We start from the raw sequence: 56,942 nt of genomic DNA, 5'->3' as shown, positions 1-56,942 counted from the left end.
TGGTTGCCAATTCCACCGAGTCCTTCACCGCGCCGGTGGCAGCGGACATTGCCGAGGACGCGTATGACTACGACGAGACCTATACTTCCCCGGTTGACCTGATGTATCCGGGCGCGGTTGATCCCGCCCCAGTCATTGATGCAGAAGAACCGGACACCGCGGAAACCGACTCCGCAGAGTCTGAATCCGAAGGTGCAGCAGAGGAATCGGCGGAAGCAGATGAGTACGGCGCCCGTGGCGCTGAGGACGCGGCGCTGAATACAGACCTTTCTGAGGACGAGGTGGCATTTGCTCAGCGGCGCCTTGGCCGCGGTGGTTGGGACCCAGTAGCGGAAAAGGAGAAGTCCGCTACCCGCTATCAGCGCCGCCAGCGCACGCTCATCGGCCTAGCCATCGCAGTGGTCCTCACCGTGGCCCTCGGCATTGTGGCCGGCGGATGGACCTGGTGGTTGGCAGGCATCGTCGGTGTTCTGACCAGTACCTATCTGGTGGCGCTGCGCGCACAAGTCCGCCAAGAACAAGCGCTATTGCGGCGCCGAGTAAAGCACCTGCGCCGCGCGCGGTTGGGCGTTCACAATACCGATGATGAGGCATTGAAGATCCCCCGCAACCTGCGCCGTCCGGGCGCGGTCGTCGTCGAGATCGATGATGAAAGCCCCGACTTTGAGCACCTTCCCTTAAGCTACAGCGATGATGAGGACGGCGACTTTGATGGCCCGCACGCCGGGACCAATGGGGTAGGGCGCCGCGATGACCTAGCCGCTCGCCGCGCAGGTTAATTAGCCGGCTGCATCCTCGCTTCCGTGGAGCTTTTCGGTTTCCTCCGGCCATACGCCGGAGGTAGCCCGGCGGTGGGAGCCCAAGAGATGGGTATCGACCATCCCTATTGCCTCCATGAGCGCAAAGCAGGTCACCGGCCCCACGAACTTAAAACCGGCCTTTTTCAATTCCCGCGACATGGCCTGCGATTCTGGGCTCTTGTTCGGAATATCCTCCATGACCTCGGGGTAGATATTTTCTGTGGGCTGAAAGCTCCAAATGAAATCCGCTAAGCCACCCTCTTCGCGCAGTTTAATGGTGGCCTTCGCATTATTGATGGTGGCGCGGATCTTGGGCTCGTTGCGGATAATGGTGGCATCGGCAAGCAAGTGCTCCACCTCGGCCTCGCCGAATTCTGCTACCTTTTCCGGATCAAAGTGGCAAAAGGCCTGGCGGAAGGCGGGGCGCTTTTTTAATACCACGGCCCAAGACAACCCAGACTGGAAGGACTCCAGGCTCAGGCGCTCAAAAAGGCCGGCCTCGTCCCTAATGGGAAGTCCCCATTCGGTGTCGTAATAATCCGTCAATAGCGACGATGCCACGGCCCACGGCGTGCGGGCTACACCGTTCTCGTCATAGGCCAGCGGGGTGCGTTCTTCGGTGGTGGTGTCAGTGTCCATGGGAGGTTCTCCTATTGCTGTGTAGTGCTTATTTTTCTTGTCTTTCCCCATTGAAGCAGCTATTGCGGGTGGGATGCAGCGTGTACCTCGCCAGATGGTGAAATTGCGAGCTCAGGGCGTGGGGCGGCGGTGTCTTCGCGTTGGGGTGGGCATTCGATGTAGTCTATTGACCATGAATAGACTTGCCGTTCGTGATGCCGCGTTGCTGCTTTTTCGGTTGGTCCTCGGGCTCATCTTTATTGCGCACGGCGTGGACAAGATGTTCATGGACGGAATGGATGAGACGGTTGGGCAGTTTTCTGCCCTCGGCATCCCGCAGCCACAGATAGCCGGTTATGCCGCCGCAATCGGGGAGATGGTGGGTGGCGCCTTCCTCGTCATTGGTTTGTTAACCACCTTTGCCGCTGCGGCGCTGGCCGTGGACATGGTGGGCGCGCTGTACTTCGTGCACTGGGGAAATGGCCTCTTTGCCGGCGACGGTGGCATCGAGTACCCCTTGGTGCTGTGCATGTCCCTCATAATGATCGTTATTTTTGGTTCTGGCCGGGCGAGCTTGGATAGGGCGTTAAGTAATGTTGACGCATAGCCAAGTGCAAGCGGCGATTTCCGCCCAGCTGGATGGCGAAGAAGCGGAGCTTTCCGCAGACGTCATCGACGCCCACCTAGAACACTGCGCGGAGTGCCGAGCGTTTCGCGATAAGGCAGCGGCGCTATCGCGTTCCTTAAGCTTCGTGGAACCGGCGGATTCCGGCATGTCGCCGCCGACGGATCTTTCTGAGGTGATCCTCGCCGGGGTAGAACCGGAGTGGAAGCGGGCATCGAGCGCCAGGCAGGCCAACCTCACGGTGGCACGCAGTGCCTTGGTAGTCATGGGACTCGTTTTTGCGGTGTGGGCCATCGTGCAAGTGGTGCGTGCTTCCGGCCTAGTGCCGCTGGGCACAGAGGGTTCGGTGCTGGACCCTGCGGCCGATCCAGACCGCGCCAACCTGCTGATGGAAGGCGCGGCCGTGCGCTTTGGCATGGCGTGTGGCCTGCTGTGGAGCGCCTGGCGCCCAGCCTCTGTGACCGGGCTTTTCCCGGTATCCGCCACGATGTTTGCATTTCTTTTTGGCTTTGGTGTGCGCGATATTGCGCTCGGCACCGTCACCATGGAACAGGTCTATCTGCTCATCGCTACCGCGCTGTCGACCATTAGTCTGGCCTGGGCGTGGGCTGCCGAGAAGGGCTACCTGGTGCGCGCGTGGTGGAAATCCTTGAACGCGCAGCCGCACTAAGGCGAACGGGTTTCTGCCACCTATTTCCAGCTGGGCAGCCACATCATGGATTGATACCAAGACTCCGGGATGATGAAGCCGTATAAGATGGGCGCGAAGTAGAAGAACATTGCGACCACCAGCGCGAGATAGCAGGCGGCTGCAAACGTTCCCCGCCGCATCGGCCCGCCAGCGATGCGCCTAATCCACCGCCACCTGATGGGCTTACCGCGTCCGACCATTTGGCCTAGCGTGAGGGCGAGAAGCACGATGACAAACGGGATAAACGCGGTGGCATAAAAGAAGTACATCTGCCGGTCAAAGGCCGCCAGCCACGGGAGAAATCCGGCCGCAAAGCCCACGAGGGGAATGAGGAAGGCGCGGTTGCGGCGGATGATAAGCGACCAAAGCCCCCAAAGTACTGCGGGGACTACCAGCCACCAGATCGCCGGGGTGCCAAAGAGGTAGAGCATCTTGCGGCATTCGCCACCGCCGCTGCATTCCAGGTCCGTACTTGAGTAATACAAAATGGGCCGAGCCCCGGCCAGCCATGCCCACGGCTTGGAATCCCACGGGTGGTGGTGGCCACCAGAAGAGGTCAAGCTGGCGTGAAAATCCAATACGGAGGAGTGGTAATAAAACCAGCCGGCCACAGGCTCCGGTAAGTGCATGAGCCAAGAGTCTTCCCCGATGGTCCCATCCACCTTGGCGTGCCGGTAGACCGCGGTCTCTGAGGCAAACCACGCCCGCCAGCTCCACACATAAATCATTACGGGCACGGCGACCAGGGAGGCGAGTGCTGCGGGAGTATCGCGAATGAGCGTGCCCACAATATAGCGGCGAATGCCATACTTGCGGCGCAGAGCGAGGTCACTAAAGACGCAGAGCAGGCCGAAAAACATGATGTAGTACAGCCCAGACCATTTCACGGCAAGCGACAGGCCTAAAAAGACTCCGGCGGTAAAGCGCCACCACCGGAAGCCAAAGCGTGGCCCGAATGGGGAGGTGCCCATCTCGTTGCTCAACAGGGCGTGGTGGAGGCGCTCGCGCATCTGTTGATGGTCGCGGGCTAGTGCCCACGCTGCGGCCACGATGAAAAAGACCTGGAAGATATCCAGCATGCCGAATTTCGCGGAGACCAAGAGGACGCCATCGCAGACGGCCAGAATGCCGGCAAAGGTGGCCACTTGCCAGGAAAAGGACAACCGGCGGGCCAGCGCCATGGTCATCAGGACGGTGCCGACGCCGAAGAGGGCCGTCATCAAGCGCCAGCCCAGCGGGGTATAACCAAAGACCCATTCCGAAATGGCAATGATCTGCTTGCCCAACGGCGGGTGAACCACGAGCCCAAAGCCCGGGTTGGTCTCGATACCGCCGGTGAATAAGTTATCCCAGCTTTTGACCATGTCCCAGGCCTGGGGGACATAGTGCTTTTCATCGAAGACGGGAGTGCCCTGTGATACCGGCGCGGTAAGGCCCACGAACCGGGTGATCAGTGCGAGAACGGCGATGATGCCGGTGCTTATCCAATCGGCCTTGCCCCACGTGTAGGTGCGCGGTGTCGGCGGCATCACGCGGTTATGCGGGGTGCGCGGTGAGCTAGAGGGGGCAGCGGTATCAATAGTCACGAAAAAGAGTTTAGGCGACGAGCCTGCGCGCGGGCGCATAGGAGAATGTGGAATGCTAGAGGCATGTCAGCTTTAGGTCTGGAACCACTTCCGCGCGGCGTTATCCTTGCCGCCACGCCCTTGGGAAATGCCGGTGATGCCTCGGCGCGCCTGATGCAGGCATTGGCGCATGCTGATGTCATCGCCGCCGAAGATACCCGCCGCGTGCGCAACCTGGCGCAGGCCCTGGGCATCGAAATTTCCGGGTCCGTGGTATCCAACTTTGACCACAATGAGCAGGCGCGTGCGCAGCAGCTTATCGATGCCGCCCAGCACGGCACCGTCCTCGTGGTCACCGATGCCGGCATGCCGATCATCTCCGATCCAGGCCTGTCACTGGTGGCCGCGGCTGCCGAGCGCGATATTCCCGTGACGTGTTTCCCAGGCCCCTCGGCGGTGCCTACGGCGCTTGCCCTCTCTGGTCTGGGCGTGGGCCACTTCCTCTTCGATGCATTCCCGCCGCGCAAGCCTGGCCCGCGAAAGGCGTGGCTGGAATCGCTGCGCAATGAAAAACGCGCCATCGTATTTTTTGAATCTCCCCACCGCATCGCCGAGACGCTTGCCGATGCCACCCAGATCCTCGGCGGCGATCGCCCCGCCGCGGTGTGCCGCGAGCTGACCAAGACGTACGAGGAAGTGCGCCGCGGCTCGCTAGCTGAGCTGGCCGAATGGGCGAGCGAGGGAGTCAAGGGCGAGATTACCGTGGTCATCGAAGGTGGAACCGGCGCTGCCGTGACCGCCGCAGACTTGGTCCCGCACGCCTTGGAGCTGGCCGCGGCCGGCATGCGCTTAAAGGACGCGTGTAAGCAGGCCGCCAAGGGGACTGGGGTATCCAATCGGGAGCTTTATGATGCCGCACTAGAGGCCCGCTGAGTACCCGTTAGCTGAACACTTGTTGAGGTGACAGCAGCTTATTTCTATGCAGTGTATAAAAGGTCACAATTAGCCGTGCTAGCAGGTAGTTTCACGCCTTGGTATAAGTTATCGAATCGTTATACTTTCCGGGCGTGTGGCGTCTAAAAGCCGTCTACGTGGGGATATGCGCTTATAAGTGTGCAGGAAGCATTAAGGAAATGTTCAAAAATGTGCATAAGCTGGGGTTTTGGTAACAAAACGGTTTGAAAAATTGGGGTCATAACACCACTGTAGAGAGCATGACTAATACTGAAAATAACGGCACTGGCGTGCCCGAAGAAGGGAAGGGGCCCGGCGAAGCGCCTGCTGGGACCACTTCTACTGCTTCGAGCGAGCAGCCGATTGAGGATTATCAAACGGTAGAAGAGGCACTGGACGAACAGACGGCGACGAGCCAGATCCAGGACATGATCAACTCTGAGGGGTTCCACCCCGAAGAGTATGACGACCCGGAAATCGAAGTTGCTGCGGACCGCGATAATATCCCGATTGACTGGACCATCATGGGTATTGCGGGTGTTCTCGTTGCCGCCATCGTTATCTGGGGACTTGCCGCCCCGGATAACTTCGCCGACTTTTCTTCCGCGGCCCTGACGTGGGTCGTCGATAAGTTCGGTTGGGCTTACGTGCTCTTTGGCACCGTCTTCGTGGCCTTCGTGATCTTTATCGCTTCCTCCAAGTTTGGTTCCATCAAGTTGGGCCACATTAACGAGGAACCGGAGTTTTCCACGCCTTCGTGGATCGCCATGATGTTCGCTGCGGGTATGGGCATTGGCCTCATGTTCTACGGTGCTTCCGAGCCGCTGGCGAACTACCGCGACGGTACGCCCGGCCGAGGAACGGAAAACGTGGGCTCATCCATGGCCTACGCCATGTTCCACTGGACGCTGCACCCCTGGGCTGTTTACGCCATTGTTGGTTTGGCCATCGCGTACTCGACCTACCGCATCGGCCGCAAGCAGCTGCTAAGCCAGACCTTCGTGCCGCTCATCGGTGAGCGCCGCGCCAACGGCGGATTGGGCAAGTTCATTGACATCCTGTCCATCTTCGCCACCGTCTTCGGTACCGCTTGTTCCCTGGGCTTGGGCGCGCTGCAGATCCAGGCCGGCCTGGAAGCCTCCGGCATCATCGATAACCCAACCCAGTCCGTGGTTATCGGCATTGTCTTGGTATTGACCCTGGCCTTCTTGCTGTCCGCACTTTCCGGTGTGGGCAAGGGTATTCAGTACGTGTCCAATGCCAACATGGTCTTGGCTGCGGTGCTGGCCATCTTCGTGTTCATCTTGGGCCCAACCGTGACCATCCTGAACCAGATTCCGGGATCCATCGGTAACTACTTCAACTACTTCACCGAGATGATCGGCCGTACCGCCGAGTCCGAGAACGGCACCGCCGGTGAGTGGCTGTCTGGCTACACCATCTTCTACTGGGCATGGTGGGTCTCCTGGTCCCCATTCGTGGGCATGTTCTTGGCGCGCATTTCCCGCGGCCGCTCCGTCCGCGAGTTCTGCTTGGGCGTCCTGCTCATCCCAGCCGGCGTTTCCACCCTGTGGTTCGCCATCTTCGGCGGCACCGCAATCCACATGGAGCAAAACGGCGAATCCATCACCGGCGAATCCGCCGAGGTAGAGCTGTTTAACCTCCTGCACAACCTGCCTGGTGGCTTCATTGCCGGCGTTGTCGCCGTCATCTTGCTGGCCACCTTCTTCATTACCTCCGCGGACTCCGCGTCCACCGTGATGGGTTCGATGACACAAAATGGTGCCGCAACCGCGAAGCCGTGGCTATCCGCCCTGTGGGGTGCTCTGACTGCAGCCGTTGGTTTGACCCTGCTCTTGGTTAATGAGGATGCACTGTCCAACCTGCAGAACGTCACCATCGTGGCGGCGCTGCCGTTCTTGTTCATCGTCATTGGCTTGATGTTCGCCATCTACAAGGACTTGAGCCAGGACATCATTTACCTTGAGTACCGCGAGGCGCAACAGTTCCAGCGCAAGATGGCCCGCGAACGCCGCTTGCACCGCGACTACCAGCGCACGCAGGAGCTCAAGAAGCGCCGCAACGAGCGTTTGAAGAACCCGATGAAGCGCAAGTAGATTAAGTATCTACCGCTTTCGGTAGTAGCGCCCGCCGCTTTCGGTAGTAGCGCCCGCCGCTTTCCCAAACTAGGGAAGGAGGCGGGCGCTTTTCGGTGGTTGGGGTAATGTGCCCTCAACGTGTGTTCGTGCAGGTGCTTCGATAAACTGGACTCCATGACTGAGTCTTTAGTAGTAAATGTTGCCTGGCCATACGCCAATGGCCCGCGCCACATCGGTCACGTGGCTGGCTTTGGCGTTCCCTCTGACGTATTCGCCCGCTTCCAGCGAATGCGCGGCCGCAACGTACTCATGGTCTCCGGTACGGACGAGCACGGCACCCCGTTGCTGGTCCAAGCCGATAAGGAGGGCGTATCCGTCCGCGAACTCGCAGACCGCTATAACCGCCAAATCGTCAACGATCTGGCCAACCTCGGGTTGTCGTATGACCTTTTTACCCGCACCACCACCCGCAACCACTATTCGGTGGTACAGGAGCTGTTCAAGGGGCTCAATGAGAACGGCTACATGCTAAAAGAGACCACAAAGGGGGCAATCTCTCCGTCCACCGGCCGCACGCTGCCGGACCGCTATATCGAGGGCACGTGCCCCATTTGCGGTGCCGATGGCGCCCGAGGTGACCAGTGCGATAACTGCGGCAACCAGCTGGACCCGGTAGACCTGATTGACCCAGTGTCCAAGATCAACGGCGAAACACCGCAGTTCGTGGAGACCGAGCACTTCCTGCTGGATCTGCCGTCGCTTAAGGACGAGCTGCAAAAGTGGCTTTCCACCCGCGAGGATTGGCGCCCGAACGTGCTGAAGTTCTCTTTGAACCTGCTGGAGGATATGCGCCCGCGCACCATGACCCGCGATATTGACTGGGGCATTCCCATTCCGGTGGACGGCTGGCAGGACAATAACGCGAAGAAACTGTACGTGTGGTTTGATGCCGTCGTGGGCTACCTGTCCGCCTCCATCGAGTGGGCGCACCGCACCGGCCAGCCGGAGGCGTGGAAGGAATTTTGGCAGGACCCAGAAACCCGCCACTATTACTTCCAGGGCAAGGACAATATCACCTTCCACTCGCAGATCTGGCCGGCGGAACTGCTGGGCTATGCCGGCAAGGGCTCAAAGGGCGGCGAGCTGCACCAGTACGGTGAGTTGGACCTGCCAACGGAAATCGTGTCTTCGGAATACTTGACTATGTCCGGCTCAAAGTTCTCCTCGTCCAAGGGCGTGGTGATCTACGTTAAGGACTTCCTTGCGGAGTTCGGCCCGGATCCGCTGCGTTACTTTATTGCCGTAGCTGGCCCGGAAAACAACGACGCGGACTTTACGTGGGATGAATTCGTGCGCCGCGTGAATAATGAGCTGGCCAATGGCTGGGGCAATCTGGTCAACCGCACCGTATCCATGGCGCACAAGAACTTTGGCGAGGTTCCGGTTCCGGCGGCCCTGGAGGAGCGCGACGAGGCCATTTTGCAGCTGGCGGAGGAGACCTTTACCACCGCCGGTGACCTGCTGGAGCAATCCAAGTTCAAGCAGGCCATCGTCTCCATCATGCACGTGGTGGGCGAGGCGAATGCCTATATTGCCTCCCAAGAGCCGTGGAAGCTTGCCAAGGATGAAACCCAGCGCGAGCGCCTAGCTACCGTCTTGTGGACCGCCCTGCAGGTCGTGTCTGACTGCAATGTCATGCTCACCCCATTCCTGCCGTTTACCGCGCAAAGGGTGCACGAGACCTTGGGCCGCACCGGCGAATGGGCCGCGCAGCCTGAGGTGCGCGAGGTCAAGGACGATATCCCGGTTGAGCTCGTGGGCGCGGGGCTTCCCCCAGAAAACCACGAATATCCTGTCATTATGGGTGACTACACCCAGCAGCAGGCCAAGTGGGAGCGCATCCAGGTGGCACCAGGTACTCCCTTGGCAAAACCGAAGCCGCTCATTTCCAAGCTGGATCCAGAGCTCGGCGAAACCGGCCCGGAATGGGCGCCGGTGATGAACTAGCGCGGTAACGTCCCGCTAGATACACACAGCGCGGTGGCCAGTCCCAATGAAAAGGGAGGGCCACCGCGCTTTTGCGATGCCTTAAAGGTTCTGCCTAGTGCTGGAAATCGCGCTGCAGGTGAACCAGGCCTAGGCGCACGCCGTCCTTGGTGTGGATATTGGGCATGCGGCCAGTTTCTGTGAACCCAAATTTCTTGTGCAGCGCAATGGAACCGGCATTGGTATCCACGATGTAGGTAATCATGGTTTCGATATAGGGATCGTCGGCGGCAATGTCCATGAGGGCATCGAGAAGCTCAGAGCCTACGCCCTTGCCCTGGGCGACGGGGGAGATGTATACGGAATCTTCGACGGTGCCGTAATAGATGGCGGGCGTGACGAATTGAAAGTAGGCGGCCCAGCCGATGATTTCATCATCGTCTACGGCAACGAGCACGGGCGAGCCCGCCTTGGACATGTCCTTCAGCCAATCTTCGCGGTCGGAGACCTCTTCTTGCCAGGTAATGAGGTTATTCGCCGGTTTAGCAGCGGAGGCAGCATTGTAGATGGCGGAAATGGAGGGGGCATCGGCAAGCTCGGCGGGGCGAATATGCATCAAAAGTCCTTTACACCAGAAGTTCTAAGTGGGTGAGGCTAAGCCAGTGATCGAATTTGTAGGTTACCTCTTTGAGAGTTCCCACGTTTTCAAACCCGAACTTTTCATGCAACTTTAATGATGCCGTATTAGTAGACACGATCAAGGCGAGCAGCGAATGCACCTTGTCATCCGCCCGGGCGCGGTCTACCAGCTCACCCATAAGGGCGGTGCCCACGCCTTGGCCCTGGGCATTGGGGGAAAGGTAAATCGTGGTTTCATAGCAGCCCTGCCAGATGCGGGGATCGCGGTAGGGGTGGTAGAGCGCCCAGCCCAAGTATTCGCCAGCATCGGTTTCGGCAACGAGGAAGGGACAGTCCATGTCCTGGATGTGGCGCAGGTGTTCTTCGCGCTCAGCCACGGTGACTGGGGTGGAGTTAAAGATGACGTCGGTATGCTCGATGGCCCAGTTGAGGGTATCGGTTATGGCGGGGACATCGCTCAGGTCCGCTGGTCTGATCAACATAGCTGCCAATATTACAATTGCGGGTATGTCTAAAAAGAAGCCACGTCCTACTCCCATTCCGGCCCCAGGGCTCAGCGGGCTCAGTGATGCGCATACCCACCTTTTCTCGCATAAAGATACCGATGAGGTGCTGGTCAATCGCGCCCGCGCAGCCGGGGTATCCCGCCTGGTAACGGTAGGCGATGACCGCCGCGAATCCGAAGCGGCTCTTGCCACCGCGCGCGCATTTCCCAATGTCTACGCTGCCTGCGCCATCCATCCAGTGCGGGCAAATGAGTTAGATACACCCACCAAGGCCGCCTTGGAGGACATGGTGGCGGATCCGCAGTGCGTGGCGGTGGGGGAGACCGGCATGGACGCCTACTGGGTCCACCACGAACCGGAGACCACCGCGAGCTTGGTCCAGCAAGAAGAATCCCTGCGCTGGCATATCGATCTGGCGGTGCGCACCGGCAAGACGCTTATGATCCATAACCGCGAGGCGGATGAGGATTTGCTGCGCATTCTTGCCGATGCCCCCGCGCCCGCCACCGTCATGCTCCACTGCTTCTCCTCGCCGCTGCGGGTAGCAGAAGAAGCACTCGAGCGAGGCTACGTGTTGTCCTTTGCTGGCAATGTCACCTTCAAGCGCAATGCGGAACTGCGCCAGGCGGCGGCGCTGGCCCCGGCGGGACAATTGCTGGTGGAAACCGATGCGCCGTTTATGACCCCAGAGCCGTTCCGCGGGCAGCGCAATGAGCCTTCCCTGATCGGACACACCTATGACTGCATTGCCCGGGCGCGCCACCAGACCACTCAGGCTTTGGCGGCGGAGGTCAACGAGACTTTTGATCGCGTGTATGGGATTAACACGGAGGATGAGTGAGGAGTGTCACAAAATTAAACCCGCTGGTCGCTGGTGGTATGGGTGCTTGATGTGACAACTGTTTTCGCCAGTTATAGCTGTGGCGCAACGTTTCTCGACTTTCCTTACTCGTTATCGTATTGTTATTGATTGTTCGTTGAGGCTTTATGTCTCTACCTTCCCACCGCGCTGCTCCACAGTCGGGGCAGTAGCGGGCACCGCCGCTGGTTTCCCTAGCCAGCGGTAACAATTGTGATACTGGATAGACAGCACTACCGGAGATTAACTACACATGGCACCTCACCACATTAAGCGCATTAATAATTCACGTTCCCTGCCGCTGCGCCTGGCAACGGGTGGCGTATTGAGCACCCTCGCTGTAGGCGGTGTCGTGGCGATTGCTGCGCAGAAAGACCTGGTCGTAGACGTCAACGGCGACAAGGTGGAGCTGGCTACCTTTGCCAAGGACGTGGACGGCGCCCTGCAGGCCGCCGGCGTTCAGGTGGGCGAAGAGGACATCGTCTCGCCCGCACCATCTGAGTCCGTGACCGATGGCGATGAGATCTCCGTGCGCACCGCCAAGCCAGTCGCCGTATCCATCGATGGTGAACAGCAGCAGCTTTCCACTACCGATCTCACCGTTTCTGATCTGCTCAATAACCTGCAGGGCGTAAACCCGGGAGCTGCCGTGAAGTCTGGCGAGGATGACGTGGACAAAGATACCCAGCTAAAAGATGGCATGGATCTAGAGGTCGTTTCCCCCAAGATCATCAAGATTAACGATGGCGGCAAGAATACCTACACCAAGATTGCCGCCAAGACCGTGGGCGATGTGCTCAAGGAGCGCGGTATCAAGCTCGGTGAGGATGACCGCGTCTTCCCAGCCAAGGAAGAAAAAGTCACCGAGGGCATGTCTATCAAGGTTGAGCGGATAGACATTCAGACCGAGAATGCCACCGAGGAATTCGACGCCGAGCCGCATTTCGTGGATGACCCTGAGCTGGAAGCCGGCGCCGAAGAGGTGCGCGAGCAGGGCGAAAAGGGCAAGCGCGAAATCACCCGCAAGGTGGTTATGAAGAACGGCAAGAAGGAATCCGAAGAGGTCATCAAGGATGAGGTCGTTGTAGGGCCAAAGCCCGCGACCATCGCCCGCGGTACCAAGCAGGCGGAGCCGGAGCCGCAAGGCGGTAACTCGGGCACGGCTGCCCCCGCCGTGGCCGATGGCTCCGTCTGGGATTCCATCGCGCAGTGCGAATCCACCGGTAACTGGTCCATCAATACCGGCAACGGTTTCTCCGGTGGCCTGCAATTCACGCCGTCCACTTGGGCTGGCTTCGGCGGCACCGAATACGCGCCTGAGGCATGGCAGGCTACCCGCGAGCAGCAGATCGCCGTGGCACAGAAGGTACAGGCTTCCCAGGGCTGGGGCGCATGGCCGGCATGTACCTCTAAGTTGGGCCTGCGCTAAAGGCACGCGCAGCACCGCGCATTCTGCATCGCACCCCGCGTCACTACGGCGCGGGGTGCGACTTTCTGCATTCTTCAACTAGGTTAGAGAACATGACTGATTCCCCGGGCGCCGCGCTTTTAGGCCCAGTAGAAATCCGAGCTTTAGCGGAGAAACTGGATATCACGCCCACCAAGAAATTGGGGCAGAATTTCCTCCATGATCCCAATACCATTCGCCGCATCATCGCGGCCGCGGATCTGGATCCCGCAGACCGCGTCGTGGAGGTCGGTCCCGGATTGGGGTCGCTGACCCTTGGGCTGGTGGAGATCGTTGAAGATCTCACCGCGGTGGAGATCGATCCGCGCTTGGCGGCGCAGCTGCCGGCAACGGTGGGTGAGCGCGCCGCGGACTACGCCGAGCGCCTGCGCGTGGTGGAAAAGGATGCGCTGCGCGTGACCAGTGAAGATGTGGCGGCACCTACGGCGCTGGTGGCTAACCTGCCCTATAACGTGGCGGTGCCGGTGCTCTTGCACTTTTTGGAGACCTTTCCTTCCATCCGCCGCGTGCTCGTCATGGTGCAGCTGGAGGTGGCGCAGCGCCTGGCCGCGGAGCCCGGCAGCAAGATCTACGGCGTGCCTTCCGTGAAGGCCGGATTTTATGGCACGGTGAGCCAGGCTGGGACCATCGGCAAGAATGTCTTTTGGCCCGCGCCCAATATCGCCTCCGGCTTGGTGCGCATCGATGTCTTCGATACCCCGCCCTGGCCGGTCGACGATGCCGCGCGCGCGGTGGTTTGGCCGCTTGTCGATGCCGCCTTTGCCCAACGCCGCAAGACCCTCCGCGCCGCGTTATCGGGCCACTATGGTTCCGGTGCGGCCGCGGAGGAAGCCCTGCGCGCGGCCGGAATCGACCCGAAGCAGCGCGGGGAGAAGCTCGCTGTTGCAGACTTTGTACGATTGGCGGGACTACAGTGAGCGCACCACACGGAAGCGAGCCGATAACCTATACCGCGCATGCGCATGCCAAGGTCAACGTGCACCTTGGCGTGGCGGAGCCGCGGGAGGATGGCTTTCACGAGCTGGTCACGGTCTTTCAGTCCCTGAGCCTGCACGATACGGTATCGCTGACTGATTTAGGCAACGCCGAAATGGATAGGCCCCGCGTGCAGTATCTCAAGGTATCCGGTCCGCACGCTGCGGGCGTGCCGGAGGATGACACGAACCTAGCCTGGACCGCGGTCGACCGCATCATGCAGCACCTCTATGTCACCCGTGGGGGCATCAAGATTCCGGAGGTGGGCCTTGAGATTCACAAGGCCATTCCCACCGCCGGCGGCATGGCGGGTGGCTCTGCGGATGCCGCGGCGGCGCTGCGGCTTGCCGAGCGCTGCTACGGCCGTTATTACGGGATTGATTCGGTAGGCGATCACATTCTGGATGCCTTGGGCGCCGCCCTTGGCTCGGATGTTCCGTTTACCCTGCTGGGCGGCACGGCGCTTGGTACCGGGCGCGGGGAGCAGCTGACCTCCATGATGACCAGGGGGACCTATCACTGGGCGCTGATTGCTTCTGATCGCGGCCTATCCACACCTAGCGTGTTCCGCAAGCTCGATGAATTGCGCGATGCGGGGCGGGTCAGCGCGCCGGCGCTTGATACGACGGAGATTTCCCAAGCGCTTATTTCCGGCGATGCCCGGCGCGTGGCGGCGCACCTGCACAATGATCTGCAACCCGCCGCGCTATCCCTGCGCCCAGATCTCCGCAAGACCTTGGAGGCGGGCATGGACGCGGGTGCGCTCAACGGCATCGTCTCCGGCAGCGGGCCTACCTGCGCGTTTTTATGCGCTACCCGCGAAGACGCGGAGGAAGTTGCAGCACAGGTAAGCATAGAAATACCGGGCACCAAGGGCGTTGTTGCCCAGGGCCCGGCTGCGGGTGCAGAAGTGCTCTAGCTTGGGGCGAGTGGGAGGGGCATCGCCAAGCACGAGCACTGGTGCGCTGGAAACTTAGAGCACGGCCATTTCGGTGGGCTCAAAGTCCAGCTCGTAGCGGTCAGTTTCCTTACCGCGCAAGAGGTCGATGACGACGAGCTCCTTCTTCTGCGCATCCGTGATGTAGGCATAGCCATTGGCGGCCTTCAGGATCGGGCCAGGCTGCTGCCATTCCTCGTTTTCCTTCCACTTGGAAATCGCGTCGATCTTCTTGGTGATTTCGCCGGAGTCTGGGTCGATGACATTGAGCTTGCCGTCGGTGGTCAGCACCAGGGCCTCGCCCATTGGGCCGCGCGCCAGCGAGCGGAACCAGTAGGAACCGTCCAAGTCCACCTTCTTGGCGGAGTAGTCCTCGGTATTGATCAGGGTCACGGAGGTGGGGTGCTCGGACTCGGCGTCCTTGTCGGTCTTATTATCGGCCAGGATGACGTTCGATTCCTCAGAACCCGCGGCGTTTCCAGAGCGCTGGTAGCCATCGGCACCGGCATAGTCGGAGACGTCTACCTTGTGGAACTTGGAGCCGTCAAAGACTACGGGGCCGTCTTCGCAGCCAAAGAAGAGCTTTCCATTTCCAGCGGCTGCTTCGCCGTGGACGCCGGGGCACTTGGTGGTCTCATCCAAGACCTTGCCGTCCTTGTCCAGGTGCTGGATGGTGTGGCGCTCGTCCTCGGTACCCTTGGTGATGACCACGGAGCCATCCTCAAGCGGGACGGCCACGCCGTGGTGCCCCTCGCCCGTCTTGACGGTGTTAACGGGCTTGGCATCCTTGGAGCCGATGTCCTCGGTCTTATAAATCTTGGCTACGCCATCCCCATCAGAAAATAGGGCGGTAAAACCATCGTGGTGGACCACGTGGCCAGCGTGGGGCGCCTTAATCTTGTCATCGCCTAGCTCTGGATCCGCGGTGTAGTAGTGGTTGTGGTCGCCGTGAGCCTTGGTGATGCGGCCGGTGTCGTAGGTGAGGAAGTTATCGCCCTTGGTCACCATGACGTGGCGGTCATCGCCGGTGTCATTGAGGCGGAGGAAGGCATTCATCTCCTCTTTATCGAGGACGTCTCCGGATTTGGCATCGTAGGTGGTCAGGCCATCGGCGTGGGAGAAGACGATGCGCGTGGGAAGCTGGGCTACCTCGGTCTGTCCTTCTTCGGCTTCCATGCCGTCGTGGGAGTGGCCCTCGTGATCATGATCGTGGTCATGTTCGTGTTCGTGTTCGTGGCTTTCCGCGGTGGTGGCTTCGTTGGTGTTTTGGGCATCGCTGTCTTCTTCAGGCGCCGAGCAGGAAGCGATGGTGAGAGCTGAGGCGGAGAGGATAGTGCAGAGGGTAAGTGTGTGCTTCTTCATACACACGCAGAGTATTGCAAGTGAAATTCGGTAGCAACATGTTTTGGAATGCGGGGGTGACGGTAGGGAGGTATTAAGATGAGTCCCTGTTATGGCAAACCTGATTAACCTCGAGCAAGTCACGAAATCCTATGGCTTAAAAACTCTCCTTGATGGGGTATCACTCGGCGTGCAAACCGGGGATCGCATCGGCATCGTGGGCGTGAACGGCGGCGGCAAGACCACGCTGCTGGAAGTACTCACCGGCATCGAGCCGCCGGATTCCGGCCGCGTATCCCACACTTCGGATCTGCGCATGGCCGTGGTGACGCAGCGCTTTGATCTGCCCGAAGAGCTCACCATCGCTCAGGCGATCATTGAACCCCTCGAGCTCGAGACCTATGAATGGGCCTCCAATGCCAAGGTGCGCGACGTGCTCGGCGGCCTTGGCATCGTGGACCTGGGGCTAGATACTCCCGTGAGCTCCCTGTCCGGCGGCGAGCGCCGCCGCGTGAACCTTGCCGCCGCGCTGGTGCAGGATTTAGACCTCGTGGTGCTCGATGAGCCCACGAACCACCTTGACGTGGAAGGCGTGCAGTGGCTCGCGGATCACCTGCTCAAGCGCAACCTCGCCGTCATCGTGGTCACCCACGATCGTTGGTTCCTCGATACCATCGCCACTTGGACGTGGGAGGTTCACGACGGCACCGTCGATGCGTACGAGGGCGGGTACAACGACTGGACCTTCGCCCGCGCCGAGCGCGCCCGCCAGGCCGATGCGATGGAGCAGCGCCGCAAAAACCTGGCCCGCAAGGAATTGGCGTGGCTGCGCCGCGGGGCACCGGCGCGTACCTCGAAACCGCGCTACCGGATTGAAGCCGCGGAAGCGCTTATTTCTAATGTCCCCGAGCCGCGCAACAAGGTTGAGCTCATGTCCTTTTCCAAGCAGCGCCAGGGCCGCGTGGTCATCGAGCTAGAAGATGCCACGATTAAGTCCCCGGATGGCCGCACCTTGGTCGATCACCTCACCTGGCGCCTGGCTCCGGGCGAGCGCATCGGTCTCGTCGGTGTGAATGGGTCTGGAAAGACCACGCTGCTGCGAACGCTCGCCGGCGAATACGAGCTCGCAGCCGGAAAGCGCATCGAGGGCCAAACTGTGCGCTTGGGTTGGCTGCGCCAGGAACTCGATGACTTGGATCCGCAACGCCGGCTTCTCGATGCCGTCGAGGACGTTGCCACCTACGTGCAGCTAGGCAAGAAGGAACTCAGCGCCTCCCAGCTGGCCGAGCGCCTTGGCTTTTCAGCCAAGCGCCAGCGCACCCCGGTCGGTGACCTCTCCGGTGGCGAGCGCCGCCGCCTCCAGCTCACCCGCGTGCTCATGGCAGAACCCAATGTTTTGCTGCTAGACGAGCCCACCAACGACCTGGACATCGATACGCTCCAGGAATTGGAATCTCTACTCGATTCTTGGCCGGGTACCCTGGTGGTCATTTCGCACGATCGCTACCTCATCGAGCGGATTGCGGATAATACGTACGCGCTCTTTGGCGATGGCAACCTGACGAACCTTCCCGGCGGCATCGACGAGTATCTGCGCAAACGCGAAGAAATCGAGGCTGGCAAGAACACTGGGGTTATAAACCTGGGAGAAAAGAAGTCGGAGGCGCCGGCATCGAAGCCGGAGAAAAAGCTTTCTTCCCAGCAAGAGCGCGAAATCACCAAGAAGATGAATGCCCTCGAGCGGAAGATGCAGAAGCTGGAAAAAACTGCTACGCAGATCAATGAGAAATTGGCCGCGGCGGCAGAAAAAATCGATACCGAAGCGATGACTCGCCTCGATACGGAATTAAAGGACAACCGCAGCGCCTATGAGGATTTGGAGATGGAATGGCTGGAGTTAGGGGAGAAGCTCGAGCAGTAGAAGCTCGCATCGCCGATATTGTCCGCCACCTCGATCCGTGGGGCATTATCGGCGCCGCCATTTTGTCTACGCTGGGCCTTACTCCGTCCATTTTGCCCCGCGATTGGCCCTATCAAGGCCTGATTTCGGGCCTTGCCGCCGGGTTCGGCTATGTGGTGGGCATCGGCGTGAAGCTGGTGTGGTACCGCTTCGTCGTGAGCAAATGGGCGGATAAGTATCCCTGGCTTGCCGCCTCCGCATGGGAGCCAAAACACTACCGGCTGCTCGCGCGCATCGCCACAGGTGCGTTCATAGCTTGGCTGGTCGGTTTCGTCATTATCGCCGTGCGCTGGCAGCACGAGCTCGCGAGCGTATATTCCGTGCCCGCGCCGTCTATGTCCAGCTACCTGCTGGTAGTGCCCCTGGCGCTGGCGGTATTTACCGTCTTCCTGCTCATCCTGCGCTCCATTATCTTTCTGGTGCGCTGGTTAGCGCGGCGCTTCCCGCAGCGGTTCCGCTCCACATACCGCCGCCTCGGGGCAGTACTCATCGTTGCGGTCATCGCTATCTACACCGTTGAAAACATCATTCCCGGTGCCATCGTGGGCTTGGGTGATAGGGTATTTACCGCCCAGAACGCCGACCCCGATCCGGACACTCAGCGCCCCACCCTGAGTGAGCGCTCCGGATCGCCTACTTCCGATGTCGATTGGCACGGCGTCGGCCTGCAAGGCTCCCGGTTCCTCAGCTCCGGCGCGCATAAGGCCGAGCTAGAACAGGTGACCGGGAAACCTGCCAAAGAACCCATCCGCGCCTACGCCGGCCTGGGTAACCGCGACTCCAATGAGGGGCGGGCGCAGCTGCTTATCGATGAACTCGAGCGCACCCACGCCCAAGACCGCAAGGCCCTCCTGTTGACCATGACTACCGGCACCGGCTGGGTATCGTCCTATTCCGCGCAAGCCTTCGAACTACTCTATGGTGGGGATACCGCCATTGCCGCGGCGCAGTATTCCGCCATGCCGTCTGTATTCCACTTCCTTGGCGGCGGCGGCCAAGTAGAGCGCGCCGGGGAAGAGTTCATCAACCCCATCGTGGACTGGTGGAATTCACTGCCAGAAGATGACCGGCCCAAGCTCTACCTCTACGGCGAGTCCTTAGGCACAACCGGCATCGAGGCCGCCTTTTCCGGGGTGCGCGATATTGCCAATTCCGTCGATGGCATCTTATTGACTGGCCCGCCGCACTTTAACCAGTTGCGCTCGCAGTTTGTGGAGCGCCGTGATCCTGGGTCCACAGAAATCTCGCCGGTCTACGCCGGCGGCCTCGTGGTTCGCTTTGCCAACGACGTGGACCAGGTTCGCCGCTGGGGACGCGTTCCGGAAGAGGAGTGGGGCAGGACCCGCATGCTGTATATTCAGCATCCTTCCGATCCAGTGAGCTGGTGGTCGCCCGAATTGGCCTTCAAAGAGCCGGATTGGATGAAAGAAGATACCCCCTATTCCCGTGAACGCGTGATGCAGTGGATGCCTATTATTACCTACCTGCAAGTTGCCGCGGATCTACCCGGAGCCAAGGATGTTCCCGATGGTGTGGGCCATAATTACGGGAACTCTGTCCTCGATGGCTTTGCGGCCATCGCCGGGCCCGATGTTGCCCGCTCCATTGATTCGGAGGAGCTGCAGCGGCAATTCGATGAACTCGATGTAGGTATTTATTAGGCCTCCTGGAGGCTTCTTAACTACCGCGAGGTAGCCGAGAACTCACCGAGCGCCGTTTCTATAACAAAGCCATATCGAAGTGCGGTGGAACCGGCGATATGCTTTCGCCCTCTGAAAAGTTATGACAGGCTGAAAATTATGAAGCCGATTCGAAGCGCCACCGCAGCAGTCCTGACCACCGTACTCGCCCTGTCCGGCACCACGGCAGTGGCTTCTGCGGAGCTTAACGCGGCCCCGCAGGTTCAGCAGGTGTCTACCCTTGCTGAAAAGTACAACGTTACTTTGCCCAGCTTTCTAAAGGCCGCACCCGAAGCTGAACCGGAAGTAGCAGCGGAAGAAGCGCCTACGGCTGAAGCCGCACCGGAGCCTGAGGCCTTCGAAGCCCCGCAGGTTGCCGCTGACTTGCAGGTAGCCACCGCTGATCACCTAGCCCAGGCTGGCCACCACCCGGATGAGACCGCAAGCGCTATCGCGCAGGAATGGGCAAACCAGGGTGCAAACGGTGAGCTAAAGTACTACGGCGATGTGGCAAGCGGCGTGACCCACACTGAAGAAGGGCAGGGCAATGTTTACCGTCTGTCCGAAGAGCAAGCCCAGGAGCGCCTCAACTGGTTCAACCGGGGCCTCGAGGTAACGCCTGGACCCGAGTACGGTTATGGCGTCGCTACAGCCTTTGACGGCGAGTTCATCTATATCGCGGAATACTTCCTCAACTAGTTCTTTTCCCACGAAATCTGCCCCCGATTCTCCTGATGTCCGTGCGCATGGCAGAGCAGTCATGACGCAGTGGGAACAACATTGGTAGAATCGGGGGCATGATTTTGATTAACGTACAGTTCCACGTAAAGCCTGAGTACGCCGATACTTTCCTTGACGAGATCAACTGGTACACCGAGGCTTGCAACGCCGAGCCGGGTTGCATCGACTTCAAGTGGTACCGCGATCCGGAAGATTCTCAGCGCTTCCTGCTGCTCGAATCCTACGCAGATGGCAAGGACGTAGAGCACGTTCAGGGCGAGCACTTCAAGCGCGCCTGCGACGAATTCCCCAAGTACCTCGTAGAAACCCCTGACATCATCAATGTCCACATCGATGGCCGCACCGGTTGGGACAAGATGGGCGAGTTCGCCGTCGATTAATCTCGCTGCCTAGTACTAAAGCCCGCACTCAGGTGAATCATGAGTGCGGGCTTCATTTATGCCTTCACCTACGACTCAGAACGTATAACCCCGCCCTTCGCGCTCACTGGCGGGGACCCCGCCAGTGAGATCGGACCGCCCCGTGAGCGCGAAGGGCGGGCTGCAACTGAGGCCGGGTCTGGCGCGGGGCAGGAGGCCGGCCAGGTTGGGTTAGCTACCTACCGCCGCGCTCTCCGTTAAGCCTGGCATTGTGAGGACACGCTCTTGTCGTATTTGGAATATTGCTTCAGAGCGTCATAGAAGGCGTCGGAATAGCCGCTGGCGCCTTCGGGAAGCGGGTGCACGCCATCGGAGTAGAGCATGTCCGGATTATTCTCGGCGTAACCACACCAGTCGGCGATATAGGCGTTGTCGTATTCCTTAGCAGCGTCGATGACGTCCTGCTGGGACTGCGCCATCCACTCGCGGTCACCGTAGGGAACAACCATTACCACGGTATGGTCCTTGCCGATGATGTCCATGGCCTGGCTGATTTGATTTGGCTGGGCGGCGCCGTTGGTACCGAAGCCCAAAAATACGGTATCGCGCAATGTACCGGCATCCTTCATTTGCTGAAGGATTTGGATACCCACCGTGTAGTGGCGGGATTCCTGGGCATCGATATAAATGCCAGGGAATCGTTGGCTGAGGGCATCGCTAGCCGCCAGCATCACCGAATCACCGATCGCGGTAATGTCCGTTCCCCTCGGGATGGGGCGGGTCTTGGCGTCATCCTTTTCCTCGTCTTCAGTCGATGTGGTCGGCGGAGCGGATGCCTTCGGTGGAGGTGGGTTGTTACTTTCGTTTTGCTGCTGAAGCTGGTCGAGCTGCTGCTCCAATTCGGTCTTGTCGCTGGAATTGACCACGCCGTAGACAACACCAACCAGAGAAGCGACAACCAAGAGCGGGACCACTGGCCACATGGCCTTGCCAAAGCCATCCTTGATTTCGCTGAAGCTCGGGCGCGATGCCCAGTAGTTCTTCCACGTCTTCTTGTAGCCTCCGCGGCGGAAGGGGTTCTCGATGAACTGATAGGAGATCTCCGAGAGGATCAGGGAGATGGGGATGGCGATCAAGCCTAGAATCCAGGAATCTTCAGCATTCTGATTGCCGTGGAATAGTGCCTGCAAAATCATGATGACCGGCCAGTGCCAGAGGTACAGCGAGAAGGAACGCTGACCGAACCACCGCATGACCTTCGTCCTAAATAGCGGCGTCATCGGGCCATATTCGTGAATGACGCCCCACACCATGAGGGCACCAAGGATGCTGGTGAGGAAGAGGCCGCCGCGGTAGGTAAATTCGGCATCGTCAGGCATGAGGAATAGCTGCGCAACGTAGCCGATAAGCGCCAAGAAGCCAATGATGCCGGCGGCGCGGGTTTCTACCTTGCCGGTGGTGGCCCAGGAATCCGCGTTGGGATCGGACTTTGTGGAGGTCATCAACAAGGAGAGGACTGCACCGGTCAACAGGCCGAATGCGTGGGTATCCGTGCCGTAGTACACGCGGGTGGGATCTTCACCTGGGGTGAAGATAAACCACATGGCCGCGAAGGAGGCAAGCCCCAGCACGCTGGCGACCACGACTGGAAGGCGGCGCGGCTGGCGCGATGAGATGCGGAAAATACCCAGCATGAGCAGCGGCCAAATGAGGTAGAACTGCTCTTCTACGGCGAGTGACCAGTAGTGGGCGAATACCTGGATCTCGTTATCAGCAAAATAGGATTGCGAGGTGGCAATCTGTGTCCAGTTATTGACAAAGAACAGAGTGCCGAAGAATTGCTGACGCAGGCCGACGGCCAAATCTCCGCCAATCCACGCAACGATTGCCGTACAGAAAACGAGCACGGCGACGGCGGCCGGCAGGATGCGCCTAAAGCGTCGGACCCAAAAGTCCTTCAGGCTAATCGTCCCGGATGTGCGGTATTCGCGCACGAGGAGCGATGTAATAAGGAAGCCGGAGAGGACGAAGAACATGTCCACGCCCAAGTAGCCGCCGGGTAGGGCGTCACCGAAAAAGTGGTATAAGACCACAGCGACAACGGCTAGGCCGCGCAGGCCATCAAGGCCCTTTACTTGGCGTAGCCGCGCGTGCCGCTTCTTGCGCACGTTTTTATCCTCTGGCGGTATTGCGAGTACTTCAGAGTCGTTTTGTTGATTCTGCAAGGCATATTTCGATTTATTGGCGCCCTGCTTGCCCTGCGAAGATGACTTCTCTGCAGAGTGATCGGTTGCAGGCTGTTGTTCTCGCGCGTTCTCTTCGGCAGGAATGCGCTGAGGCTGAGCGGCCCTCGTGGGTGCGGTCTTTTCTCCACCCGGGTTCCTAGTCTTTTGTTCTTGCGCAGAGGCAGGCTCCTGGACGGAGGCGGGGCCCTGTGTCACGGCGGATTCTTGAGCGGTTTGGCGCTGCTCTGGTCGCTGCCGACTAGATGCGCGCTGTTCAGGCTTATGCTGTTTGGGCTTAGCTTGCTCAGGCGTGTGTTGCTTGGGCTTTTGGGCGGGCCAAGGCTGCTGGGTGGGAAATTCAGGGGTTCCCTGTGCGGCGTTCGCCGAATCATCGGCAGGCTTTGCAGGGCCAGAAGGCTTAGCCGTACCCGAAGGCCGAGCGGCGTCGGAAGACCGAGTAGCACCGGAAGACTGGGATGCGCGAGCGGAGTTTTTAGGGCGGGAAGTATTAGGACTGCCGGATGTACCGGCGGGGCTCGCTGGGAATTCCTTCGTCTCGGCCGCGGGTTGCTGCGGTTTCTTAGATCCTTTGGCCGTGGCTGGCTTTATCGGTTGGCGCTTTTTCGCTTCGGTCTTTTTCTGCGCGGCACCGTTCTGTTTGTTTTGGGTAGTGCCCTTAGTCGGAGCGGATTTGGCAGCCTTCGCATTTTGAGCGCGGGTAGCCTGCTGTTGTTGCGGCGTCGGCGTACCTATCTGGCGCGACTGGCGCGCGAGACCACGGTCGATGTCCGTAGGCTTTGTTTGTGCAGCTTTCTTACTGTCCTGTTTGCCTTTGGACTGTGGTGTTGACTTGCTGTTTTGCCCACTCGAGCTGGGAGCCTGTTGTTGCTTCCGCGCGCCATTATCAGTGTGGCTTTCCGCATTCGGTTCGGCCGGTGCGCTGGAATTAGGTGTGGAAGCCTCAGTGGAGGAATCACCTGTAGGCCCATCTTTTTGCCGCGTCGGCGGCGGCGTGGCCTCATTACGCTCGGAATCTTTCTTCCCCAGCAGCGAGCGCAGAAAACGATTCACATGAACTCCCATTGCACTACGAAAATGTACTAATCGGCCAATTTTAGACCGCGAGCAGTGCCATTACTCAAAGTAGAGAGCACGGCGTGGCGCGGGAAATTGGCAATATTTTACGGATAGATGGTGAAAGAAAAGAGTCTAATCCTGTTCGCTGGCAAAAAGCTGATTAAGCACTGTCAGCACCCCATACTCGGTATTGGGCGGCGCGATGGTATCTGCGATGGCCTTGAGTTTAGGGTGCGCATTGTCCATCGCAATGGCGGTTCCAGCGGCCTGGAGTAGTTCGAAATCGTTGAGGAAGTCTCCAAACGCCGCGGTGCGGGATTGGGGGATACCTAGCAGCGACGCCATGGTTTCTAGCGCCACGCCCTTATTGACCCCGGCCGCCATCACATCGAGCCACACTGCCCCAGATACCGCAATATTGTGTTCGGGCACGGCCTCGCGCAGCGGATCGTGAAGGTGTTTTTCGCTGCCATCGGCGCAGAAGGCCGCGATTTTGATAATTTCCTCATCGAGCAGATCGTGTAAGTCATCTACCCAGCTGATGGATTTATAGTACTTGGAGATCTCGGCGGAAGCTTGCTTGTCGATGCCCCTTTCCACAAACGCCGTAGCCGGTGTGCACAGCACCACGGTGTGCGGTTGAGCGACCGCGTCGAGCGCAGTTACCGCGGCGTGGACGGCCGGTGATGGGAGGGGAGTGGTGCTCAGCAGCTCATCATTGTGCACAACCACGGAGCCATTTTCCGCAATAAAGGTCTCCCCATGAGGAAACATCTCTTGCAGGGTGGCGAGCTGGCGCCCCGATGCCGGAACGAGGGTGACGCCAAGCTCGGTTGCGCGCTGGCTGGTCTCCGCGAATCCTGGCGGCAAGTCGCCGTTTCCATCGAGCAGGGTGCCATCCATGTCTAGGGCGATAAGCTGTGGGAGCAAAATTAAGACCAATCTGTGAAGTCGCAAATTGTAGCTAGGTATATGAGTTGTGTGTCACAATAGAGGATATGACTAATGATGCACCTATCGTGTCCTCAATCCGCAACCATACCGGAGTCATTGAGCTCAACCGCCCAAAGGCTCTCAACTCGCTGAGCCCAGAGATGATCGATCTCATCGCCGCCGCTTTGGAGAAGTGGCGGGGTGATGACGAGGTGGAGCAGGTTCTTCTGACTTCTACTAACCCCAAGGCCTATTGCGCGGGCGGCGATGTCCGCTTGGCTCGCGATGGCATCGTCGACGGCAACTACGACGAGGTGGATGACTTCTTTGCCTCGGAATACACCCTCAATGGGGATATCGCGGAGTACCCCAAGCCGGTCATCGCGCTGGTTGATGGCATCGCTATGGGCGGTGGGCTTGGCGTGTCTGCGCACGGCTCGCACTGCGTGGTCACGGACAAGACCTTTGCCTCCATGCCGGAGATGAATATTGGCTACGTTACGGATGTGGGCATGGCCTATGCCTCCCAAAACGCCGTAGGCTCGCGCGGTAAGGTCTCGCCAGAGCTCGCGAAGTTCTGGGGCATTACCGGCTACCGCATGTACGCCGCAGACCTTGTGTGGAGCGGGCTGGCCACTGACTACGTAAAAGACGGCGATGCCTTTGCCAGCGACGTTATTGACAAAGGCATTGATGCCGCGCTGGAACAGCACTCCGTGCAGCCGGAAGATGAGACCCCGCTTGCAGAGCTCATCGAGGGGATTGAGGCTAGCTTCCGCCACGATTCCTGGCAGGACATCACTGCGGCTGCAGAGGAGTACCCAGAACTGAAGGAGCTAGTGGAGAAGCTCACCGCGCAGGCTTGCCCGACTTCCATCGTGGCCGCTCTGGAGCTCTACCGGGCAGAGGCGCAGTGCTCGAGCCTTCGCGATGCTCTCGAGCTGGAAAAGAAACTGGGTGCTTATATGTATCGCCGCGATGACTTTTCCGATGGCGTGCGCGCAGTATTGGTGGATAAATCTAATGACGCAGCATTCAAACCGGCAAGCGTCGCGGAGGTGGATGTAGACGCCATCCGTGACGTATTAGCTAAAGGTTAATCCCGCGGAAGGAGGCGTAGGCCGCTCGGGCCTGCGCCTCATCGATCTCTCGGGGTGGGGTAGCCGCCAGCGTTGCTTCCGTGGCCGCGGAGGTAGGTTGCGGCAAATGCAGCGCTTCGGAATCGAGGAGGACGAGGCCGACGCGGCCATCGGCAAGCGTGGTGCCCACCAAAGTCCACATGCCCAGGATGGGCAGGGCTAGCTGGGGTACCTGCCGGGTACGCGCATAGTCCAGCGGTAGCGCGGGCCGGATTAGCGCCGGTACCTGGTGATCGATGCCGAAGCGGTACAGGTTCGCGGCCGCCTGCGCGGCTGCGGTGTCCTTGACGGCGGGATCGGCCCACGCCCATAGGAATCGTTCCTCCGAAATGGTAGCGATGAGGACCGCCGTGGCTTCGGCCTTCCCGCCGGAGTAGCGGATCTCCGCAGTGGCCTCGTCCGCATTGAGGTGCACCGTTGCCTCCGGAAAATTGCCTTGGAAGTACATCTGGTGCTCCATTCCGTAATAGAAGGCATCCTCGATAATGCGGGTATCCTTCATGCCCGGCTCGATGGCGGTGATCTGCGGCGTTCCCACTGCGCTAGAAAAATGCAGCGTCGTTCCATCGGAATAATGCTCGGCAGACTCCGCGGCAGAGTCCGCGCCAGTCTCTGCGGACGTAATGCCTAAGTGGTGGGCGAGTTCGTGCACCGCGCGCTGCTCATCAATGTCTGGCGCGCTGCGGCGAATGCCTGCTGCAATGCTGGTGGGAAAGTCGAGGCGAGGGTGAAAATCCACGGCAATAATCGCCTCATGCTCGCCTTGTTGTGCCCGCAGTACCGGGGAATTGCCGACCAAGAGGCGAGCGAGGGGAATAAACTTCGCCGGGTCATCCCCACCCTGCGGCAGGTCGGCCTCCGCCTGCAATGCCCACCGCCAGGTAGGCGAGCCGGCGCGATCGATGACGGCGATGCGCGTGCCCCGGAAGTCTGTGACGCCGGAGGGCGAGCTGCAGCGGATCTCCACGGGCTGATTGTGGTTAAGGCGCCCCTCGGAATCCGTTGAGGGGGTAAGGAAATTAAATTCCACGTCGGTGGTTTCGCCCAGGCGGGCCCGGAAGGCGGCATCAAGGCCCGCCTGAATAAAACAGGCATCGCGGGTGGCCTGGGCAAGCGAATTCGAAGTATCCATAATTATCTACGAGGATACTGAAACATCACACGAGGCCGCGCAGGGTGGCAAAGGCGTGGTGGACCAGCTCATCGCGTTCCCTTTTGCTGGGGGTCCTGCCCATTTCGCAGCGCCTTTTCAGCTCTTGCTGGCAGGCATTGCCAGTGCTGCCACACGCGTTCAAGATGATGGTGAGCTCGAAGTCCGAATATTCGGGGTAGCGGTCTTGAAAGGCAACGATGACACGGTGCGTGACGCTATCGAATTTCTTCTTTTCCTCGGCGGTGTGGCTGAGGTTTTCCATCGCCTCGCCGATCTTGAACAGGCTGTGCAGCGAGCGCAGCTCCATGTCTTCATTGTTGAGGGCATCAATGAGCGTGTATTCCAAGACCGTAGAGATGGGCTCGCCGGGAAATGCGGTGGGGATATCCTCTGCGAATGCCTCGAGGACATCCGCGGTGTAATGCAAGAGGGAATCGGCCACGGAAGAAAAATAGTTGTGGAACGTGCGCGGGGAGACCCCGACGGCGCTGGTGATATTTGAGACCGTGACTGCCTCAGCGCCGCCGTCCAAGGCGAGGCGGGCCGCGGCATCAGACATGGCCTGGCGCGTTGCTCGCTTCTTGGATTCGCGCAAACTAGTCACGATGAACCTTTCTTACCTTGTCGTGCTGAAAGCGCATGAGTGTCTCGCGCTCCTTGTGCAGGGCCTCGCCTTCGATATCCATATTAGGCACGATCTTATTCAACCACTTAGGGAACCACCACGCCTTGTCTCCTAAGAGGAACATGGTGGCGGGGATGACCATCATGCGGATAATAAAGGCATCAATAAGCACGCCCATTGCCAGGGCAAAGCCCATGGTCTTAATGAATGGCTCGTCCATCAGGATGAATGCCGCGAAGACCGAAATCATGATGAGCGCTGCGGCCGTGACCACGCGCGCGCCGTGCTTGAAGCCATTCGAGGTCGCGTTGGCGGCGGTCTTGCCGCTGACGTAGCCCTCGCGCATGCGGGTGACCAAGAAGACCTGGTAGTCCATGGCCAGGCCAAAGGTCAGGCCGATGAGCATGATGGGCAGGAAGGAAAGCAGCGGCTGCGGGTCGTTGACGAGGCCGAACATGCCCTCTTGCCAGATGCCAACGGTGATGCCGAAGGTAGCGGCCACGGAAAGTCCGTAGCCCGCGGCCGCAATGAGCGGCACCCAAATGGAGCGGAAGACCAGCATCAAGACGATGAAGGCAAGGCCCAAGACAATGGCAACATAGGGTACGAGCACGCTACTCAGGCGCTCAGAAATATCGTCGAAAATCGGGGTGATGCCGGTAATGCCGTAGGAGCCGCCGTCCTTAGAAAATTCGCCCTGGTACTCGCGCAGGCGCTCCAAGGTCTCGGTGGTTTTCTCATCGGTTGCGCCGGTGGTCGGCGTGATCATGATCTGGGCGGCATCGCCATTGTCCGTGGTTTGGATGATTTGGGCGTTATCCACGCCCTCGGTGTCGTTGAACTTGTGGAGCAGATCCTGGAAGGCCGGCATGCGGTCTTGTTTGGAGACGTCTTCCACATTGACAAAGGCGATCATCGGGGCATTGCGGCCTGGACCAAAGGCCTCTTCGGACATCTCGTAGGCCTCACGCTGCGGGGTGCCGGGGTTAGCAGAGCCATCGGTAGGCATAGCCAGGCGCATATTCGCAAACGGGATGGCCAGGATGGCAAGCACGATAACGCCTACGCCGAGGTGCAGCCACGGGTGGGCGCGCACGCGGCGGACCCAACGCAGGCCCATGGTTGGCTTCTCGTCCTCGGGGTCCGGAACCTTGGGGCCGGGCACGCGACCGGCGAAGATCTTGGTGCCCAGCAGGCCCAGCACGGCGGGGATAAAGGTATTGGCCACTAGCACGGCGATGACCACGGTGCCCGCGGCGGCGATAGCCATGGTGGACAGGAATGGGATGCCGATAATGGTCAGGGCTGCTAGGGCGATGACCACCGTGGTACCGGCGAAGACGACGGAGCCGCCGGCGGTGCCCAGCGCCATGCCCATGGCGTGAGCGCGGGTGCCTTTATCCATCTTCTTCAGCTCCTTGGCCAGTTCCTTTGGCGTCAGGTTATTCAGGCCCGAGGAAGTGATGAGCTCATTGCGGAAGCGGTTGACAATGAACAGGGCGTAGTCGATGCCCACGGCGAGGCCGATCATGGATGCCAACGTCGGGGTCATATCGGAGACGGTATCGGTAAAGACGGTGGCCAGCTGCACGCCGAGAATGCCGATGCCCACGCCGATGACGGCGGAAATCAGCGGCATGCCGGCAGCTACGAAGGAACCGAAGGTCACCAGCAACACGATGGCGGCAACGACCATGCCGATGAGCTCGGCACTGCCGTTCATGCCGGCCTCGGCCATTGAAAAGGCATTGCCCTGGTACTTAACGGAGAGGCCGTCGCCGTCATGCTCGTGCAGGACATCCGTTACCGCAGCCATTTCGTCATCGTTGATGTCCATGACATCCGCGGCATCGAAGGCGATGGTGACGGTGCCGGTGGTCTTATCTTCGCTCAGCGGGGAAAGCTGCTGCAGGTTCTTCGCAACCTGCTCTTCGGGCATGCCCTGGGCCCGCATCTGCTCGCCCATCTGCTTTTCCATGCCAGCGGCGGCGAGGACTGGGCTGACCAGCTCTTCTTGGTTCTTCAGCGCACCGGTGTCCTTGAGGTCCTGGAGCAGCTTATCGATGTCCCCTGCAACGGCATCATCGCTTAGCTCCTTGCCCGCAGGGGCCTGGATGACCACGGTGCCCTCTGGGGCGCTCATGGCATCGGTATCTTGATCGAAGTGCTCCATCATCTCTTCTTGAGTGGTGGTGGAGTCCATCTCCGGCATGGCGAAGTTGGGGTTCGGGGTTTTGGCAAAGCCGGCGGTGAGGCCGACCATCGCCACCAAGACGATGAGCCAGAAAGCGAGGAAGGGCCATACCGTGCGGTAGGACCAGCTTCCCAGCCGGTAGAGGAATCTGGACATGGGGTGAGCTCCTTTATGCGTGAGAGGGGTAGGGACTGCTTCTAAACCTTGCATAGTCTATGCAATCTTGCGGAAATGGTGCAAAGTAAGGTGCAGGTAGGCATAGTGGCGCAATAATGTGACCTATAACCCAGGCCAGCCCAGAGTGCACAGGGTGGCGCGAAGGATAGGTAGACTATCGCGCATGATTCACGCGGTAAGTTTCGCCCTCTTGGATTCGGTCAATGCTTTGCTCATTGGCATCCTTGTAGCCATCGGCATCATGCTCCCGCGCGGGAAGTACCGCTGGATTGCCGGCCTAGTCATCCTGGGAGATTGGTTGGGAGTTCTTACCGCCGCGGCCGTGGTCATGTTCGTGCTTTTGGGCGTGCGCGAACAGATAGCGGCCATCTTGGAGTCACCAATTGCCGGCGGCATCCTCATCATCGTCGGTATCGCCCTGGCCTTCGCCGCCTGGCATTCCCAGGGAAAACCCAATGCCTTGATCGGGCGCATGCTGCAACCGCTGCGCAGGCCTTCCATCACCACCGTGCTTATCGGGTTTGTGATGGGTGTGGTGCAATCGCTGACCTCCGTGCCGTTTTATTTCGGCCTCATGTTCTTGGCCACCGAGGATTTGTCGCTCGCCGGCCAATACGGCGGCCTCTTGTGGTACGCCACCCTGGCGCTTTCCCTGCCGGTGGTGTGCGGCCTCTTCATCGCCGTGGTGCGCGCCCACCCAGACTCAGCTGCTGGTCGAGTCTTTGCAGCGGCGCGCGAAAACAGCACGCGGGTAGCACTCATCAGCGGCTATGTTGTTGCCGCCTTCCTAATCATCATGGGTGTCGTGAACCTATAGGGATGCGCTAGTCAAAGTAGACATCATCAAGCGCGAGCTCAGAGGCGGACTGCCGTTGTGCAAGGTCCACGTAGCGCGCGGCGTGCGGGATAAATGCCGCGGATTGCTCGGCGGAAAGCTCGCGACGCACGGTGGCCGGGACGCCAGCGGCCAAGGAACGGGCCGGGATTTCCGCGCCCTCGCGCACCAGCGCGCCGGCTGCGATGAGTGAACCGGGCCCGATGGTGGAGCGAGACAGCAGGGTAGCGGACATGCCCACTAGGCTGCCAGCGCCCACATGGGTGCCGTGGAGCATGGCCATGTGGCCTACCGTGACATCATCTTCGAGGACGCACGGTGACTCCCGCTCCACGTGTATGACGCTATTGTCCTAGATATTGCACCTATTTCCAATGCGGATGGGGCCGACATCGCCGCGCAGCACGCAGCCATAAAAGACGGAAGAATCCGGGCCGATTTCCACATCACCAATGATGGTGGCATTCGGCGCGATCCAAGCGCTGCGGTGGATGCGCGGGCGCTTACCCTGGAAGGGATAGATAGGCATTATTCCACCACCACCGCGAGGCTGGGGGAAAGCTCGTACTCGCCGGAGATGGGGGCATCGGCAAGCGGAGCACCTGCAATCTCTGCCTGAGAAAGCGCGCTCGCCAGCGACGGCGTGATGGGGATGATCCAGCCGTGTTTGGGGTCTTTGACCGGCAGCGCATCCTTCGTTAAGGCGGGAAAATGCGCCGTGGTGGTGGGGGAGATAAGGGTTGCGGACTCGCGCGAGCCGGCGAGTTCGGCAAGGGCCCGCGCGCCCTGCTGACCGGTGATAATGATGATCAGCTGGTCGGCGGTCCTAATATCCAACCGGTCCACCTGCATGGTCGTCGCCGCGGAATCGGGCCGCGCCAAGTGCGGCGCCCCATTCCCGGTGAGCTTGGCAAGAGCGTCCAATAGTCCCATAACCCTTTAGTTTAGCCGCGTAGCTAGGAAGCGGGGTTGACCGCCGTAACATCGCCGCGCGTATTATGGGAGACCATGATTGATGCCAGCAATACCGCCCTTGTTATCGAAGGCGGCGGAATGCGCAATTCCTATACCGCCGCCTGCATAGTCAAACTCATCCAAGAAAACGTCACCTTTGGATGGGTAGGCGGGGTATCTGCCGGCGCCTCCCACACAGTCAATTACCTCTCGCACGATGCCAAGCGCGCGGAGGAATCCTTCACGGATTTTGTCAATAACCCCAGCTTCGGTGGCGTGGGCTCGCTGGTGCGCGGCAATGGCTATTTCAATGCGGAATATATTTATGAGCGTTCCGCGGATAAGGATATGCCTTTTGACTGGGAAGCGTACCGCAAGCATCCAGCGGATATGGTACTCGCCGCCGCCCGGGCCGATACCGGCGAATCCGTGTTTTGGACCCGCGATGAAGTGAAAGAACCGGAAGACTTGTATGTGCGGGTGCGCGCCTCCTCTACGCTGCCGCTGCTTATGCCCATCCGCATCATCGATGGCTCGCCCTATGTGGACGGCGCCTTGGGCTCGTCCGGTGGCATTACCATCGAGCAGGCGGAAGAGGCTGGCTACGAAAAATTCCTTTTCATCGGCTCCAAGCCGCGCGGGTATGTCCGCCCTGAGGTAGCGCGCCCGGCGATTACCCGCCGCATCTTCCGCAAGTACCCCGCTATTGCCGATGCCCTCATTGGCCGCCCACCCATTTATAACGCGGCCAAGGACCGGCTCCTCGAGCTAGAGCGACAGGGCAAGGCGCAGCTGTTTTTCCCAGAAGACATGCAGGTGACCTCCACCGAGCGCAACGTGGATAAGCTGCGCGCGAATTACCAAGCCGGCAAGGCGCAAACCCATGCCGAGTGGCCAAAGTGGAAGGAATTCCTGCTGGATTAGCTCACCTCTGGGCCGTGGTGTGAGATCGCCCTCCTGATTCTTGGCGGTGACAGAAGGAATAATAGCGTGCGCTGCACTAATGGCGGTATTCGGTGCAAGGTGCCAAGCCTTCTCAGCTAGCTAAATCGCGTTTAGCTCCTAAGATTGCACAGAGTGTTAGCTATTTTTGATGGCCATATTTGGCTGAGCATTTTCTTCATGATCGTGCTCGGCACGCTTTTTGGCATGATTCCCTTTGGTCCGTTGCGCTTCGGCGCGGCGGGTACCCTTTTTGTCGGCTTAGCCTTCGGATCCTTTATTGATCTGGATGACAATATCCTCAGTTCCTTGCAGGAGCTGGGCTTGGGCCTCTTTATCTATATGCAGGGGCTCTCTGCCGGCGAGGCCTTCTTCAAGGGTTTTTCCACCCAGTTAAAGCACATGTTGCTCGCCACGGTGGCGGTAATAGCCGCGGCGGCCGCGGCGCTGGGCGTAGGCAGCCTCATGGGGCTATCGCCGCTGGCTGTCACTGGCGTATTTTCCGGTGCAACGACGTCCACGGCATCGCTCGCCGTGGCCCAGCAGCAATCCGGCGAGGAGCTGCCCGCCGTGGGTTATTCATTGGCCTATCCGGTCGGCGTGGCCGTGGCCATCCTCCTCGTGGCATTCATCCTGCGGCATAGCTGGCCTGCGCAGAAGGACCAAGACCACTCGGCGGAAAAGATTTTCCGCTCGCGAACGATTAAGGTCACCCGCGATATTTCCTATGCCGAGCTGCGCGAGAAATTCGCGGATCATTTCGTCATCGCCACCATCCGCCGCGGCCGCGATATCGACGTGCCGGGCGATAACCCGGAATTGCACCGCGGCGATGTCCTGCGTGTGCTGGTGACCAAGGCAAAAGCTAAGGAGCTCACCGATGCCCTGGGAAAGCGCCAGCCCCAAACCCCGTTTGTGGATAAGCGCCTGGTCAATGAGACCGTGGCCATTTCCAATGAGGATATTGAGGGCCGCAAGGTTAAGGAGCTAAACCTCTTTTCGCGCTACGGCGCGCGGATTGTGCGGGTGCGCCGCGGCGATGAGGAATTCCTTGCCACCAATGAAACCCACCTGGAATCCGGCGATGACCTAGAAATCGTGGTCAAGCATGACCGCCTGGGCGATGTCCGCGATTACTTTGGCGATTCCGTGACGGCATACTCGCAGCTTAACTGGGTGGCACTCGGCGGTGGGCTGACCATTGGCTACCTGATTTCCCTCATCGTCGTTCCGCTGCCGGGTGGTGCGTCCTTCGAGCTCGGGTTCGCGCTGGGCCCACTGATCACTGGCCTGGTCTTGGGTGCCCTGCACCGTACCAGCCGCATTCCGTGGCAGATTCCGTCCCCGATTAATACTGCATTTCAGCAGTGGGGCCTTGCCATCTTCTTGGCCTCGGTGGGCCTGTCCTCCGGCGAGGCCTTTGTGTCCACCGCTTTCTCTTGGATGGGGCTGAAATCCATGGTGCTGGCCGCGATCATCGCCGTAATCATCATCGGGATTTTCGCGGTGGCCAGCCGCTTTATGGGGCAATCCGAAACCCGCACCTCCGGCGGAATTTCCGGCCTCTTTGGCCAGCCCGCGGTGGTCAATTACGCCACGGGCGCCAGCTCGGATTCGCGAATACTTACCGGCTATACCTCTACCATCGTGGTGGCGCAGTTCATGAAGATCGTGGTCATCCCCGTCATGCTGCTCTGACGGGCGGCCGCGGTATTAATCCGCGACCAAGGTCTCCATGGTGAGCTCGGGGTGTTCCTTTTCAATGAAGGCGAGCTTCCACTTATCGCCAAATAGGGCGATGAGCTCGCCGTCCTGGCGGGTGAAGATCTCTACGCCGCGCTGGCGGCCGAGTTCCGGTGCGGATTCGGCATCGGTGCGCCGCGCCACGGAGTAGGGGATGGGCTCGGTGACGGTTTCGACGTTGTACTCGAATTCCATGCGGGCCTGCATGACCTCGAACTGCATAGGGCCGACCGCTGCCATGACCGGGGAGGCATCACCGCGCGCATCGTTGCGCAGGACCTGCACCACGCCCTCGGCAGAGAGCTGATCCAAGCCCTTGCGGAAGGCCTTGTACTTGCCCAGCGATTTCGCGCGCAGGATGCGGAAGGCTTCCGGGGCGAATTGAGGCATGGGCTTGAACTGCACCTTTTTGCCGGAATAGATGGTGTCACCGGGAGCTAGCGCGCCCGCGTTGACGAGGCCCACGATATCGCCCGGGTAAGCGGTATCCACGGTATCGCGGGTGCGACCAAAGACCGTCAGCGCATACTTGGTGGAAAAACTGCGGCCGGATTGGGCGTGGTTGACCTGCATGCCACGCTCGAATTCGCCGGAGACCACGCGCATAAACGCCAAGTTATCGCGGTGCTTTTGGTCCATGCCCGCCTGCACTTTGAATACGACGCCGGAGAAGTCATCGGCTACCTCGCGGACCTCATCGATGGCGCTGGTGGCGGCCTCCACGGCCTTGGGATCCGACTCGCGAGAATGCGGTGCCGGGGCGATGGCACACAAGGTATCCAGGATCTGGTGGACACCGAAGTTCAGCATGGCCGAGGCGAAGATGAGTGGGGAGGTCACGCATTGCTCAAAGAGTTCTTGATCGTGCAGAGTGCCATCGGCGGCAAGCAGCTCGGCTTCCTCTACCGCGGTTTCCCACACGCCCTCTTCCCTTTCTTCTGCGGCCGCAGGATCGTAGTGCTCTTCCGGCGCGATGGTGGAACCACCGGCGGTGCGGATGAAGTGGATGTAGTTATCGGCCTCGCCGTCATCATTGATATGGGCCAGGCCGCGGAAATCGCCCGCGATGCCCACCGGCCAGTACAGCGGGGTGGGCTGCAATTGAATTTCGTTCACGATCTCATCAACGAGCTCGAGTGGCTCGCGGCCCACGCGGTCCCACTTGTTGATCACCGTGACGATGGGCAGCCCGCGCGCCTTACAAACGCGGAAGAGCTTGAGTGTTTGTGGCTCGAGGCCCTTGGCGGCATCGATAAGCATCACTGCGGCATCCACCGCGGTGAGCACGCGGTAGGTATCCTCCGAAAAGTCCGCGTGACCTGGGGTATCAACCAGGTTGATCATATAAGGCTCGCCCTCGTGTCCCTCCGGGGCGTATTCAAACTGCAGCGCGGACGAGGCGACGGAGATACCGCGGTTTTTCTCCATGTCCATCCAGTCAGACACGGTGGACTTGCGGTTGCCCTTGCCGTGTACCGCGCCGGCCTCATTAATCACGTGCGCATGCAGCGCCAGCGCCTCCGTCAGCGTGGACTTACCGGCATCCGGGTGGGCGATAACGGCGAACGTGCGGCGGCGCGAGGCCTCAAAAGCGACAGAACTCATGCGCCATAGTCTAGTGCTTGAGCGCTACCACTCCACATTGAGGCGGCGGCCCAGATCCTCAAAGACGCGGTGGGCCACAGAGATATTCTTCGCAATCGGGCGCTGCACGCCCAGCGTGCGCTTATTATTGTAGTATTCCCCGGACTGAAAATGGATGCCCTCGGTGCCGGTGAGGAAGTAAGCCAAGTTCTCGCCGCCGGCCTCTGCGGTGCCAAAGGCCTTGCCGATGACCCCGGAATACACCTTGCCGGTAAGCCCGTTCGAGGACTTGCCAAACTCGGTGGCTAATACGCCCGGGTGAAAAGACACCGCGTTGATGCCGTGGGCATCGATAAACCGGGCGAGCAAGATATCCGCCAGCTTGGCATTGCCGTATGCGCGCTCTGGGCTGAAATGCTCCAGCGTATTGGGATCTGCCGGGTCGAAATTGGAGATCAGCATATTGGCCAAGGACGCCGTGTTGACCACGGTGGCGTTACTATCGCGCAGCTTTTCTTGCAGCAGGGATGTCAAAAGGAAGGGCGCGACGACGTTGACCTGCCACGTGCGCTCGAATCCATCGGCAGTCATGGTGGGGCCATCGAAGATACCCCCGGCATTATTGCCCAAAGCATCGATGCGCTCTAGTTGTTGCAGGTCATTAGCCAGCTGGCGCACTTGGGCAAGCGATTCGAAATTGGCGAGGAAATACTGTCCGTCCACCTCCTTTGCAACGGCCTTGGTCTTGTCCGGATTACGACCGATGATGACGAGGTTATCCTGCGGGCGCGTGCGGCGAATCTGCCGGGCGGCTGCGGCACCAATGCCTGACGATGCCCCGGTAATCACGATGGTCCTAGCGGCGGAATACGGCGAAGTCATACGCTAGATTCTAGCGATGGTCGCGACATTCGTTTGCGACATTCGTTCGTGATATTTCTCCGCGGCGTCCCGCCGCGCAGTTCCGCTTGGGGCTGGACGGGCCTATACTTCCGGTTTGTGAAGCGCCTGCTTTTTCTGCGGCAGTGGGGACCGGCGCGGCTAACAGCCACCGGGTTTCTACTGCTCATCCTGATAGGAACGGCATTGTTATTGCTGCCGTTCGCCGAGGCGGGAGATTCCCGCGCCTCGTTTTTATCTGCCCTTTTTACCGCAACCTCCGCGGTCTCGCTGACCGGGCTGGTCGTGGTCGATACCGGAAGTTTCTGGAGCCCAGCCGGGCAAGTGGTCATCTTGGCCCTCATCCAACTGGGCGGTTTGGGGATTATGTCGCTGGCCTCGCTATCTGGCTGGCTTTTAACCGGCCGGATTAGCTTTAAGGCGCGCAAGACCGGTGCCTATGAAAGCCGGCCCATCCTTGCCGGTGGCATCCGCCGCACCCTGATTTTTACCTTTGCCTTTACCGCGCTGGTAGAAAGCATTATCGCGGCGGCGGTCACCGCGCGCCTGATGGTGGGCTACGGGCATTCCTTCCCGCGGGCGTTATGGGAGGGTATCTTCCACGCCATTTCGGCGTTCAACAATGCCGGGTTTAGCACCAATAGCGATAACCTCGTGCCGTTTGTGGGCGATGCCTGGATCCTCCTGCCGCTGGCCGGAGCGGTCATCGGCGGCGGGCTGGGTTTCCCGGTCTGGGCGGAATTGATGCGTCACATGCGGCGCGGGTCGGAGGCGATGCGTCGCATCTCTATTACCGCGCGGATGACGCTGGCGGCCACCGGCGTGCTCATTGTGGCCGGCACGATATTTTTTGCCTTGACGGAGTGGAGTGGCGTACTGGCACCGATGACGTGGGGCGACAAGCTCCTCAACGCGTTCTTTGCCAGCGTGTCCCCGCGCACGGCCGGTTTTAATACCTTCGACTACGGTGAGGCTCACCCGGTAACGCTCATGGGTACCGATATCTTGATGTTTATCGGTGGCGGCTCGGCCGGTACCGCCGGCGGCATCAAGGTCACCACGGCGTGCGTGCTATTAGCCGCCATGGCCGCGGAGTTCTTGGGCAAGGAAAAGACTTCCATCTACCACCGCAGCCTTCCCCACAGTGTGACCCGGCAGGCGCTAGCATTGAGCTTTGCCGGGGTGCTGGTGGTGACCCTCGGCGTGGCGGCGCTGCGCTTTTTCGACCCGCAATTCAGCGGCGATCAGGTCTCCTTTGAGGTCATGTCCGCCTTTGCCACCGTGGGCCTATCCACCGGGATTACCGCCAGCTTGTCTGCACCCTCACAAATCGTGTTGTGCTTCATCATGTACTTGGGCCGCGTTGGCCCAACCACCCTGGTAGCAGCGTTGGCGGCCAAGAACCTCAGCCGCCGCTATAGCTACCCCGAAGAAAGGCCCTTCATTGGCTAGCATTTTTAAGGCGTTGGGCCACTCCCGCGCCACCCTGGACATTGCCCCGGTCGTCGTCATTGGCTTGGGGCGGTTTGGTTGCTCCCTGGCTGGCGAGCTCATGGGCCATGGGGTAGAGGTCCTCGGCATCGATTCCGACGAGAAGATTGTGCGTGAACGAGCGCCCCATTTAACCGAGGCCATTTCGGCGGATACCACCGATCCGGCGGCGCTGCGCCAGTTGGGCATCGACGAGGTGGAGCGGGTCATCGTGGGCATCGGCTCGCACCTAGAGGCATCCATCCTCACCGTATCCAATTTGGTGGAGCTGGGGGTCAAAGATATTTGGGCCAAGGCCAATTCGGAGGCCCATGAGCGCATCTTGCGACAGATCGGCGCCCACCACGTCATCCGCCCCGAGCGCGATACCGGCCGCCGCGTGGCCTACCTCTTGGGCGGGCGCTTCCGCGATTTTGCAGAGATCGCCCCGTACTATGGCGTGACGCAGATGGCCGCGCCCTCCTCGGTTACGGGTCGCCCGCTCGATTTGGGCGAGGTATGGCGCACCCACCACGTGCAGTTGGTGTCGGTCTGCCAGGCGGAGGGTGCTTGGGCCCCGCTTGCCGATGCCACCCAGCTCGCCCCCACCGACTTCATCGTCGCAGCCGGCAGCCCACAGGCGCTGGAGAAATTTTCCCAGTCTTAGCGCGAATGTATGCGGTTTTGGGCTTGTACGAGCCCTTGCGTGGCGATGAGCTGGGCGGCTTCGGCGGCGGTGGCGATGGCGGTATCGAAGCCGGGGCCGGCATCGACAGGTGCTAAAACATAATCCGGAATCGACGAGCCCTTGGGCGGGCGCGCGATGCCAATGCGCACGCGCAGGTAGTCCCGCGTGCCCAGGTTGTGCGTGAGCGATTTCAGCCCGTTGTGCCCATTTTCATTGCCGCCCTGCTTCAGACGAATTTTATTGGCCGGCAGGTCGAGCTCATCGTGGATGACGATGATGTGGTCTGCCGCAATGCCCAAAGCCTGCGCCAGCGGGGCAATCGGATCGCCGGAGAGGTTCATAAACGTTGTCGTGCGCACCGCCAGCGCGCGGGTATCGCCCCAGCGCAGCGGGGCTGCCTCGAGGTCCATTCCGCGCACCGGCTCAAGCACGTCGCCGCCTTGGGCCAGTACATCGTCGACGGCCATGTATCCCACGTTATGGCGAGTGGCGGCGTACTTCGCGCCGGGATTGCCCAGGCCAATGATGAGCCAGTCTGCCTCTAACTCGGCCGGGTCCAGCCCCTGCTGCGCTGGCGAGGGACCGCCGAAAAACCGGGTAATAAAATCTTTCAAAGCTGCCACGAATGCGCCTTTCTAGCTCGGTACAGTAGTGTCCTATGAGCCAGGTTATTCAATCTTTGCGCCGAACCGTAATGCCAGCGCCCATGGCGGGCGGGCCTACCACCGTGGATCTGGTGCGCGCTGCGCATCAGGCCGGTTCCTTTGGCACCCTGGGGCTTGGGTCTGCCAGCGTGGATTCTGCCCGCAGCCAGATTGATGCCTGCGCCGGCATCCCCTTTGGGGTGAACCTGTTTTGCCCGCAGGATCCGTTGAATCCCGGGCAGTTGGCTGCTGCTGCGGAACTGGCCGCGGCCGAAGGTACCTCGCTGCCGGATCCCGATTATTCCTTCGGCTTCCATGACAAGCTCGAGCTGGCGCTCCAGGGCGGCGCGCGCGTCGTGTGGTCCATGTTCGGCGCCTTTGACTCTGAGCAGCTTGCCTGCATCCACGCCGCTGGTGCCGAAGCTTGGACCACCGTCACCACGCCCGACGAGGCCCGCGCCGCCGCCAAGGTGGGAGTGGACGCCCTGTGCGTACAAGGCCCCGCAGCCGGCGGGCACCGCGGTACCTGGGACCGCATCGCGCTTCCAGACGATCGACCCCTGCCAGATCTCATCGCTGCGGTCTATGCGGCCGTCCACGCCGTCGCACCGAACATCCCGCTGATTGCCGCGGGCGGGCTGCGCACGGCAGAAGAAGTCGCCCAGGCATTAAGCCTGCCCGGCGTGGCCGCCGCATCGTGCGGCTCTGCCTTTTTGCTGACTAAAGAAGCCGGAACCAGTGACTACAACCGCGAGCTTCTCCAGCGTGGCGGGGCCACCGTATCCACCCGCGCTTTTTCGGGGCGCCATGCGCGCGGCTTAGAGACTGACTACACCCGCACCCACCCGGATTTACCCCCGGTATATCCCATGCTTAATTCCGTACTCAAGGAACGCCGAGCGCAGCACGATGACACCGTAGCCTACTGCCTCGTAGGTGAGCCGGCAGCAAAAATCCGCGGGGGTAGTGTCGCGGACATTCTGGACTCCCTATGCCAAAACAAACACTAAGACACGCTAAAATTTGGGGCGAAGATTTCTAGCCACCCCCGAAATAGAAATGGATGGAGCCTCGTGACTGCGAACGCACATATTGGACATGATGACTGGAACGAGCGCCTGGAATTGGCGCAGCACATGATTCCCCTCATCCACCAACTGCACCGCAATAACAACGTCGTCGCCACCATCTTCGGCCGCCCGCTGGTTGGGCAGACCGATATCGACATCATCAAGTCCCACCGCTACGGACGCCGCATTGCCCAGCGCCAGCTCTCCACGGCAGAAACCCTGCCCATCCTGTCCGAACTAGCGGATATGAACCTAAGCTCCGCGTCCATCGACGTCGGACGCCTCCTCTTGGGCTTTGAAGAGTCGGGCGAAGATGACCTGCGCCGCTACCTCGAAGATGAACTCACGGAAATAGTCGGTGCCGGTGAAGACATCGACCCCACCGATGTCGTGCTCTACGGCTTTGGCCGCATCGGCCGCCTCCTTGCCCGCATCCTCGTCGCCCGCGAGGCCGCTTACGGCGGCGTGCGCCTGCGCGCGATCGTGGTGCGCAATAAGGGCGAAGGGGACATCATCAAGCGCGCCAGCCTCCTGCGCCGCGATTCCGTCCACGGTGCCTTCAACGGCACCATCAGCGTGGACGAGGAAGAACAGATTATCTGGGCCAATGGCACGAAGATCCAGATGATCTACGCCAACGACCCAGCGACTATCGATTACACCGAATACGGCATTAATAACGCCGTGCTGGTAGATAACACCGGTGTCTGGCGCGATAAGGAAGGCCTGTCCCAGCACCTTGAGGCCAAGGGCGTGTCCCGCGTGCTGCTGACCGCACCGGGCAAGGGCGATATCAAGAACATCGTCTTTGGCATCAACGATTCCGCCATTACCGATGACGATAAGATCCTCTCTGCCGCATCGTGCACCACCAACGGCATCACTCCGGTGCTCAAGGTCATCAATGACCGCTACGGCGTGGCCCACGGCCACGTGGAAACCGCGCACTCGTTTACCAATGACCAAAACCTCATTGATAACTACCACAAGGGCGAGCGCCGCGGCCGCGCTGCTGGCCTGAACATGGTGCTCGCCGCCACCGGTGCCGCCAAGGCCGTGGCCAAGGCCCTGCCCGAGTTCGAAGGCAAGCTGACCGGTAACGCCATCCGCGTTCCCACCCCAGACGTATCCATGGCGGTGCTCAACCTGGAGCTGGAGCAAGAGGTCGACCGCGATGAGGTCAATGACTTCCTGCGCAACGTCTCCCTGCACTCGGATCTGCGCCAGCAGATTTCCTACATCGCCTCCCCAGAGGTCGTCTCCAGTGACTTCGTGGGAAATACCAACGCCGGCATCGTCGATGGCATCGCCACCATCGCCTCCGGCAAGCACCTCGTGCTTTACGTCTGGTACGACAACGAGTTTGGTTATTCCAACCAGGTCATCCGCGTGGTGGAGGGGCTTTCTAATGCCCGCCCGGTGGTCCTGCCCAAGCGCGTTTCTCCCTCTGAGCTCTAAGCTCGAATAGTTTAAGGCCCGCGGTAATCCCCGCGGGCCTTAGTTATTTAAGCGGTGGGGCGAAGCGCCCGTGTGCGCAGCAACAGCCTGGCGGCCCAAGAAGTAATGCCGGCGAAAAGCAGAGTCATCATTGCCGCAGCGGCTAAGCGCCCGGGGGAATCCGCATTCATCGGCCAGGCGGGGAAGGCAATGAGCCAGAGCACAGTCTTCGCGAGGACATCGCCGCCTACCGTCACGGAGACAATGGTGCCGATGATGGTTAGAGCAAGTGAACTCCAGATACCAAAGCGGATCACGACGATGAGCGATACCACCGTGAGAACGTATCCCACGCCGATGGCTAGAGGCAGTTGGGTTAGCACGGCTAGGGCAGCACCACCGGCGAAGATAATCGCGAGCGAAGCACACGTGCACACCACTGCGATGATGCCCAGTAACCACAGGAGAAGGGCAGTAGAACAGTGGCGAGATTCTGTATAAACCATCGGCCACGCACCCGAGAACCCCGGCCAGACCAGCACAGGAAGGACACCGGCACCTACGGGGAGAAGTAAAAGTACGAAGAATCCCTGTACATAACTTGGTGGGTAGATAAGGGCAATAAAGATCAGCGCTAAGGCGCTTAATACCACACAAGTGATGACCGCTGGCGTCATGATGACCCGGGAAAAGCCACGTAGCGCATCGGCAAGGCGGGAGCGGGCAGCGGCACGAGAGACACTCGGAGGCTGCCAGCCCTGAGCAGGCGTGGCGCTGGTACTGGTCGTAGGAGCCGTCACGCGCCGGCGTCGGGAGAGCGGCCGTAATCGGCGCGGTGTCATGATCGCGATAAGTGACCCAGCTACAGCGAGGATGAGGCATAACGCAAGCGCAGGAAGTGGGCTTTCCTGTAGTAGTGGATCACCTGGCTCGAGCGGAACCGAATTCTGGTGGATGCGCAGCGCAGGCAACAGTAACCGCAGCGGCCACGCGGGTGGGAAGGCCCACCATAGCTGCCCCTCGACAACGCGAGGAAGCACGCTAATGACCTGCCAGATAACCGCGAAGATAAGCGTGACGGCAAGGCCCAGCCTGCGGGCGCATGCGGTCGCAAGCCCCGCGATGCCGATGGCTCCGAGGAAAGAATAAGCCCCAGCGATGAGAAGCAGCTGGTGGTCTGCACGCCCTTGCGCTGCAACCGCCGCCCAGGACAGACCGAAATTAAGAAGGTGAAAAACTGCGAGGCTTACCACGACGAAGAGGAACCGGGACGCGTGCTCGTAGCGAGGATGAAGCCGGCGCCATAGGGTGCCGCCGCCGCGGCTGAGCACCTCGCGGCGCTCTGGAACGCCAGCAAAAAGCGCAGTGAGCGGCGCGTACATGCCGGTGATAAACATGGACTGCCAGCCAAGAACCCCGGTAGCGTCCTCAGCGGAGGACGCGAAGGCAGAAAATAACACCGTCATTAACACCAGAGGCAGGGCGAGCAATGGTAACCACTGCAGGGCGCTGCCGCGGCTGCGCAGTAGTTCTGCTGAGAGATACCGTCGATACTGGTTACTCATCGGTCTCACCACCTGCAGAAGTCAGGCGGAAGAATTCGGCTTCCAATTCACCGCTGGGGGCCAGTTCCTGCAGGGAGCCGGAGTACCGGATGGTGCCTTGGGACAAAATAGTGATGTCGTGGGCTAGGTGAAGGACTTCACCGAGTTGATGGGAGCTGACCACGACGGTATGCCCAGCGGCGGCGAGCTGCTGGAGGAGCTTTCGCAGCTCCGCGATGCCCTGTGGATCGAGTCCATTTTGCGGTTCATCGAGCAATAAGATTTCTGGATCACCAAGCAAGGCCTGGGCTAAGGCCAAACGGGCTTTCATCCCGGTGGAAAAAGACTTTGCCTTCTTAGAACCAGCCCCGGCTAGACCAGCAATGTGCAAGACACGGTCGATTTCAGTTTCAGGCAACCCGAGAAGGCGGGTATGCACGCGGAGGTTATCCGTGGCGGATAGGTGCCCGTAGAAGGCTGGCCCGTTAACCGAGGCGCCAACATGGTCGAGAACTTCCCGTGACCATGGTTTGCCAGCCACGCGCACCGTTCCCGAATCGGCGGGTAGCAGCCCGAGGAAAATGGAAAACAAGGTGGACTTGCCGGCGCCATTTCTCCCGAGCACAGCGTGTACCCGGCCAGGTAAGACCTGAAAACTGATATCCCGCAGCACTGCCTGGGAACCAAAAGACTTTGTGATGTGTTCGAAAGAAACCTCATAGCTCATACCAAAAGTATGAGCTGCGCAACTATCGAAATCTTCCGCCTGCGAGACGGTCTTCGCGCCGGGGTAGTCCTACCACAGTAGGAGGCTAGGCAATGCCAGCTTTGTGCGCCAGCAGCACCAAAGCCACGCGGTCGCGTGCAGCTAGCTTGGACATCAGCGCAGAGACATGCGTTTTTACCGTGGTATCTGCGATAGACATGTGGCCGGCAATCTCGCGATTTGTAGCCCCGCGCGCGATGAGCGAGAGCACCTCCATCTCGCGCCGAGTGACTAGGCTAAGCCCCTGGCGTTCGTGTGGACTGAGCTGGCTGTGCGTTAGCGCTTTGCGGTAGCCCTCTAAAACAGGGCCCGTTACCTGCGAGGCGAGGACAGACTCGCCCTTGGCAACGTCGCGTACGGCGTGTACCAGAACCTCTGGGTCGGCGTCTTTTAGCAAGAATCCATGCGCACCGGCGGCAATAGATTGAGATACCAGATCTTCTTCATTGAACGTGGTGAGCATGATGATCCGGCAGTCAGGGGTGCGGGAGAGAATGGCTTGAGCCGCGGCGATTCCATCCATGCCAGGCATTCGTATATCCAAAATGGCCACATCAATGCGGTGGCGAAGTGCCAAGGAGACGGCGTCGCCTCCGGAGGCTGCGGTAGCCACCACCTCAATATCTTCCTGCGCGTTCAAGATGGTCGATAAGGCAGCGACGAGCATCGCTTGATCGTCTGCAAGCATGACGCGAATCTTAGGCATGATTGTCCTTGTGTAATGGGAGTTCCGCAGCCAGTGTAAATCTCTGGGCATCGCCACTGCTGGTTAAGTATCCGCCTAACGCTTGGGCGCGTTCCTTTACTCCCACCAAACCCACGCCGCTGCCGGATACCTCACTGGGAGTCGGGGACGTAGCGGTGGAGATGAGGGTGACCCGTGCGGCATCGGAAAGCGTGAGTTTTAGCTGCACGTGCGTGCCGGGGCCTTGGTGGCGCAGGGCATTGGTCAGCGCTTCAGAAATGATGCGTACCAGGGCTAGCTGAGTCAGCGCGGAAACCTCGTAAGAGGCAGGCAATTCCGCGTCAACCTCCAGTCCAGCGGTGCGAAAACCGTCGATGATGCCCTGTACGTGCTCGAGCTGCTGCGCGGGTTCCAAAGCCGAAGGCCCCGTACTGCGTAGCGCCGTGACGATGCCGCGCACTTCCTCCAGTGCGGAATCCGCACCATCGCGAATGCTCTGCAAGGTGTCCTCTGCGGCGGTCGAATCCGTGCGCGCGGCGATAATCCCGGCATTGGCCTGAACCTTGATTAAGGTGAGGGAGTGGGCCAAGACATCGTGCAATTCCCGGGCGATGAGTAAGCGCTCTTCCTCCTGCGCTTGGTGGAACCGTTCTTGGGCTAAGCGCTCGCGTTGCCTATCCAGATCAAAATAGCGTGCGGCGATGAAATAGGCGCTGCCAAGCACCGCCCAATGCACCACCAGCAAGGTGATGTAGCGGCGATCGAGCTGGAAAGATAAGAGAAAGGACTCGGGGTCAATACGCCACATCGCAGGCGATATAAAGGAGCCCAAGAACGCGGCGATAAGCACCGCGCGGGGAATTGAGCGGCGTTCCACGTAGCGGGAGGTGGTGTAGACGGCCATCGGCGCGGTCAATGCCCATGGGGTAACCCCGAGGTTGGCTGGTAGCTGGCTTATCCACGCCACGGCCCACGCACCAAGGAGGACGATAAAGCCAGCTGCGCTGAGCACCGGTTTGGTACGCCAGACCCAGATGAAGGGCAAAAATAAAAGCGAAAGCGCTGCTTGGATGAGCTCGATCGCTCCTGGAGCCGCCCAAGCCCCGATGAGATAAAACAGCGCAATGAGCGCTGCCACCGCGGTGAGGATTTTATCCCCCAAGCGTGCTTTGGCGACGGTGTCAGTGCTCATAGCAGGACATAGTAGTACGCCTTCGGGGGACTACTTCTTTTTATCCTTCTTCTTGCCTTTCTTCTTATCCTTCTTTGTAGACGAGGCCTCCAGCTTGGCGGCTACATCCGGCACGTAGCGGAACTCTTCGCGGTCTGGGCGCTCGTAGGTCTTGCCATCGGAATCGGGACGGTGTGGGATTTCTGGCAGATCGCGCTCGATCTTCTCGTAGGGGATGGTATTGAGCAGGTGCGAAATGACGTTGATGCGCGAGCGCTTTTTGTCCTCAGACTCCACGGTGTACCACGGTGCGGTCGGGGTATCGGTGTGGATGAACATGGCATCCTTGGCGCGGGAATAGTCTTCCCAGCGGGTAATGGATTGGAGATCCATGGGCGAGAGCTTCCAGCGGCGCAGCGGATCATTGCGGCGGGATTCAAAGCGCTTAATCTGCTCTTCATCAGATACGGAGAACCAGTACTTGCGCAGGATAATGCCGTCTTCCACAAGCATCTGCTCAAAGGTGGGAGCCTGGTGCAAGAAGCGGACGTATTCTTGGTCGGTGCAAAAGCCCATGACGCGTTCAACGCCGGCGCGGTTGTACCAGGAGCGGTCAAAGATGACGATTTCGCCCTTGGTCGGCAGCTTTTCCACGTAGCGCTGGAAATACCACTGGCCCTGCTCGCGCGAGTTCGGGGCCGGAAGAGCCTCGATGCGGCAGGTGCGGGGGTTGAGGTACTGCGTGATGCGCTTGATGGCAGAACCCTTCCCGGCGGCGTCGCGGCCTTCCATGATGATGACCACGCGGGCGCCGGTCTCAACGACCCACTGCTGCATATCGACGAGCTCTGCTTGCAACCGCTCGAGCTCTTTTTCGTAGGCCTTCTTATTCAGCTTTTTGGGGGATTTGCTGCTTTTGGTGCTCATTCTTCCAGCTTAACGGCTTGGTAGCCCTATCTAGAAAACCGGTGTGCCCTCGTTGGAGTGAGAACCCAAACACAGCTTGTGCGGCGCGATCGCGGCAGGCTTACAGGCCGGGCTCGCCGTAGCGGGTGGTATTTGAAATATGACCGAGCCCTTCGATGTCGATGGCGACCGTATCGCCATCTTGGAGGAATTGCTGCGGGTCGCGAGCAAAACCAACGCCTTCGGGCGTACCGGTCACGATGACATCACCGGGGTTGAGGGGATAGAGCTGCGAGCAAAATTCGATGAGCTCAGCAATGGAAAAGATGAGATCATCGGTATTGTCTTGCTGGCGCACCTCGCCATTAACCGTGGTGGTCAGCCGCGCGCTATTGCCCGGCGCCCATTCATCAGGGGTGGTCAGCCAAGGCCCAAAGCCTGCGGTGCGATAAAAAGACTTGCCCGCGTGGAATTGGCTGGTCTGACGCTGAAAATCGCGCAGGGTGTAGTCATTCATGATGGAATACCCCGCCACGTAATCCAATGCGTCCGCGCGGGTTATGCGGTGCGCGCGCTCGCCGATGACCACCGCAAGCTCACCTTCATAGTCCAGCTTCTGGGTTGCGTACTCGGGGATATAGACGTCATCGAAGGGGCCGGTAAGCGCATCGGCGAACTTGATAAACAGCGTGGGGTGCTCGGGAAATTCACGGCCCATTTCCCGGATATGCTTGGCGTAATTAAGGCCTACGCAGATGATCTTCCCCGGCGTTGGGACGACTGCTTCTAAATCATGCTGGTCATAGACTATTGGCTCGCCGGATAGCTGTGCGGCCTTGCGCCAATCTTCGCTGCGCAGCAGCGCGCCTACGTCTTCGTAGTCCAGCTCCACTCCCACATTATCGCCTTCAATGCGGATTGCGGAGTTGCCGAACGCGGTGCGAAGAGTAGCCAGTTTCATGCCAGCTAGTCTAGCGCACTCCTTATTTCTGCTACCGCGTTAGCGCAGAGAATGGGGATTTCCACCTTTTCTTGTTTGGACCACGGCTTGAGCACAAACGATGCCGGATCCATCCGGCCTGGCGGCCTTCCGATGCCGATGGAAAGGCGCTGATAGTCCTTAGTACCGAGCGACTTTGTAGTAGAGCGCAGACCGTTGTGCCCGTGATCGCCACCGCCTTGGCGCAATTTCACGGTCCCGAAGTCGAGTTCTAATTCATCGTGGACCACCACAATATCCGTGGGTGCCAGATGGAAGTACTGGGCGAGTGCCTTGATCGGCCCGCCAGAAAGGTTCATAAAAGATCGCGGTTTAGCGCAGATTACCTTGCATCCGGATAGCATTCCTTCCGCGAGCTCGGTATTAGTCTTCTTATGCACCGAAAAGCTGCTCATTAATTCACCGGCGAGTTCATCGGCAACGTCGAAGCCGATATTGTGCCGCGTGCCGGAATATTTCGGGCCAGGATTGCCAAGGCCTACTACGAGTAGTGAAGTCACTGCATTATTGTCGCATAGATTGAAATTCTAATAGAAATACAATTCCATGCTCTATAGAATATGCCGCCGAGTATCATTGCTGCTCGGGTGCTAAAAATACCTCTTACAGCGGTGGACTTGGAGAAGTATCGTAGTGATTAAGGAGGTGCGCCCCATGACCGAAAAACCACCTGAAGTTGATCGCGAAACCGAAAAGATTCCTAGTAGCAAAGTTGCTGCTGCGCGGCTCATTATCAAGCGCGCTAAGGAAGGCAAGGGCAAGATCGAAATCACGCCTAGAATTCGTGAACTTGCCGGACAAGATTTATAAAACTACGATATCGCCGTGAGCATTGCTGCTCACGGCGATATGCGTTTGGGGGAGTGGGAAATTACTCCTCGGAATCGTCAGACTCGGAGGACCCGCCTTCGCCCTCTTCGTCGACGGAGTCGGCACCAGCGTCGGCGCCGCCTTCCTCAGCAGCCTCAGCGGCCTCTTCGAGCTCCTCGTCAACCTCAGGCAAGGAGATGGAGAGGATAACGGTCTCTGGGTCTGCTACCAGGGTGGTGCCTTCCGGCATAGTGACGTCGGCAGCGGTGATGACCTCGCCGTCCTCGAGGCCCTCGATGGACAGCTCGATCTCTTCCGGAATGCTCAGTACGTCAGCCTCAACCATGAGGACGTCTGCATCCTGGATGTGCATGGTGCCCGGTGCGGACTCGCCGGTCAGGGTAATCGGAACCTCAACCTCGACCTTCTCGCCGCGCTTAATCAGCAGCAGGTCAACGTGGTCGATGTCCATGGTGAGCACGTTCTGGTCAACGTTCTTGACCATGGTCAGGTACTGCTCGCCCTCGATCTCGAGCTCCAGAACGGCGTTGACACCGTTGTTGCGAACGAGGGACTGGATGTCCAGCAGCGGCACTGCGAAGTGTACGGGCTCCTGGTCGCTACCGTAAATTACGCCGGGAACCTTCCAGTCGCGGCGCAGGCGGCGGGCGTAGCCCTTGCCAAAGACGGTACGTGGTTCTGCTTTAATAATTGGGCGCTCTGCCATGATGCAATCTCCTTTGTCGGTGTAGTGCGGCGAGGCTATCGAAGTTATAAAAACGACGAAAGCCTGCCGATGAACGTCTTGGACGAGTCATCGCAGGCGTCAATAAAAGCAACATGCTCTAACTTCAATCGCGTCGATAACGGCTTCCCAATTTTTGAGTCGCCCTCGCCGAGACTGAGTTAGATTAGCATCTCTCGGCCGATGAAACCAAAACCCACCCCGTTAATCTTCCTTCGCGCCCTTTCCTCTGATTGCGCCCTTCGCGCTCACCGGCAACGCTTATGTCTGTAGCTCGGGTTACGCGGTGAGCGTGAAGGGCGGGTGGGAAAACAGCAGGCGGTAGTGCTTGCGTGTACCTGCGACGCCCTTGGCGCTCACGGGGATGGAAAACACCGGCACCCCGCCGTTCACGGTGAGCGGGAAGGGCGGGGTGTGAGGTGTAGTGCGACCGGCGAAACGCTTATGCCCGATCGAAAAGGGTAGTCACGGAACCGTTTTCGAAGATCTCGTGGATGGTCCGAGCCAGCAGTGGGGCGATGGACAGGACCTTGAGGTTGGACCAGCCTTCGGTGGACTGCGGCAGGGTATCGGTGGTGATGACTTCCTCGGCACCGCACTCGGACAGGCGCTCGCGGGCGGGGTCAGAAAAGACGCCGTGGGTGCAGGCAATGATGACCTTCTTTGCGCCCGCTTCCTTGAGCACGCGCACGGCGCCGGCGATGGTGCCACCGGTGTCAATCATGTCATCGAGAAGCACGCAGTCCTTGCCCTCAACTTCACCCACCACGCGGTTGGAGACCGTCTTATTGGCCTCGGTATTAGAGCGGGTCTTGTGCACGAAGGCCAGCGGGGCATCGCCCAGGTCGTGGGCCCACTTTTCGGCGACCTTCACGCGGCCGGCATCGGGGGAGACGACGGCGATGTTATCGGTGGCGTACTTGGACTTGATGTAGTCCGTCAAGATGGGCTGGGCGTGCATGTGGTCCACCGGACCGTCGAAGAAACCCTGAATCTGGTCCGTGTGCAGGTCCACCGAGACGATGCGGTCCGCGCCGGCTGCCTGCAGGAGATCTGCGACCAGGCGGGCGGAGATGGGCTCGCGGCCCAAGTGTTTTTTATCCTGACGCGCGTATGGGTAGAACGGCAAAATCGCGGTGATGCGCTTGGCGGAACCACGCTTCAGTGCATCGATCATGATGAGCTGTTCCATCAACCACTTATTGAGCGGCTGGGAGTGCGATTGCATGACGAAGCAGTCAGCGCCGCGCACGGACTCTTCGAAGCGGATAAAAATCTCGCCATTGGCGAAGTCCCGGGCGGTGGTAGGAACCAGATCGGTCTTGAGTTCCTTTGCCACTGCCTCAGCCAATTCTGGGTGTGCGCGCCCAGAAAAGAGCTTCATGTTCTTGCTACTACCAGTTACCTTGCCAGTCATAGGAGAATATGCCCCTTTACTTCTCGTTGTCCTGTGCACGGGCTGCGGCTTCTGCCGCTGGGGTGCCCGGACGCTTCTTTTCAACCCAGCCTTCGATATTGCGCTGTTTGCCACCGGAGACTACGAGTGCTCCCGCGGGAACATCGTCTTTAATTACTGTACCCGCACCGGAGTACGCGCCATCACCGACATTGACTGGAGCGATAAACATCGTATCCGAGCCGGTGCGCACGTGGCTGCCAATGGTGGTGTGGTGCTTGTCCACACCGTCGTAATTGACGAAGACAGAGGACGCACCGATATTGGATTCCTCGCCCACGGTGGCATCGCCAATATAGGTAAGGTGCGGCACCTTGGTACCGCGGCCGAGCTCGGCATTTTTCGCTTCCACGAAGCCGCCGAGCTTACCGTCTTCGCCCACGATGGTATTCGGGCGAATAAAGGTAAATGGCCCGATCTTGGCGTTGACGCCGATGACGGAATCACTGCCGTGTGTGCGGACCACGGACGCGCCGGTACCAATCTGCATATTCGTCAACGTGGAATCTGGGCCGACCTCGGCATTATCGGCGATGCTCGTCGCTCCCCATAGCTGGGTGCCGGGGTGGATGGTGACATCGGTGCCGATGGTGACATTGACACCGATCCAAGTGGTTTCCGGATCGATGATGGTGGCGCCGCCGCGCATGGCCTTTTCCACCATGCGGCGGTTGAGCTCGCGGCCGGCGGCGGCCAGCTGCACGCGATCGTTGACGCCGGCGAGTTCCTGCGGATCGGCGGCCACGTGCGCACCCACGCCGTGTCCGGCGGTGCGGGCGATTTCGAGGACATCGGTAATGTAGAGCTCGCCCTGCGCATTATTGGTATCAAGCTTGGTTAGGGCATCGCGCAATGCTGCCGCATCGAAAGCGAAAACGCCGGAGTTGACCTCATTAACCAGGCGTTGTTCTTCGTTGGAATCCTTGTGCTCCACGATGGCGGACACAGACCCGTCCGTGTCGCGAATGATGCGGCCATAACCGGTGGGATCTGCAAGGCGCATGGATAATACCGTGACCGCATTGCCTTGAGCGGTGTGGGTATCGCGCAACCCCTCGATGGTTTCTGGGGTCAAAAGCGGCACGTCACCGTTGGTGACAATGATGGTGCCTTCGAAATCAGAAATCGGAGAAATCCCGCAGGACACGGCGTGGCCGGTACCGCGCTGTTCTTCCTGCACGGCCTGCACGACCTCGCGGTCCAGCTCATTTGAAATCTTTTCTACGACGGGCGAGACCTGATCGCGCTGGTGGCCCACGACGGTTACGAGGTGGTCCGGGTTAATACCCGCCGCGGCGTGCAGTGCGTGTCCAAGCAGCGTGCGACCGCCAATTTCGTGCAAAGTCTTTTGCTTTGTGGATTTCATGCGCGTGCCGGCGCCCGCCGCGAGGACGACGACGGCACTTGGGGTAGTTGCTTCCACGGTCAACAAAACTCCTGGGGGTTGAGTTTGATTAGTTCTTCGGGCTTTATCTTATAGTCCATATTTAAACTATGTGCGAGAAACCTCCTTAAGGCTGCCCGCGCGCCACACTCCAACAAAGCCAACGAGCGCCAAGAAAATCAACGCTGCCTCTGGCCCCGCGAGAGCGATAACGGAAGAAATACCACCCATGATGAGCAAAATAATGCCCATCATGGTGTTAGCCGCACCCACGTATTGCGTCCTTTTATCCCCACCGGCCATATCCACCACGTAGGTCTTTCGCGCCACGCGAACTGCCGTATGCGCGAGATTGACGGCAAAGAAGCCGAGCGGCATGACCCAAGCATTCACAGCGTCTGGGGCCCAGTGAGAACTAGCCACGATGAGCAGGATCATAACGGAGGAGGCGGCAGCACCAGCCGCCATGGTGTTTTTGGAGGATTTATCCGAAAATACGCCAGAAATTCGCCCACCGATAAGCGAGGCTAAACCAGAGGCAAGCACGAAGCCGAAGACACCAGAAAGGTCATCGTGCAGCAGCACGATAAATGCGGTAGAAAGCGCCGAGACCAGCAGCAGAGCGCGAACGATGACGAAGTTGCGGAATTGGGCATCGCCAGTGAAAAGCTTCCACGTATCTGACCACCAGCTCTTATCGATGCCCTCTTGCTTACCCTCCGGCACCGGCTCTTCCACGTGCGAAAATACCCACGTCGCAATGGCCCAGGTAGAAGCGCCGACCAATAAAACGATGCCCATAGTAGAGATCGTGAGATCCCCCAAGAGGAATAAGATGACGCCGGCAAGCAGGGTGGCCCCGCCGCCCAAGGCCGCTGCGGATCCGGTCACTCGGCCGCGCTGGCCCTTGGAAATCGTGCGCGCCTGCACGTCTTTGCCGGCGATGGAACACAACGCGCGGAACAGGGAAAGCGCCGCCAATGCAAGAAGTACGATCATGCCCAACCATGCGCCGCGTATAAAGAATGCTGCAAGGGCAATCACGGCGGCGGAGATGGCTTGGCCGGTCGAGCCGATCATCCACAAGCGCTTGCGGGCGCGGTGCGTGGTCACCCAAGGGGTAAGAGCGGCCTGCGGCAGCATGGAGCCAGATTCCCGGATAGGGGTAAGCAGACCGGTGAAGAAGGCAGGGACGCCTGCCGCATTAAAGAGCGCCGGCAGCACCGTTTTGGACGCAACGATCTGGTCGCCTAAATTTTGTAGGCCATTGGACCAGATGAAGTACCTGGCATTTGAGTTAGACATGAAAGAACTTTCGAGATAACCGAGACAAAGCGGGATAACACTGTAATCCGGTCAGAAGAGACCGTCTATCAACTTTACTTGCTTCCTACCCCTGGAAAGGGCGAAACCGCTGCGATCGGCTATGTTCAGTAGTTGTTATGCACGACGTGGATCCCCTCATCAATACGATGTACCAGGCCTTCGATCTGATCGGAGTGGCCTTGAACGGCATCATCGGCGGCACGATCGCCCGCCGCCGCGAATTCGACATCGTGGGTTTTATTTTCCTCGCCTTATTTTCCGGCCTGGCTGGCGGCATGATCCGCGACATGCTTATCGATGACGGCCCCGCAGCCGCCATCTCAGATCCCTGGTACTTGGGCCTTGCCTGCGCCGGGGCGCTGACGGCCTTCCTTATGGAACTGAAGGGAAAGGCGTGGGAGATTTTCCGCGAGCACGGCGATGCCATCATTTTGGGTATGTGGTCTACCACCGGTTGCGTGAAGGCACTGGCTGCAGGCATGCCCATGATCCCGTGCGTGTTTTTGGGCGTCTTAACCGCCGTCGGTGGGGGAATGGTCCGCGATGTCGCCTCTGGACAAATCCCGTCGATTTTCGGCGGCAGCCCCCTCTACGCAGTGCCGTCTATCGTCACAGGCATTGTCATGGTGACCTTTGCATCCTATGACCAATTCGCCATGGGCATGGTGGTTTCTCCGGTCATCGGCAGTGGCATGGCCATCATTTCCTACTGGCGGGGCTGGGTCCTGCCCCGCGCTGGGGTCGCGCCAGTGAACTACACCGCGGCACAGGTGGCCGCGATTGCCAAGAAGGCGGAGATAAAAGGCTTCCGCCGCGGCCGGCGCAAGCGCTAGCAGCTTAGACAGCTCATCAGACCATACCGCAGCCAGCTTTAAGGCAGGTTGGTGACGATGGCAATGATGGTAAGGATAATCAGGACAAGAACGCTCCACCTGAGGAATGGATCCTTGGTCAGGGGCAATGGCTCCTGGGAGTCGTCATCATCAGGTTCCGGGGTAGACGTGGAGTGTGGAGCAGTCATGGCAGGAATCCTTTCGAGTGCAACGTTGCCGCAATGCTAGTGAGGGCGGACTATAAGCGTCGCCCTCAAGCAAGAGCAAGGCACCTCGACGGCACTGCGTGAGTGCCTTGTGGAGGACGACTACAGATTATCCACTGCGTACTGTGCTTCTTCTGCGGTGAACTTTTCACCGTATTCGCTAACGAGTTGGTCATAGATGGCATTGGGCGACATGCTCATCATTTCTTCGTAATCGCGGGCCGTTTGAAGCGCATTATCGTGGTAGTCCGCTTCCAAATTATCAATTGCGTACTGGGCGGCTTCCGAGCTGAATTGTTCACCGTACTCGCTGCTGAGCTGGTCGTACAATCCCTGCTTGGACATGTGCATGGTATCTGAGTACACCTTGGCACTCTTCAGAGCATTCTTGAATTCGTGCGGAACATCCTGGTCTTCGCTTCGTTCTTCTGGTTGATCGTCTTGCTCATCGCGAGCATCGTCGTCCGCGTTAATTTCTTGGGCATCTTCCGCCGGGGTGGCCTCTACAGTGCCTTGCTGGGTGGTCTGGTCTGTGGAGCTTTCGCTGGTTTCATCATCGCTGCCGCCCAAATTGGCAATGATGGAGATGACGATGAGGACACCGATAATGATTGCGCCCCACTTAAGGCAGCCGCCCTTTTTCTTTTGGGGCTGCTCAGGAGCCGGCTGTCCAGCTGCTGGTTGACCAGCCGGTTGGGAATTATCGGAATAGGGGGATGGAGAGGTCATGGTGTGGATACCTTTCAAGGTGAGTGAGAGAGGAAAAGGGGAAAGTTTTCCGACATTGGCTGCAAGATCGCAGCTGTGGTCGAGAACGATTAACGCAGCGGATCTTTGGCAACGTGGACGGTACTGTCTTGAATATCGCCCAAATCAACGACAATGTTGCAGGAATAGAATTCTCGGACTGGAGTGCCAAATCCATTGGGGAAATCAACGTGGCCAAAGGCGTAGTACCTACGCGGCGAATCAGTGATTGAATCTGACGACTGAATGTCAATGTCTTCTGGAAAACTGACTCCACCGGGATACTTGGCACGGCTGGTTACCTGCTCACGGCATTTATCTAAAGCGGCATCAGTGTCATGGGCTTCGCTTATTTTCAGCATGGAAAAAATAAAGGCCACAAACGCCACGAGGGCGGCCCCAATGAGTAATAGCCAGAACCACCACCGCTTTACAAGCGGCTTTTCCACGTTTGCTGATGGAAGTGGCGCCGGATTTTCAAGGGAGGGAGACGGGTGAGGAGAGGTGTCCAACGCTTTGGTCTTTCGGAAGAGAGAAAATGAGTGATTATTGCCGGTGCACACCCCGGCATCGAGCTGTGGTGTGAAGTAGCAATGGTCTAACTAAATCAACCGGTCTGGACATATGTATGCAGGCGAGGAAGGAAAATCGCCTATGTGTACGAAAGTTGTCGGTTGTCTCGACTTTTCTTGACGGACCTGACCCCCAGATGGTGGACACCTTGAAACCAGCATCTCGCTGGGGAAGTGAGGTACCTTTCCACCATGCCAC

General features: G+C 59.4%; 52 protein-coding genes and 1 pseudogene (1 of these 53 running past the window's edge). 24 read left to right on the top strand and 29 right to left on the bottom strand.

The genetic code is table 11. The features are described from left to right. On the top strand, nt 1-779 hold the 3' portion of the coding sequence (gene sepX / locus ABRP93_RS05750; RefSeq protein ID WP_349887237.1) for a divisome protein SepX/GlpR. The gene continues 688 nt to the left of window position 1, outside the view; only the last 779 of its 1,467 coding nucleotides appear in the window; the start codon falls outside the window, past its left edge; its stop codon occupies nt 777-779. Here sepX and ABRP93_RS05745 read toward each other — a convergent pair whose 3' ends face one another. After that, nucleotides 780-1,439 carry a DNA-3-methyladenine glycosylase I gene (locus ABRP93_RS05745; protein ID WP_349887236.1) on the bottom strand — a complete coding sequence of 220 codons (660 nt, stop codon included), beginning with the start codon at nt 1,437-1,439 and terminating at the stop codon, nt 780-782. Nucleotides 1,440-1,611: 172 nt separating this feature from the next. Here ABRP93_RS05745 and ABRP93_RS05740 point away from each other — a divergent pair, with 172 nt between their 5' ends. Together ABRP93_RS05740 and ABRP93_RS05735 are read left to right on the top strand one after the other, a co-directional pair. Continuing rightward, nucleotides 1,612-2,025: a DoxX family protein gene (locus ABRP93_RS05740; protein ID WP_349887235.1), complete on the top strand. Its 414-nt coding sequence runs from the start codon at nt 1,612-1,614 to the stop codon at nt 2,023-2,025. Then, the gene (locus ABRP93_RS05735; RefSeq protein WP_349863004.1) at nt 2,012-2,713 is read left to right on the top strand and encodes a zf-HC2 domain-containing protein; all 702 of its coding nucleotides are present in this window, start codon (nt 2,012-2,014) and stop codon (nt 2,711-2,713) included. Before ABRP93_RS05740 ends, ABRP93_RS05735 begins: the two co-directional genes overlap by 14 nt. A 20-nt stretch (nt 2,714-2,733) precedes the next feature. On the opposite strand, the gene pmt is transcribed toward ABRP93_RS05735, so the two are convergent. Beyond that, nucleotides 2,734-4,359, bottom strand: coding sequence for a protein O-mannosyltransferase (gene pmt / locus ABRP93_RS05730; RefSeq protein ID WP_502879648.1), 1,626 nt, complete (start codon nt 4,357-4,359; stop codon nt 2,734-2,736). Nucleotides 4,360-4,383: 24 nt separating this feature from the next. Between pmt and rsmI the strand changes: the two genes are divergently transcribed. From rsmI to metG, 3 genes are all read left to right on the top strand, one after another. Then, a complete protein-coding gene (gene rsmI, locus ABRP93_RS05725) occupies nt 4,384-5,232 on the top strand; it encodes a 16S rRNA (cytidine(1402)-2'-O)-methyltransferase (RefSeq protein WP_349887233.1) in 849 nt (282 codons plus the stop codon). A gap of 281 nt (nt 5,233-5,513) precedes the next feature. Then, entirely contained in the window at nt 5,514-7,370 is a 1,857-nt protein-coding gene (locus ABRP93_RS05720) for a BCCT family transporter (RefSeq protein ID WP_349887231.1), read from the top strand. A gap of 156 nt (nt 7,371-7,526) precedes the next feature. Then, entirely contained in the window at nt 7,527-9,359 is a 1,833-nt protein-coding gene (metG, locus tag ABRP93_RS05715) for a methionine--tRNA ligase (RefSeq protein ID WP_349887230.1), read from the top strand. A 94-nt stretch (nt 9,360-9,453) separates the two neighbouring features. Here the strand turns inward: metG and ABRP93_RS05710 are convergent, their stop codons facing one another. Together ABRP93_RS05710 and ABRP93_RS05705 are read right to left on the bottom strand one after the other, a co-directional pair. Further along, the gene (locus ABRP93_RS05710; RefSeq protein ID WP_023026007.1) at nt 9,454-9,954 is read right to left on the bottom strand and encodes a GNAT family N-acetyltransferase; all 501 of its coding nucleotides are present in this window, start codon (nt 9,952-9,954) and stop codon (nt 9,454-9,456) included. 10 nt (nt 9,955-9,964) lie between these two features. Continuing rightward, nucleotides 9,965-10,459 (bottom strand): GNAT family N-acetyltransferase, encoded by a 495-nt coding sequence (locus tag ABRP93_RS05705; RefSeq protein ID WP_023026009.1) that lies wholly within the window; start codon nt 10,457-10,459, stop codon nt 9,965-9,967. A gap of 25 nt (nt 10,460-10,484) precedes the next feature. Between ABRP93_RS05705 and ABRP93_RS05700 the strand changes: the two genes are divergently transcribed. The 4 genes from ABRP93_RS05700 (at nt 10,485) to ABRP93_RS05685 (ending at nt 14,704) form a co-directional block, all read left to right on the top strand. Next, nucleotides 10,485-11,324, top strand: coding sequence for a TatD family hydrolase (locus ABRP93_RS05700; RefSeq protein WP_349887228.1), 840 nt, complete (start codon nt 10,485-10,487; stop codon nt 11,322-11,324). A 271-nt stretch (nt 11,325-11,595) separates the two neighbouring features. Next, nucleotides 11,596-12,771, top strand: a complete 1,176-nt coding sequence (locus tag ABRP93_RS05695) for a resuscitation-promoting factor (protein WP_349887227.1) — start codon at nt 11,596-11,598, stop codon at nt 12,769-12,771. Between the two features lie 92 nt (nt 12,772-12,863). After that, nucleotides 12,864-13,727, top strand: coding sequence for a 16S rRNA (adenine(1518)-N(6)/adenine(1519)-N(6))-dimethyltransferase RsmA (gene rsmA, locus ABRP93_RS05690; RefSeq protein ID WP_349887226.1), 864 nt, complete (start codon nt 12,864-12,866; stop codon nt 13,725-13,727). Beyond that, nucleotides 13,724-14,704, top strand: a complete 981-nt coding sequence (locus ABRP93_RS05685; RefSeq protein ID WP_349887225.1) for a 4-(cytidine 5'-diphospho)-2-C-methyl-D-erythritol kinase — start codon at nt 13,724-13,726, stop codon at nt 14,702-14,704. Before rsmA ends, ABRP93_RS05685 begins: the two co-directional genes overlap by 4 nt. A gap of 54 nt (nt 14,705-14,758) precedes the next feature. Here ABRP93_RS05685 and ABRP93_RS05680 read toward each other — a convergent pair whose 3' ends face one another. Next, the gene (locus ABRP93_RS05680; protein ID WP_349887224.1) at nt 14,759-16,084 is read right to left on the bottom strand and encodes a hypothetical protein; all 1,326 of its coding nucleotides are present in this window, start codon (nt 16,082-16,084) and stop codon (nt 14,759-14,761) included. Between the two features lie 91 nt (nt 16,085-16,175). Between ABRP93_RS05680 and ABRP93_RS05675 the strand changes: the two genes are divergently transcribed. The 4 genes from ABRP93_RS05675 (at nt 16,176) to ABRP93_RS05660 (ending at nt 20,823) form a co-directional block, all read left to right on the top strand. Next, on the top strand, nt 16,176-17,984 hold the full coding sequence (locus ABRP93_RS05675; protein WP_349887222.1) for an ABC-F family ATP-binding cassette domain-containing protein: 1,809 nt from the start codon (nt 16,176-16,178) through the stop codon (nt 17,982-17,984). After that, nucleotides 17,951-19,684 carry an alpha/beta-hydrolase family protein gene (locus tag ABRP93_RS05670; RefSeq protein WP_349887221.1) on the top strand — a complete coding sequence of 578 codons (1,734 nt, stop codon included), beginning with the start codon at nt 17,951-17,953 and terminating at the stop codon, nt 19,682-19,684. The genes ABRP93_RS05675 and ABRP93_RS05670 overlap by 34 nt, the downstream gene beginning before the upstream one ends. Nucleotides 19,685-19,822: 138 nt before the next feature. Next, nucleotides 19,823-20,401, top strand: a complete 579-nt coding sequence (locus ABRP93_RS05665; protein WP_349887219.1) for a hypothetical protein — start codon at nt 19,823-19,825, stop codon at nt 20,399-20,401. A gap of 98 nt (nt 20,402-20,499) precedes the next feature. After that, the gene (locus tag ABRP93_RS05660; RefSeq protein ID WP_005279956.1) at nt 20,500-20,823 is read left to right on the top strand and encodes a putative quinol monooxygenase; all 324 of its coding nucleotides are present in this window, start codon (nt 20,500-20,502) and stop codon (nt 20,821-20,823) included. A gap of 236 nt (nt 20,824-21,059) precedes the next feature. Here ABRP93_RS05660 and ABRP93_RS05655 read toward each other — a convergent pair whose 3' ends face one another. Next, complete coding sequence (locus ABRP93_RS05655; RefSeq protein WP_349887218.1) at nt 21,060-24,098, bottom strand: acyltransferase family protein; 3,039 nt, start codon at nt 24,096-24,098, stop codon at nt 21,060-21,062. Between the two features lie 138 nt (nt 24,099-24,236). Next, entirely contained in the window at nt 24,237-25,034 is a 798-nt protein-coding gene (locus tag ABRP93_RS05650; RefSeq protein WP_349887217.1) for an HAD family hydrolase, read from the bottom strand. Nucleotides 25,035-25,102: 68 nt separating this feature from the next. Between ABRP93_RS05650 and ABRP93_RS05645 the strand changes: the two genes are divergently transcribed. Beyond that, complete coding sequence (locus tag ABRP93_RS05645) at nt 25,103-26,137, top strand: 3-hydroxyisobutyryl-CoA hydrolase (protein ID WP_349887216.1); 1,035 nt, start codon at nt 25,103-25,105, stop codon at nt 26,135-26,137. On the opposite strand, the gene ABRP93_RS05640 is transcribed toward ABRP93_RS05645, so the two are convergent. The 3 genes from ABRP93_RS05640 to ABRP93_RS05630 are packed head-to-tail and all read right to left on the bottom strand — an operon-like array spanning nt 26,127 to nt 30,304. Further along, a complete protein-coding gene (locus ABRP93_RS05640) occupies nt 26,127-27,308 on the bottom strand; it encodes a DUF6882 domain-containing protein (protein ID WP_349887215.1) in 1,182 nt (393 codons plus the stop codon). The genes ABRP93_RS05645 and ABRP93_RS05640 overlap by 11 nt on opposite strands. A gap of 25 nt (nt 27,309-27,333) precedes the next feature. Next, nucleotides 27,334-27,933, bottom strand: coding sequence for a TetR/AcrR family transcriptional regulator (locus ABRP93_RS05635; RefSeq protein ID WP_349887213.1), 600 nt, complete (start codon nt 27,931-27,933; stop codon nt 27,334-27,336). Beyond that, nucleotides 27,926-30,304: an MMPL family transporter gene (locus tag ABRP93_RS05630; protein ID WP_349887212.1), complete on the bottom strand. Its 2,379-nt coding sequence runs from the start codon at nt 30,302-30,304 to the stop codon at nt 27,926-27,928. The genes ABRP93_RS05635 and ABRP93_RS05630 overlap by 8 nt, the downstream gene beginning before the upstream one ends. A gap of 184 nt (nt 30,305-30,488) precedes the next feature. On the opposite strand from ABRP93_RS05630, the gene ABRP93_RS05625 reads away from it, so the two are divergent. Continuing rightward, nucleotides 30,489-31,142 carry a hypothetical protein gene (locus ABRP93_RS05625; protein WP_349863033.1) on the top strand — a complete coding sequence of 218 codons (654 nt, stop codon included), beginning with the start codon at nt 30,489-30,491 and terminating at the stop codon, nt 31,140-31,142. Nucleotides 31,143-31,149: 7 nt separating this feature from the next. Here ABRP93_RS05625 and ABRP93_RS05620 read toward each other — a convergent pair. Together ABRP93_RS05620 and ABRP93_RS05615 are read right to left on the bottom strand one after the other, a co-directional pair. After that, a pseudogene (locus ABRP93_RS05620) lies at nt 31,150-31,689 on the bottom strand (gamma carbonic anhydrase family protein). Beyond that, the gene (locus ABRP93_RS05615) at nt 31,689-32,093 is read right to left on the bottom strand and encodes a hypothetical protein (protein ID WP_023026048.1); all 405 of its coding nucleotides are present in this window, start codon (nt 32,091-32,093) and stop codon (nt 31,689-31,691) included. Before ABRP93_RS05615 ends, ABRP93_RS05620 begins: the two are co-directional and overlap by 1 nt. 75 nt (nt 32,094-32,168) lie before the next feature. Between ABRP93_RS05615 and ABRP93_RS05610 the strand changes: the two genes are divergently transcribed. Together ABRP93_RS05610 and ABRP93_RS05605 are read left to right on the top strand one after the other, a co-directional pair. After that, entirely contained in the window at nt 32,169-33,038 is an 870-nt protein-coding gene (locus tag ABRP93_RS05610; protein WP_349887211.1) for a patatin-like phospholipase family protein, read from the top strand. Between the two features lie 153 nt (nt 33,039-33,191). Continuing rightward, nucleotides 33,192-34,754: an aspartate:alanine exchanger family transporter gene (locus ABRP93_RS05605; RefSeq protein WP_034659302.1), complete on the top strand. Its 1,563-nt coding sequence runs from the start codon at nt 33,192-33,194 to the stop codon at nt 34,752-34,754. A 15-nt stretch (nt 34,755-34,769) separates the two neighbouring features. Here the strand turns inward: ABRP93_RS05605 and ABRP93_RS05600 are convergent, their stop codons facing one another. Together ABRP93_RS05600 and ABRP93_RS05595 are read right to left on the bottom strand one after the other, a co-directional pair. Next, nucleotides 34,770-36,404, bottom strand: a complete 1,635-nt coding sequence (locus tag ABRP93_RS05600) for a peptide chain release factor 3 (protein WP_349887209.1) — start codon at nt 36,402-36,404, stop codon at nt 34,770-34,772. 24 nt (nt 36,405-36,428) lie between these two features. Next, on the bottom strand, nt 36,429-37,265 hold the full coding sequence (locus ABRP93_RS05595) for an SDR family NAD(P)-dependent oxidoreductase (protein WP_034659301.1): 837 nt from the start codon (nt 37,263-37,265) through the stop codon (nt 36,429-36,431). A gap of 117 nt (nt 37,266-37,382) precedes the next feature. Here ABRP93_RS05595 and ABRP93_RS05590 point away from each other — a divergent pair, with 117 nt between their 5' ends. Together ABRP93_RS05590 and ABRP93_RS05585 are read left to right on the top strand one after the other, a co-directional pair. After that, nucleotides 37,383-38,735, top strand: a complete 1,353-nt coding sequence (locus ABRP93_RS05590) for a TrkH family potassium uptake protein (RefSeq protein WP_034659299.1) — start codon at nt 37,383-37,385, stop codon at nt 38,733-38,735. After that, a complete protein-coding gene (locus ABRP93_RS05585; RefSeq protein ID WP_349863045.1) occupies nt 38,728-39,420 on the top strand; it encodes a potassium channel family protein in 693 nt (230 codons plus the stop codon). Before ABRP93_RS05590 ends, ABRP93_RS05585 begins: the two co-directional genes overlap by 8 nt. Here the strand turns inward: ABRP93_RS05585 and pth (ABRP93_RS05580) are convergent. Then, nucleotides 39,417-40,064: an aminoacyl-tRNA hydrolase gene (gene pth / locus ABRP93_RS05580; protein ID WP_349887207.1), complete on the bottom strand. Its 648-nt coding sequence runs from the start codon at nt 40,062-40,064 to the stop codon at nt 39,417-39,419. The genes ABRP93_RS05585 and pth (ABRP93_RS05580) overlap by 4 nt on opposite strands. A 35-nt stretch (nt 40,065-40,099) precedes the next feature. On the opposite strand from pth (ABRP93_RS05580), the gene ABRP93_RS05575 reads away from it, so the two are divergent. Continuing rightward, the gene (locus ABRP93_RS05575) at nt 40,100-41,095 is read left to right on the top strand and encodes a nitronate monooxygenase (protein ID WP_349887206.1); all 996 of its coding nucleotides are present in this window, start codon (nt 40,100-40,102) and stop codon (nt 41,093-41,095) included. Between the two features lie 63 nt (nt 41,096-41,158). Beyond that, nucleotides 41,159-42,613: a glyceraldehyde-3-phosphate dehydrogenase gene (locus tag ABRP93_RS05570; protein WP_349887205.1), complete on the top strand. Its 1,455-nt coding sequence runs from the start codon at nt 41,159-41,161 to the stop codon at nt 42,611-42,613. Between the two features lie 47 nt (nt 42,614-42,660). Here the strand turns inward: ABRP93_RS05570 and ABRP93_RS05565 are convergent, their stop codons facing one another. From ABRP93_RS05565 to pth (ABRP93_RS05535), 7 genes are all read right to left on the bottom strand, one after another. Beyond that, nucleotides 42,661-44,157, bottom strand: a complete 1,497-nt coding sequence (locus tag ABRP93_RS05565; protein WP_349887204.1) for an ABC-2 family transporter permease — start codon at nt 44,155-44,157, stop codon at nt 42,661-42,663. Next, nucleotides 44,150-44,863: an ATP-binding cassette domain-containing protein gene (locus ABRP93_RS05560; RefSeq protein ID WP_349887202.1), complete on the bottom strand. Its 714-nt coding sequence runs from the start codon at nt 44,861-44,863 to the stop codon at nt 44,150-44,152. The genes ABRP93_RS05565 and ABRP93_RS05560 overlap by 8 nt, the downstream gene beginning before the upstream one ends. An 85-nt stretch (nt 44,864-44,948) precedes the next feature. Further along, a complete protein-coding gene (locus ABRP93_RS05555; protein ID WP_349864342.1) occupies nt 44,949-45,608 on the bottom strand; it encodes a response regulator transcription factor in 660 nt (219 codons plus the stop codon). Further along, nucleotides 45,601-46,779, bottom strand: a complete 1,179-nt coding sequence (locus tag ABRP93_RS05550; protein ID WP_349864343.1) for a sensor histidine kinase — start codon at nt 46,777-46,779, stop codon at nt 45,601-45,603. Before ABRP93_RS05550 ends, ABRP93_RS05555 begins: the two co-directional genes overlap by 8 nt. Nucleotides 46,780-46,809: 30 nt before the next feature. Beyond that, nucleotides 46,810-47,685 carry a polyphosphate kinase 2 gene (ppk2, locus tag ABRP93_RS05545; RefSeq protein WP_349887200.1) on the bottom strand — a complete coding sequence of 292 codons (876 nt, stop codon included), beginning with the start codon at nt 47,683-47,685 and terminating at the stop codon, nt 46,810-46,812. A 100-nt stretch (nt 47,686-47,785) separates the two neighbouring features. Next, on the bottom strand, nt 47,786-48,625 hold the full coding sequence (locus ABRP93_RS05540; protein ID WP_349887198.1) for a fumarylacetoacetate hydrolase family protein: 840 nt from the start codon (nt 48,623-48,625) through the stop codon (nt 47,786-47,788). A 5-nt stretch (nt 48,626-48,630) separates the two neighbouring features. Next, nucleotides 48,631-49,164, bottom strand: a complete 534-nt coding sequence (pth, locus tag ABRP93_RS05535; RefSeq protein WP_349887196.1) for an aminoacyl-tRNA hydrolase — start codon at nt 49,162-49,164, stop codon at nt 48,631-48,633. Nucleotides 49,165-49,318: 154 nt separating this feature from the next. Here pth (ABRP93_RS05535) and ABRP93_RS05530 point away from each other — a divergent pair, with 154 nt between their 5' ends. Beyond that, entirely contained in the window at nt 49,319-49,474 is a 156-nt protein-coding gene (locus tag ABRP93_RS05530; protein ID WP_023030897.1) for a hypothetical protein, read from the top strand. Between the two features lie 61 nt (nt 49,475-49,535). Here the strand turns inward: ABRP93_RS05530 and ABRP93_RS05525 are convergent, their stop codons facing one another. The 4 genes from ABRP93_RS05525 to ABRP93_RS05510 form a co-directional block, all read right to left on the bottom strand. Then, on the bottom strand, nt 49,536-50,201 hold the full coding sequence (locus ABRP93_RS05525) for a 50S ribosomal protein L25/general stress protein Ctc (protein ID WP_349864352.1): 666 nt from the start codon (nt 50,199-50,201) through the stop codon (nt 49,536-49,538). A 460-nt stretch (nt 50,202-50,661) separates the two neighbouring features. Next, complete coding sequence (locus ABRP93_RS05520; RefSeq protein WP_284771310.1) at nt 50,662-51,636, bottom strand: ribose-phosphate diphosphokinase; 975 nt, start codon at nt 51,634-51,636, stop codon at nt 50,662-50,664. Nucleotides 51,637-51,652: 16 nt separating this feature from the next. Further along, nucleotides 51,653-53,098, bottom strand: coding sequence for a bifunctional UDP-N-acetylglucosamine diphosphorylase/glucosamine-1-phosphate N-acetyltransferase GlmU (gene glmU, locus ABRP93_RS05515; protein ID WP_349887195.1), 1,446 nt, complete (start codon nt 53,096-53,098; stop codon nt 51,653-51,655). A 69-nt stretch (nt 53,099-53,167) separates the two neighbouring features. Continuing rightward, nucleotides 53,168-54,364, bottom strand: coding sequence for an MFS transporter (locus tag ABRP93_RS05510; RefSeq protein ID WP_349887193.1), 1,197 nt, complete (start codon nt 54,362-54,364; stop codon nt 53,168-53,170). Between the two features lie 137 nt (nt 54,365-54,501). Between ABRP93_RS05510 and ABRP93_RS05505 the strand changes: the two genes are divergently transcribed. Next, entirely contained in the window at nt 54,502-55,218 is a 717-nt protein-coding gene (locus tag ABRP93_RS05505) for a trimeric intracellular cation channel family protein (protein WP_349887192.1), read from the top strand. A 38-nt stretch (nt 55,219-55,256) separates the two neighbouring features. On the opposite strand, the gene ABRP93_RS05500 is transcribed toward ABRP93_RS05505, so the two are convergent. The 3 genes from ABRP93_RS05500 to ABRP93_RS05490 form a co-directional block, all read right to left on the bottom strand. Next, nucleotides 55,257-55,406 (bottom strand): hypothetical protein, encoded by a 150-nt coding sequence (locus ABRP93_RS05500; protein ID WP_349887190.1) that lies wholly within the window; start codon nt 55,404-55,406, stop codon nt 55,257-55,259. A gap of 120 nt (nt 55,407-55,526) precedes the next feature. Further along, a complete protein-coding gene (locus tag ABRP93_RS05495) occupies nt 55,527-56,153 on the bottom strand; it encodes an Ltp family lipoprotein (RefSeq protein ID WP_349887189.1) in 627 nt (208 codons plus the stop codon). An 89-nt stretch (nt 56,154-56,242) separates the two neighbouring features. Then, nucleotides 56,243-56,620: a hypothetical protein gene (locus ABRP93_RS05490; RefSeq protein ID WP_349887187.1), complete on the bottom strand. Its 378-nt coding sequence runs from the start codon at nt 56,618-56,620 to the stop codon at nt 56,243-56,245. Nucleotides 56,621-56,942: the final 322 nt, after the last annotated feature.

Source organism: Corynebacterium sp. KPL2850 (assembly GCF_040225855.1).
GTDB lineage: Bacteria > Actinomycetota > Actinomycetes > Mycobacteriales > Mycobacteriaceae > Corynebacterium.
This window is presented reverse-complemented; position numbering and strand designations above follow the sequence as displayed.

Coding starts and splice junctions, on each gene's coding strand:
- ABRP93_RS05700 (WP_349887228.1), top strand. CDS start 10,485: ATGTCTAAAAAGAAGCCACGTCCTACTCCCATTCCGGCCCCAGGGCTC.
- ABRP93_RS05500 (WP_349887190.1), bottom strand. CDS start 55,406: ATGACTGCTCCACACTCCACGTCTACCCCGGAACCTGATGATGACGAC.
- ABRP93_RS05680 (WP_349887224.1), bottom strand. CDS start 16,084: ATGAAGAAGCACACACTTACCCTCTGCACTATCCTCTCCGCCTCAGCT.
- ABRP93_RS05555 (WP_349864342.1), bottom strand. CDS start 45,608: ATGCCTAAGATTCGCGTCATGCTTGCAGACGATCAAGCGATGCTCGTC.
- ABRP93_RS05550 (WP_349864343.1), bottom strand. CDS start 46,779: ATGAGCACTGACACCGTCGCCAAAGCACGCTTGGGGGATAAAATCCTC.
- ppk2 (WP_349887200.1), bottom strand. CDS start 47,685: ATGAGCACCAAAAGCAGCAAATCCCCCAAAAAGCTGAATAAGAAGGCC.
- ABRP93_RS05720 (WP_349887231.1), top strand. CDS start 5,514: ATGACTAATACTGAAAATAACGGCACTGGCGTGCCCGAAGAAGGGAAG.
- ABRP93_RS05520 (WP_284771310.1), bottom strand. CDS start 51,636: ATGACTGGCAAGGTAACTGGTAGTAGCAAGAACATGAAGCTCTTTTCT.
- rsmA (WP_349887226.1), top strand. CDS start 12,864: ATGACTGATTCCCCGGGCGCCGCGCTTTTAGGCCCAGTAGAAATCCGA.
- ABRP93_RS05530 (WP_023030897.1), top strand. CDS start 49,319: ATGACCGAAAAACCACCTGAAGTTGATCGCGAAACCGAAAAGATTCCT.
- ABRP93_RS05560 (WP_349887202.1), bottom strand. CDS start 44,863: ATGAGCTATGAGGTTTCTTTCGAACACATCACAAAGTCTTTTGGTTCC.
- ABRP93_RS05695 (WP_349887227.1), top strand. CDS start 11,596: ATGGCACCTCACCACATTAAGCGCATTAATAATTCACGTTCCCTGCCG.
- ABRP93_RS05660 (WP_005279956.1), top strand. CDS start 20,500: ATGATTTTGATTAACGTACAGTTCCACGTAAAGCCTGAGTACGCCGAT.
- ABRP93_RS05645 (WP_349887216.1), top strand. CDS start 25,103: ATGACTAATGATGCACCTATCGTGTCCTCAATCCGCAACCATACCGGA.
- ABRP93_RS05625 (WP_349863033.1), top strand. CDS start 30,489: ATGATTCACGCGGTAAGTTTCGCCCTCTTGGATTCGGTCAATGCTTTG.
- ABRP93_RS05705 (WP_023026009.1), bottom strand. CDS start 10,459: ATGTTGATCAGACCAGCGGACCTGAGCGATGTCCCCGCCATAACCGAT.
- ABRP93_RS05640 (WP_349887215.1), bottom strand. CDS start 27,308: ATGGATACTTCGAATTCGCTTGCCCAGGCCACCCGCGATGCCTGTTTT.
- pmt (WP_502879648.1), bottom strand. CDS start 4,359: ATGCGCCCGCGCGCAGGCTCGTCGCCTAAACTCTTTTTCGTGACTATT.
- rsmI (WP_349887233.1), top strand. CDS start 4,384: ATGTCAGCTTTAGGTCTGGAACCACTTCCGCGCGGCGTTATCCTTGCC.
- ABRP93_RS05615 (WP_023026048.1), bottom strand. CDS start 32,093: ATGGGACTATTGGACGCTCTTGCCAAGCTCACCGGGAATGGGGCGCCG.
- ABRP93_RS05505 (WP_349887192.1), top strand. CDS start 54,502: ATGCACGACGTGGATCCCCTCATCAATACGATGTACCAGGCCTTCGAT.
- ABRP93_RS05495 (WP_349887189.1), bottom strand. CDS start 56,153: ATGACCTCTCCATCCCCCTATTCCGATAATTCCCAACCGGCTGGTCAA.
- ABRP93_RS05710 (WP_023026007.1), bottom strand. CDS start 9,954: ATGCATATTCGCCCCGCCGAGCTTGCCGATGCCCCCTCCATTTCCGCC.
- ABRP93_RS05610 (WP_349887211.1), top strand. CDS start 32,169: ATGATTGATGCCAGCAATACCGCCCTTGTTATCGAAGGCGGCGGAATG.
- ABRP93_RS05670 (WP_349887221.1), top strand. CDS start 17,951: ATGGCTGGAGTTAGGGGAGAAGCTCGAGCAGTAGAAGCTCGCATCGCC.
- ABRP93_RS05525 (WP_349864352.1), bottom strand. CDS start 50,201: ATGGCAGAGCGCCCAATTATTAAAGCAGAACCACGTACCGTCTTTGGC.
- ABRP93_RS05595 (WP_034659301.1), bottom strand. CDS start 37,265: ATGACTTCGCCGTATTCCGCCGCTAGGACCATCGTGATTACCGGGGCA.
- ABRP93_RS05565 (WP_349887204.1), bottom strand. CDS start 44,157: ATGAGTAACCAGTATCGACGGTATCTCTCAGCAGAACTACTGCGCAGC.
- ABRP93_RS05600 (WP_349887209.1), bottom strand. CDS start 36,404: ATGAGTTCTGTCGCTTTTGAGGCCTCGCGCCGCCGCACGTTCGCCGTT.
- ABRP93_RS05735 (WP_349863004.1), top strand. CDS start 2,012: ATGTTGACGCATAGCCAAGTGCAAGCGGCGATTTCCGCCCAGCTGGAT.
- ABRP93_RS05665 (WP_349887219.1), top strand. CDS start 19,823: ATGAAGCCGATTCGAAGCGCCACCGCAGCAGTCCTGACCACCGTACTC.
- ABRP93_RS05510 (WP_349887193.1), bottom strand. CDS start 54,364: ATGTCTAACTCAAATGCCAGGTACTTCATCTGGTCCAATGGCCTACAA.
- ABRP93_RS05745 (WP_349887236.1), bottom strand. CDS start 1,439: ATGGACACTGACACCACCACCGAAGAACGCACCCCGCTGGCCTATGAC.
- ABRP93_RS05630 (WP_349887212.1), bottom strand. CDS start 30,304: ATGTCCAGATTCCTCTACCGGCTGGGAAGCTGGTCCTACCGCACGGTA.
- ABRP93_RS05675 (WP_349887222.1), top strand. CDS start 16,176: ATGGCAAACCTGATTAACCTCGAGCAAGTCACGAAATCCTATGGCTTA.
- ABRP93_RS05540 (WP_349887198.1), bottom strand. CDS start 48,625: ATGAAACTGGCTACTCTTCGCACCGCGTTCGGCAACTCCGCAATCCGC.
- ABRP93_RS05575 (WP_349887206.1), top strand. CDS start 40,100: ATGAGCCAGGTTATTCAATCTTTGCGCCGAACCGTAATGCCAGCGCCC.
- metG (WP_349887230.1), top strand. CDS start 7,527: ATGACTGAGTCTTTAGTAGTAAATGTTGCCTGGCCATACGCCAATGGC.
- ABRP93_RS05740 (WP_349887235.1), top strand. CDS start 1,612: ATGAATAGACTTGCCGTTCGTGATGCCGCGTTGCTGCTTTTTCGGTTG.